Annotated in this window: 53 protein-coding genes, 1 tRNA gene and 1 pseudogene (1 of these 55 running past the window's edge); 35 read left to right on the top strand and 20 right to left on the bottom strand. The window is 61.5% G+C overall.

Annotated elements, in window-relative coordinates:
- The 3 genes from mglB to G113_RS00265 form a co-directional block, all read right to left on the bottom strand.
- On the bottom strand, window positions 1-336 hold the start of the coding sequence (gene mglB / locus G113_RS00275; RefSeq protein WP_005890705.1) for a galactose/glucose ABC transporter substrate-binding protein MglB. The gene continues 651 nt to the left of window position 1, outside the view; only the first 336 of its 987 coding nucleotides appear in the window; its start codon is at window positions 334-336; its stop codon lies beyond the left edge, outside the window.
- Between the two features lie 235 nt (window positions 337-571).
- Window positions 572-3,634 (bottom strand): beta-galactosidase, encoded by a 3,063-nt coding sequence (locus G113_RS00270; RefSeq protein WP_005890703.1) that lies wholly within the window; start codon window positions 3,632-3,634, stop codon window positions 572-574.
- 293 nt (window positions 3,635-3,927) lie between these two features.
- Window positions 3,928-4,932, bottom strand: a complete 1,005-nt coding sequence (locus tag G113_RS00265; protein ID WP_005890699.1) for a substrate-binding domain-containing protein — start codon at window positions 4,930-4,932, stop codon at window positions 3,928-3,930.
- 205 nt (window positions 4,933-5,137) lie between these two features.
- Between G113_RS00265 and galE the strand changes: the two genes are divergently transcribed.
- The 6 genes from galE to bacA all read left to right on the top strand — a co-directional run bounded on the left by galE (window position 5,138) and on the right by bacA (window position 11,545).
- On the top strand, window positions 5,138-6,151 hold the full coding sequence (gene galE, locus G113_RS00260) for a UDP-glucose 4-epimerase GalE (protein WP_005890697.1): 1,014 nt from the start codon (window positions 5,138-5,140) through the stop codon (window positions 6,149-6,151).
- Window positions 6,152-6,234: 83 nt separating this feature from the next.
- Window positions 6,235-7,281 carry a UDP-glucose--hexose-1-phosphate uridylyltransferase gene (locus G113_RS00255; RefSeq protein ID WP_040318785.1) on the top strand — a complete coding sequence of 349 codons (1,047 nt, stop codon included), beginning with the start codon at window positions 6,235-6,237 and terminating at the stop codon, window positions 7,279-7,281.
- On the top strand, window positions 7,278-8,429 hold the full coding sequence (gene galK / locus G113_RS00250; protein WP_005890691.1) for a galactokinase: 1,152 nt from the start codon (window positions 7,278-7,280) through the stop codon (window positions 8,427-8,429). Before G113_RS00255 ends, galK begins: the two co-directional genes overlap by 4 nt.
- A gap of 103 nt (window positions 8,430-8,532) precedes the next feature.
- Window positions 8,533-9,516 carry a galactose-1-epimerase gene (locus G113_RS00245; RefSeq protein ID WP_005890689.1) on the top strand — a complete coding sequence of 328 codons (984 nt, stop codon included), beginning with the start codon at window positions 8,533-8,535 and terminating at the stop codon, window positions 9,514-9,516.
- Window positions 9,517-9,618: 102 nt separating this feature from the next.
- Window positions 9,619-10,614 (top strand): aldo/keto reductase, encoded by a 996-nt coding sequence (locus tag G113_RS00240; protein ID WP_005890686.1) that lies wholly within the window; start codon window positions 9,619-9,621, stop codon window positions 10,612-10,614.
- Window positions 10,615-10,729: 115 nt separating this feature from the next.
- Entirely contained in the window at window positions 10,730-11,545 is an 816-nt protein-coding gene (gene bacA / locus G113_RS00235) for an undecaprenyl-diphosphate phosphatase (protein ID WP_005890684.1), read from the top strand.
- Window positions 11,546-11,641: 96 nt separating this feature from the next.
- On the opposite strand, the gene G113_RS00230 is transcribed toward bacA, so the two are convergent.
- From G113_RS00230 to G113_RS00220, 3 genes are all read right to left on the bottom strand, one after another.
- Entirely contained in the window at window positions 11,642-12,295 is a 654-nt protein-coding gene (locus tag G113_RS00230) for a ChrR family anti-sigma-E factor (protein ID WP_005890682.1), read from the bottom strand.
- Between the two features lie 86 nt (window positions 12,296-12,381).
- On the bottom strand, window positions 12,382-12,957 hold the full coding sequence (locus G113_RS00225) for a sigma-70 family RNA polymerase sigma factor (RefSeq protein ID WP_005890680.1): 576 nt from the start codon (window positions 12,955-12,957) through the stop codon (window positions 12,382-12,384).
- Between the two features lie 193 nt (window positions 12,958-13,150).
- Window positions 13,151-13,717 carry an LON peptidase substrate-binding domain-containing protein gene (locus G113_RS00220; RefSeq protein ID WP_005890678.1) on the bottom strand — a complete coding sequence of 189 codons (567 nt, stop codon included), beginning with the start codon at window positions 13,715-13,717 and terminating at the stop codon, window positions 13,151-13,153.
- Between the two features lie 314 nt (window positions 13,718-14,031).
- On the opposite strand from G113_RS00220, the gene argS reads away from it, so the two are divergent.
- The 4 genes from argS (at window position 14,032) to hslU (ending at window position 18,747) form a co-directional block, all read left to right on the top strand.
- Complete coding sequence (gene argS, locus G113_RS00215) at window positions 14,032-15,777, top strand: arginine--tRNA ligase (RefSeq protein ID WP_005890675.1); 1,746 nt, start codon at window positions 14,032-14,034, stop codon at window positions 15,775-15,777.
- A 3-nt stretch (window positions 15,778-15,780) separates the two neighbouring features.
- A complete protein-coding gene (locus tag G113_RS00210; RefSeq protein ID WP_040318781.1) occupies window positions 15,781-16,593 on the top strand; it encodes an SPOR domain-containing protein in 813 nt (270 codons plus the stop codon).
- Window positions 16,594-16,817: 224 nt separating this feature from the next.
- On the top strand, window positions 16,818-17,351 hold the full coding sequence (hslV, locus tag G113_RS00205) for an ATP-dependent protease subunit HslV (RefSeq protein ID WP_005890671.1): 534 nt from the start codon (window positions 16,818-16,820) through the stop codon (window positions 17,349-17,351).
- Window positions 17,352-17,418: 67 nt separating this feature from the next.
- A complete protein-coding gene (gene hslU / locus G113_RS00200; RefSeq protein WP_005890667.1) occupies window positions 17,419-18,747 on the top strand; it encodes an HslU--HslV peptidase ATPase subunit in 1,329 nt (442 codons plus the stop codon).
- A 68-nt stretch (window positions 18,748-18,815) separates the two neighbouring features.
- On the opposite strand, the pseudogene G113_RS00195 reads toward hslU, so the two are convergent.
- A pseudogene (locus G113_RS00195) lies at window positions 18,816-20,209 on the bottom strand (MFS transporter).
- 188 nt (window positions 20,210-20,397) lie between these two features.
- On the opposite strand from G113_RS00195, the gene G113_RS00190 reads away from it, so the two are divergent.
- The 12 genes from G113_RS00190 to G113_RS22100 all read left to right on the top strand — a co-directional run bounded on the left by G113_RS00190 (window position 20,398) and on the right by G113_RS22100 (window position 33,420).
- Window positions 20,398-21,318: a LysR family transcriptional regulator gene (locus G113_RS00190; RefSeq protein ID WP_005890664.1), complete on the top strand. Its 921-nt coding sequence runs from the start codon at window positions 20,398-20,400 to the stop codon at window positions 21,316-21,318.
- 216 nt (window positions 21,319-21,534) lie between these two features.
- Window positions 21,535-22,167: a TetR/AcrR family transcriptional regulator gene (locus G113_RS00185; RefSeq protein ID WP_005890661.1), complete on the top strand. Its 633-nt coding sequence runs from the start codon at window positions 21,535-21,537 to the stop codon at window positions 22,165-22,167.
- Entirely contained in the window at window positions 22,164-23,132 is a 969-nt protein-coding gene (hlyD, locus tag G113_RS00180) for a secretion protein HlyD (RefSeq protein ID WP_005890659.1), read from the top strand. Before G113_RS00185 ends, hlyD begins: the two co-directional genes overlap by 4 nt.
- Window positions 23,129-24,883: an ATP-binding cassette domain-containing protein gene (locus G113_RS00175; RefSeq protein ID WP_005890656.1), complete on the top strand. Its 1,755-nt coding sequence runs from the start codon at window positions 23,129-23,131 to the stop codon at window positions 24,881-24,883. The genes hlyD and G113_RS00175 overlap by 4 nt, the downstream gene beginning before the upstream one ends.
- Window positions 24,880-25,989, top strand: a complete 1,110-nt coding sequence (locus G113_RS00170) for an ABC transporter permease (RefSeq protein WP_005890653.1) — start codon at window positions 24,880-24,882, stop codon at window positions 25,987-25,989. Before G113_RS00175 ends, G113_RS00170 begins: the two co-directional genes overlap by 4 nt.
- Window positions 25,990-25,993: 4 nt before the next feature.
- Entirely contained in the window at window positions 25,994-27,082 is a 1,089-nt protein-coding gene (locus tag G113_RS00165) for an ABC transporter permease (protein WP_005890651.1), read from the top strand.
- 243 nt (window positions 27,083-27,325) lie between these two features.
- Entirely contained in the window at window positions 27,326-29,872 is a 2,547-nt protein-coding gene (nirB, locus tag G113_RS00160; RefSeq protein ID WP_005890648.1) for a nitrite reductase large subunit NirB, read from the top strand.
- Entirely contained in the window at window positions 29,872-30,189 is a 318-nt protein-coding gene (gene nirD / locus G113_RS00155; RefSeq protein WP_005890647.1) for a nitrite reductase small subunit NirD, read from the top strand. The genes nirB and nirD overlap by 1 nt, the downstream gene beginning before the upstream one ends.
- Window positions 30,190-30,245: 56 nt before the next feature.
- Entirely contained in the window at window positions 30,246-31,058 is an 813-nt protein-coding gene (gene nirC, locus G113_RS00150) for a nitrite transporter NirC (RefSeq protein WP_005890645.1), read from the top strand.
- A gap of 12 nt (window positions 31,059-31,070) precedes the next feature.
- A complete protein-coding gene (cysG, locus tag G113_RS00145; RefSeq protein WP_005890644.1) occupies window positions 31,071-32,471 on the top strand; it encodes a siroheme synthase CysG in 1,401 nt (466 codons plus the stop codon).
- 184 nt (window positions 32,472-32,655) lie between these two features.
- Window positions 32,656-33,141 (top strand): ribonuclease E activity regulator RraA, encoded by a 486-nt coding sequence (gene rraA, locus G113_RS00140; RefSeq protein ID WP_005890643.1) that lies wholly within the window; start codon window positions 32,656-32,658, stop codon window positions 33,139-33,141.
- A gap of 45 nt (window positions 33,142-33,186) precedes the next feature.
- Window positions 33,187-33,420: a 50S ribosomal protein L32 gene (locus tag G113_RS22100; protein ID WP_152435908.1), complete on the top strand. Its 234-nt coding sequence runs from the start codon at window positions 33,187-33,189 to the stop codon at window positions 33,418-33,420.
- A 47-nt stretch (window positions 33,421-33,467) separates the two neighbouring features.
- On the opposite strand, the gene G113_RS00130 is transcribed toward G113_RS22100, so the two are convergent.
- From G113_RS00130 to G113_RS00120, 3 genes are all read right to left on the bottom strand, one after another.
- On the bottom strand, window positions 33,468-34,142 hold the full coding sequence (locus G113_RS00130) for a 7-cyano-7-deazaguanine/7-aminomethyl-7-deazaguanine transporter (RefSeq protein ID WP_005890642.1): 675 nt from the start codon (window positions 34,140-34,142) through the stop codon (window positions 33,468-33,470).
- A 104-nt stretch (window positions 34,143-34,246) separates the two neighbouring features.
- Window positions 34,247-34,540, bottom strand: coding sequence for a DUF3630 family protein (locus tag G113_RS00125; protein ID WP_236611689.1), 294 nt, complete (start codon window positions 34,538-34,540; stop codon window positions 34,247-34,249).
- 55 nt (window positions 34,541-34,595) lie between these two features.
- Window positions 34,596-36,023, bottom strand: a complete 1,428-nt coding sequence (locus tag G113_RS00120) for a protein adenylyltransferase SelO (RefSeq protein ID WP_005890637.1) — start codon at window positions 36,021-36,023, stop codon at window positions 34,596-34,598.
- 104 nt (window positions 36,024-36,127) lie between these two features.
- On the opposite strand from G113_RS00120, the gene G113_RS00115 reads away from it, so the two are divergent.
- Window positions 36,128-36,430 (top strand): c-type cytochrome, encoded by a 303-nt coding sequence (locus G113_RS00115; RefSeq protein ID WP_005890636.1) that lies wholly within the window; start codon window positions 36,128-36,130, stop codon window positions 36,428-36,430.
- A gap of 17 nt (window positions 36,431-36,447) precedes the next feature.
- Here the strand turns inward: G113_RS00115 and recQ are convergent, their stop codons facing one another.
- Window positions 36,448-38,283: an ATP-dependent DNA helicase RecQ gene (recQ, locus tag G113_RS00110; protein ID WP_005890634.1), complete on the bottom strand. Its 1,836-nt coding sequence runs from the start codon at window positions 38,281-38,283 to the stop codon at window positions 36,448-36,450.
- 124 nt (window positions 38,284-38,407) lie between these two features.
- Here recQ and G113_RS00105 point away from each other — a divergent pair, with 124 nt between their 5' ends.
- Together G113_RS00105 and G113_RS00100 are read left to right on the top strand one after the other, a co-directional pair.
- Window positions 38,408-38,872, top strand: coding sequence for a thioesterase family protein (locus G113_RS00105; protein WP_005890632.1), 465 nt, complete (start codon window positions 38,408-38,410; stop codon window positions 38,870-38,872).
- Window positions 38,873-38,992: 120 nt separating this feature from the next.
- Complete coding sequence (locus G113_RS00100) at window positions 38,993-39,520, top strand: AbiTii domain-containing protein (RefSeq protein WP_005890630.1); 528 nt, start codon at window positions 38,993-38,995, stop codon at window positions 39,518-39,520.
- Between the two features lie 248 nt (window positions 39,521-39,768).
- On the opposite strand, the gene G113_RS00095 is transcribed toward G113_RS00100, so the two are convergent.
- The 9 genes from G113_RS00095 to G113_RS00055 all read right to left on the bottom strand — a co-directional run bounded on the left by G113_RS00095 (window position 39,769) and on the right by G113_RS00055 (window position 48,841).
- A tRNA-Pro gene (locus G113_RS00095) sits at window positions 39,769-39,845 on the bottom strand.
- Window positions 39,846-40,012: 167 nt separating this feature from the next.
- Window positions 40,013-40,720: an MOSC domain-containing protein gene (locus G113_RS00090; RefSeq protein ID WP_005890629.1), complete on the bottom strand. Its 708-nt coding sequence runs from the start codon at window positions 40,718-40,720 to the stop codon at window positions 40,013-40,015.
- 43 nt (window positions 40,721-40,763) lie between these two features.
- Window positions 40,764-41,606: an ABC transporter permease subunit gene (locus tag G113_RS00085; RefSeq protein ID WP_005890628.1), complete on the bottom strand. Its 843-nt coding sequence runs from the start codon at window positions 41,604-41,606 to the stop codon at window positions 40,764-40,766.
- Window positions 41,603-42,508: an ABC transporter permease subunit gene (locus G113_RS00080; RefSeq protein ID WP_005890627.1), complete on the bottom strand. Its 906-nt coding sequence runs from the start codon at window positions 42,506-42,508 to the stop codon at window positions 41,603-41,605. The genes G113_RS00085 and G113_RS00080 overlap by 4 nt, the downstream gene beginning before the upstream one ends.
- Complete coding sequence (potA, locus tag G113_RS00075) at window positions 42,505-43,659, bottom strand: polyamine ABC transporter ATP-binding protein (protein ID WP_005890626.1); 1,155 nt, start codon at window positions 43,657-43,659, stop codon at window positions 42,505-42,507. Before potA ends, G113_RS00080 begins: the two co-directional genes overlap by 4 nt.
- 78 nt (window positions 43,660-43,737) lie before the next feature.
- Entirely contained in the window at window positions 43,738-44,799 is a 1,062-nt protein-coding gene (locus G113_RS00070; protein WP_236611691.1) for a polyamine ABC transporter substrate-binding protein, read from the bottom strand.
- A 134-nt stretch (window positions 44,800-44,933) separates the two neighbouring features.
- The gene (locus tag G113_RS00065) at window positions 44,934-46,031 is read right to left on the bottom strand and encodes an extracellular solute-binding protein (RefSeq protein WP_005890622.1); all 1,098 of its coding nucleotides are present in this window, start codon (window positions 46,029-46,031) and stop codon (window positions 44,934-44,936) included.
- A gap of 53 nt (window positions 46,032-46,084) precedes the next feature.
- A complete protein-coding gene (locus tag G113_RS00060; protein WP_005890620.1) occupies window positions 46,085-47,443 on the bottom strand; it encodes an aspartate aminotransferase family protein in 1,359 nt (452 codons plus the stop codon).
- Window positions 47,444-47,509: 66 nt separating this feature from the next.
- Window positions 47,510-48,841, bottom strand: coding sequence for a glutamine synthetase family protein (locus G113_RS00055; protein WP_005890618.1), 1,332 nt, complete (start codon window positions 48,839-48,841; stop codon window positions 47,510-47,512).
- 464 nt (window positions 48,842-49,305) lie between these two features.
- Between G113_RS00055 and G113_RS00050 the strand changes: the two genes are divergently transcribed.
- The 10 genes from G113_RS00050 to G113_RS00005 all read left to right on the top strand — a co-directional run.
- Complete coding sequence (locus G113_RS00050) at window positions 49,306-49,692, top strand: TraR/DksA family transcriptional regulator (protein ID WP_005890616.1); 387 nt, start codon at window positions 49,306-49,308, stop codon at window positions 49,690-49,692.
- Window positions 49,693-49,876: 184 nt separating this feature from the next.
- Window positions 49,877-50,740 (top strand): hypothetical protein, encoded by an 864-nt coding sequence (locus G113_RS00045; protein ID WP_005890614.1) that lies wholly within the window; start codon window positions 49,877-49,879, stop codon window positions 50,738-50,740.
- Window positions 50,741-50,862: 122 nt separating this feature from the next.
- Window positions 50,863-51,246 (top strand): Mpo1-like protein, encoded by a 384-nt coding sequence (locus G113_RS00040; RefSeq protein WP_236611688.1) that lies wholly within the window; start codon window positions 50,863-50,865, stop codon window positions 51,244-51,246.
- Window positions 51,247-51,265: 19 nt separating this feature from the next.
- On the top strand, window positions 51,266-51,727 hold the full coding sequence (locus tag G113_RS00035) for a CreA family protein (RefSeq protein WP_005890611.1): 462 nt from the start codon (window positions 51,266-51,268) through the stop codon (window positions 51,725-51,727).
- Window positions 51,728-51,795: 68 nt separating this feature from the next.
- Window positions 51,796-52,476 (top strand): SDR family oxidoreductase, encoded by a 681-nt coding sequence (locus tag G113_RS00030; protein WP_040318778.1) that lies wholly within the window; start codon window positions 51,796-51,798, stop codon window positions 52,474-52,476.
- 166 nt (window positions 52,477-52,642) lie between these two features.
- On the top strand, window positions 52,643-53,635 hold the full coding sequence (locus G113_RS00025) for a 2-hydroxyacid dehydrogenase (protein ID WP_005890607.1): 993 nt from the start codon (window positions 52,643-52,645) through the stop codon (window positions 53,633-53,635).
- Between the two features lie 117 nt (window positions 53,636-53,752).
- Window positions 53,753-55,114 carry a molecular chaperone gene (gene yegD, locus G113_RS00020; RefSeq protein WP_005890605.1) on the top strand — a complete coding sequence of 454 codons (1,362 nt, stop codon included), beginning with the start codon at window positions 53,753-53,755 and terminating at the stop codon, window positions 55,112-55,114.
- 236 nt (window positions 55,115-55,350) lie between these two features.
- Complete coding sequence (locus tag G113_RS00015) at window positions 55,351-55,770, top strand: META domain-containing protein (protein WP_005890603.1); 420 nt, start codon at window positions 55,351-55,353, stop codon at window positions 55,768-55,770.
- Between the two features lie 142 nt (window positions 55,771-55,912).
- Entirely contained in the window at window positions 55,913-56,743 is an 831-nt protein-coding gene (locus G113_RS00010) for an HDOD domain-containing protein (RefSeq protein WP_005890601.1), read from the top strand.
- A 4-nt stretch (window positions 56,744-56,747) separates the two neighbouring features.
- Window positions 56,748-57,461 (top strand): alpha-amylase family glycosyl hydrolase (locus G113_RS00005; protein ID WP_005890599.1); only part of this gene is annotated, 714 nt, incomplete at its 3' end.

Raw genomic sequence — 57,461 nt, 5'->3', positions numbered from 1 at the left:
GTTGTAGAACACAACCGGGATATCTTCGCCACGGGCCTTCTCAATCACGACAGGGGCGGCGGCCGGATCAACCAGGTTGATGGCCAATGCCTTGACACCCTTGGCCAGCAGCACGTCGATCTGGTCGTTCTGCTTGGACTGGTCATTCTGGGAGTCATTCATCAGCAGTTCCACACTCGGGGTCGCCGCCGCTTCCTTCTCGATCGCCTTGCGAACAACTGCCATGAAGTTATCGTCATACTTGTAGACGGTAACCCCGATACGGGTTTCAGCATGGGCGGTTGCGCCTGCCATCAGGCTCATCAGCACGGCGGCAACTGTCGTGATTTTTCTCATTGTTATGCTCCGGTGTGTCTATCTGTTTTGTAGGAAAGCTGTACACCAATCGAGCTGGTGTAAGTCTAATGTAATCAGGTTGTTGTCATTTAATCTGTGATCCTGACGACAAAATGAAAACGTTTACACTCTGTTACATAGTGATTTGTTTGATATAAAACAAATGGTTATATTGCGCATGGCCCTATTTGACCCTGACCACCCTTGGGGTGAATGTCATGTTCTGTCGCCGAAATTAGCTTAGTATAGAGTTCCAATAGTATCTCCCCGGTGTCAGCCAATATTCCGGTCGCACGCTCTGGCTCCAGGAGTCGTCCCCCCCGATCCCCATGTAGAAACCGTCGAGGCAAAGATGAATCCCTCCCTCGGCAGTCAGGTCTGTCTGATGGCGAGCCTCGGCCAATTGGGCCTGGCGATAGGGACTGATGCTGAAGTGAAATTCCCCCTCGACCCTGAGATCCCCCAGTTGCAGTTCACATACCTGGCTGCGCAGGCCGTTGTCGGTGGGGAAAATATAGGGGGTGTGCAGCTCGGCAATGGGCAGCTGCCAGCGGCCTAGATCGGCGCTCAGACAACGATCCGGATAATTTTCATGAGGACCACGACCTAGCCACTCGATACTGTCGACTGTCTCCGCCAACCAGAGGCTGGCACCAATTCGCGGCAAGGAGGGGAAGTCATCGCTCACCAAGGCTTCGATGGCGAGCGTCATGGCGCCGCCGGCATCGAATTCGTGACGCCAGCGGGTCAGGATCCTGAGTTGTTCGTCGACGAAGTAGCCATGCTCCACCTGCAAGCTGGCCTCCCCCACTCGCGTTATCCCCAGGCAACGGTGATTCAGCTCGCCGAGCCCGGCCTGTTGCCAGCGGGCAATCCAGGAGTGGGGATCCTGATGGTCCGCCTCACTGGTGCCGATGTCGTTATCCAGTGGCGCGCGATAGAAGTGATCGGCAAGCTCGCCCAGCAGACGCTCACGCCCGCCCTTGCGCCAGCCCGTGATGCGACCACTCGCCTTGTCCAGCCACCATTGACTCTCGCCAGCCAGTACCTGCCAGGTATCCGCCCGCTCTTCCAAACGAGCCGGTGTCCTGGGTTGAGGCAGGGCGAGGGGGGTCGGCAGAGAGAACTGCTGACGAGCCAGCTCATGATCCGCCGCAGACCAAGGGGTGGCATCCACCTGCTCGATGCAGAGATCCAGCCAGGCAAGCGTGCCCGCAGCAAAAGCAGGCAGTGTTGGCAGCAAGGTCAGCGAATGTGCCGCCTGAGGCGCCAATGTGAGTGGGCATTCACCCTCTCGCAGTACCACCCCTTGCTCGCACAGCCGCCAACGCAACCGCTCGTTGTCCGTCGCACGGAACAACAGCTCGCTCTCGATATGCACCACCAGTGGGTTGTGCGACAACAACTTGAAACGGAACGGCTGCTGGGCCCGCTTGGCCTCGAACAGCGCCGGGTGAGGAGTTCTGTCCGGGAACAACAAGCCATTGATACAGAACTGGCGATCGTTTTGCAGATCGCCAAAATCGCCGCCATAGGCCCAAAAATGGCGGCCATCCCCGGTCAGCTTGTCCAACCCCTGATCGACCCAATCCCAGACAAAGCCACCTTGCAGACGGGGATGGTCACGAAATGCCTGCCAGTAATCGGCAAAGCCGCCCAGGCTGTTACCCATGGCGTGGGCGTATTCGCACAGGATCAGGGGCCGCTGCTCGCCGGGCAGTCCTATCCACTTGGCCAGCGCCCACTTGGGCACCGCCGGGAAGGGCTGATCCTGGTGGGTGCGCGCATACATGGGACAGATGATGTCGGTGGCCGGAGTGTTGGCGCCGCCCCCCTCGTACTGCACGGGGCGGCTCGGATCCGTGCCCTTGACCCAGGCATACATGGCATCGTGCGCCGCGCCATAGCCGGACTCGTTGCCCAGGGACCAGATGATGATGCTGGGATGGTTGAAATCGCGAGCGACCAGCCGGGTGATGCGCTCCAAAAAGGCGGTGGCCCATGCGGAGTCCTGGGCCAGGCGGCCCATGGGGCTCATGCCGTGGGTCTCCAGATTCGCCTCATCCACCACATAGAGACCCAGCCTGTCACAGAGCCGGTAGAATTCGGGATGGTTGGGGTAATGGGCACAGCGCACCGCGTTGAAGTTGTGCTGCTTCATCAGGGTCAGGTCTCGCGCCATGCTGGTCACATCGATGGCATGACCCCGGGTGGGATCATGCTCGTGACGATTGGCGCCACGGATCAGCAAGGGTTGGCCATTGAGACGCAGCAGACCGCCCTGGATCTCCACCGCCCGAAAACCCACATCATGGGCCTCGCTCTCTATGGGCGCGCCCTGCTCATCCAGCAGCGTCAGGGTCAACCGATAGAGATGAGGCGCTTCGGCGCTCCACTTGGCCGGGTTGTCTACCTTCACCATCAGTTCGGCGCGATCTTCAAAGCGTCCTTTCTCATCGATGGGGGCCGTGCCCACCCCTTGCTCCAGACAGGCTACCGGATGCTCGCCTTGATAGAGCACGGCTCTCAGGCTCAATCCGGCACCACCAGCCACCTGTACCGCCAGCTTGAGCTGAGCATCCCGATAGCAGGCATCGAGCTGCGGGGTGATGCGCAGATCGGCGATATGACGCTCAGGTTTATGAAGCAGGCTGACCGAGCGGAAGATGCCTGAGAGCCACCACATGTCCTGATCTTCGAGATAGGAGCCATCGGACCACCTCAGTACCAGCAGAGCTATCCGGTTCTCCCCCTCGCGCAGACAAGGAGTCAGGTCGAACTCGGCGGGCAGGCGGCTGTCCTGGGAATAACCGACCCAGTGGCCGTTGCAAAACAGATGGCAGGCGCTGCTGACTCCATCCAGGATGATGCGCGTCTGTCCCGAAGCCAGCCAATTGGCGGGTAAATGCAGATGACGAGAGTAGCACCCGGTCGGATTCTGGCTTGGCACCCGAGGAGGATCGCAGGGGAAAGGGTATTTGATATTGGTGTAGATGGGGCCATCGGTCTGAGGCCGTGTGCCCGGATAGGCACCATCTAGCTGCCAGTTGCCAGGCACCCGGATGAGGCAGGCATCTGCCAGATCCTGCTGAACCCACTGTTCGGGCACCAGCTCGGGAGTCTCGAAGAAGGAGAAGTGCCAGTCGCCGTCGAGCAGCAACCGGGAGTCGGAGGGCAGATCGGCGCGTGCCGCTTCCTCATCGCGCCAACTGGCGAGAGGCGTATGTGCCGCCAGACGATTGACCGATGTGACGCCCTGGTTCTGCCAGTCTCGGCGCGCCAGAATCTCCCTGAGCATGTTTCCTCTCCCTGATTATTCGGAAAACAGCTGCAGTGTAGTGAAGTTTTTATGGGGAAACGGCGATCTGCCTCACAAAGATGTAAACGATTACACTTCGATGTGTGAGGCCGGGATAATGCTGGATGAGAGCCACAATAGTCATCATGCGAGCAACACTCATGATCCAGTTGGTCGGGGGAGCTGGCCGCAGATCCCTCAACCCCCGACCCGGTGGCATGACTGACGATGCCAGAAACAGCAGACTCGCCTGATGACGGGTCTGCTGTTTCTGACAAGGCCAAGATAAGGATTCAGCTGCGCAGGGGGGCGACCGAGTGACGATTGATCAGGGTTGGTGTATAGATGCGACTCTGCTGCGCCTCGCCTTCGCCTGCGGCCAACTGCAACGCCAACTTGGCCGCCTGAGCCGCCATTAACTCGATGGGATAGCGCATGGTAGAGAGTTTGGGTCTCAGATATCTGGCGTAGATGATGTCGTCAAAGCCGACTACGGACACCTCCTCCGGCACCTTGAGGCCGTTATCGGCCAGCACAGAGATGGCTCCAGCGGCCATGGCATCGTTGTAAGCCACCAGGGCGGTCACCGTCAGCCCCTTGGCGAGCAGATTGAGCATGGCTCGCTCCCCCCCCTCTTCATTTGGGGTACCGCACTCCACCAACTCGGCATCTGCCACCACTCCCGCATCGCTCAGGGCATCGCGATAGCCCTGCAGCCGGGAGCTGGCATCTTCGATGGCGTGATCCGAGCCGAGGAAGCCAATACGGCTATGACCCAGCTCCAGCAGGTGGCGCGTGGCGGTGGCGGCACCCAACCTGTTGTTGAGGGAGATACAGCGCCCCTTCAAGGCTGGAATATCTCTGTTAATCAATACCATGCCCGGTACTCGCATGGCGTAATCAATCAGCACCTCGTCACTGAGCACCTTGCTGTGTACCACCAGGGCCTCACAGCGTTTGCCGATCAGCAGTTCGATGGCACCCCGCTCCTGCTCCGCATTGTGAAAACCATTACCCATCAACAGGTGCAAGCCCCGCTCCACAGCGACCCCGGACACCCCCTTGATCAGGGCGCCGAAGAAAGGGTCGGCCACATCGTTGACCACCACGCCCATAGTGTCACAGGTCCGGCTGACGAGGGCCCGGGCGTTGGCGTTGGGGGTGTAACCCAGCTCGGTCATGGCTTGCTGGACCAGGGCACGCGAGGTGGCACTCGCCTTGGGAGAGTTGTTCATCACCCGTGAAACCGTTGCCACCGAGACATTGGCAAGACGGGCGACATCCTTGATGGTACTCATGCTGTTTTCACTCTTTTCACTGACCGCGACCTGGCCATTATAACCAGCAACGCCTTGGATAACAGGGGAAATAGGGCCACGGATCCAACCGGGAGTGTGCAAACAAGTGTAATCGTTTACATGATTCTGTTAACCAGTTCACAGTTTGCTCGCCAGAGGCTCAGCTAGACTCCTGATCCACACCCCCCTTTGCCGGAGACAAGGAATGAAGGTATTGGTCACAGGCGGTTGCGGCTACATAGGCAGCCACACCTGCCTCGCATTGCAGGCCGCAGGCATCACACCGCTGATCCTGGATAATCTCTGCAACAGCAAGCTGGCCGTGCTGGATCGCATCGCCACCATTTCTGGTCAGAAGCCTGTTTTTTATCAAGGGGATATCAGAGATGCCGCCCTGCTGGATCGCATCTTCACCGAGCATGAGATTGGCGCCGTCATCCACTTTGCCGCGCTCAAGGCCGTGGGAGAATCGACCCGGATCCCGCTGGCCTATTACCAGAACAATGTCGCCGGTACCCTGGATCTGCTGCAGGCCATGGCGCGGGCGCACGTTCACAACCTGGTGTTCAGCTCCTCGGCTACCGTCTATGGCGATCCGACCAGCGTGCCGATCCGCGAGGACTTCCCCCGCTCGGCTACCAATCCCTATGGCCGATCCAAGCTGATCATCGAACAGATCCTCGAGGATCTGCAGGTCGCCGAGCCCAACTGGAGCATGACACTGCTGCGTTACTTCAATCCGGTTGGTGCCCATGAATCCGGCACTATGGGGGAGGATCCCCAGGGCATCCCCAACAATCTCATGCCATTTTTGACTCAGGTTGCCATCGGTCGGCGCCCACAGCTTTCAGTGTTTGGTAACGATTACCCCACCCTGGATGGCACAGGTGTTCGCGACTATATCCATGTAATGGATCTTGCCGAAGGGCACGTCAAGGCGCTGCAACACTGCGTCGATCGCCCCGGAGTCCATGCCTATAACCTGGGAACGGGTCAGCCTCAGAGCGTGTTGCAAATGGTTCGGGCATTCGAGCAGGCATGCGGCCGACCTATCGCCTATTTGTTGGAACCAAGACGCCCGGGAGACATCGCCGAATGCTGGGCCGATCCCACCCGGGCCAGACAGGATCTGGGGTGGTTCGCCAGTCGCGATCTCGGCGCCATGTGCGCCGACAGCTGGCGTTGGCAGTCCCTCAACCCCCAGGGTTATGACCAATGAACCGCTATCTGGCCTCAGCGGCCCGTTCGCCAAGGCCGGCGCTGTAACCCCCTTTTCATGACAAACAGTCACGAGGTGTGATGATGTTCGATCCCCTGGATCACCCCCACCGCCGCTTCAATCCCTTGACCGGCCAGTATGTGCTGGTTTCCCCCCACAGGGCCAAGCGCCCTTGGCAGGGCCAGATTGAGAAGATAAGCGAGGCGCCGAGCCACGCCCATGATCCCGATTGCTTCCTCTGCGCCGGTAATACCCGGGTCAGTGGCGACAAGAACCCCGACTACAGCGACACCTTCGTCTTCACCAACGACTTTGCCGCCCTGATGCAAGACACCCCGGCAGCGCAGATGGATCAGGATCCGCTGCTGCAACTGGAGGCCGCCCGTGGCACCAGTCGTGTCATCTGCTTCTCGCCGGATCACGGCAAGACCCTGCCAGAGCTGCGCTTGCCCGAGATAGAGGCGGTGATCCAGACCTGGCGCGACCAGGTGGCCGAGCTCTCCCAGCAGTGGGAGTGGGTGCAAGTATTCGAAAACAAGGGCGCCGTCATGGGCTGCTCGAATCCTCACCCCCATGGTCAGATCTGGGGCAGCAACTTTCTTCCCAATGAGATAGCCAGAGAGCAGGAGCGCCAGCAGCGCTGGCTGGCCGAGCACGGCCGCCCCCTGCTGCTCGATTATGTGGAACGGGAGCTGGCGGACAGATCGCGCATCGTCGTGGAGACAGAGCACTGGCTGGCGGTGGTGCCCTTCTGGGCCGCTTGGCCGTTTGAGACCCTTCTCCTGCCCAAGAGCCATCTGCCCTCCCTGCTGAGCCTCACCCCCGCCTTGCAGCAGGACTTGGCCCTGGCCCTCAAGGAGCTCACCAGCCGCTACGACAACCTGTTCGAATGCAGTTTTCCCTACTCCATGGGCTGGCACTTCGCGCCGCCGCACTCGACTTGCCCCGAGGCCTGGCAGCTTCATGCCCACTTCTACCCGCCCCTGCTGCGATCTGCCACTGTGCGCAAGTTCATGGTGGGTTTCGAGATGCTGGCCGAAACCCAGCGCGATCTTACCCCGGAGCAGGCCGCCGAACGCCTGCGCGCCCTAAGCCCCGTCCACTACAAGATGCGAGGATCCACCCCATGAATCACCCCAGCCACAGGGCCAGCACCCTCTTCCAGAAGGCATTTGGCCGGGCCGCCGACCTGATGATCCGCGCTCCGGGTCGGGTCAACCTCATCGGCGAGCATACCGACTATAACGACGGCTTCGTGCTGCCTTGCGCCATCGATTACGAAACCTGCGTCGCCATCGGCCTGCGCCAAGATGCCACAGTGCGAGTCATCGCCGCCGACTACGGGGAAGAGCGCGACGAGTTCTCCCTGGATGATCCCATCGAGCACCATCCCGACCAGCGTTGGAGCGACTACATCCGTGGCGTGGTGAAATACCTGCAAGCGCGGGGTCAACCCTTGCGCGGCCTGGATCTGGTGGTCTCCGGCAATGTGCCCCAAGGGGCCGGACTCTCCTCCTCCGCCTCCCTGGAGGTGGCAATAGGCCAGGCCTTCAAGGAGGCGCTGAACCTCGACATCAGCCAGGCCGAGATAGCCCTCAACGGTCAGCAGGCGGAGAACCTGTTTGTCGGCTGCAACTGCGGCATCATGGATCAGATGATTTCGGCCTGCGCCAAGCCGGACCATGCCTTGCTACTCGATTGCCGCAGCCTGGAGAGCCGCCTGATCCCCATGCCGATGGATCTCGCTGTGCTCATCATCAACTCCAACGTGCGCCGCGGCCTAGTCGACAGCGAGTACAACCTGCGCCGCCAACAGTGTGAGACTGCGGCCCGTCACTACGGTGTCAGGGCGCTGCGCGACCTCGATGACGCCACCCTGGAGGCGAACAAGGCCGGGCTGGACGAGGCCTGCTATCGCCGTGCCCGCCACATCGTCGGCGAGAATGGCCGCACCCTGGCCGCCGCAGAGGCATTGGCCAACGGCGACCTCCCCAGGCTCGGCACCCTGATGGCAGAGTCCCACGCCGCCATGCGCGATGATTTTGAAATCACCGTGCCCCCCATCGATGGCTTGGTGGAGATCATCAAGGCAAGGATTGGCAGTGAAGGGGGAGTGCGTATGACTGGAGGTGGCTTCGGGGGGTGCGTGGTCGCCCTGCTGCGGCCGGAGCGATTGAATGAGGTGATCGCCGCCATTGAGCTGGAATATCAGGCCCGCTTCGGCCTGAAAGCCGATAGCTATGTCTGCCGTGCCAGTGCCGGGGCAGGTCGGCTATGAAGGGGCAACTGATGAATCTCACCCTCAAGGCCGGATCTCAGACCCGATTCGGCGCCAAGGCAGACAGTGCTGTCTGCCTTGCCTGCACGGGGGCAGCCAGACTATGACCCCTTTTGAACTGGAGAATGAGTACGGGCTGCGGCTGCGCGGCCTCGATTTTGGGGCCACGCTGAGCTCCCTGAGCCTGCCGGTTGGTGGCGAGAGGCGGGAGCTGCTGCTCGGCTGTACCGACGCCGACTATCCAACCCAGCAGGTGTGGCTGGGTGCGATGGCGGGACGCTTTGCCAATCGTATCGGCGGCGCAACCCTTGAGCGAAACGGCCAATGCTGGTCGCTGGATGCCAATCAGCCACCCCACTGCCTGCATGGAGGCGCGGATGGCGTTCATCGCCGCACGTGGCAGATTGACGCCCAGGAGGCCAGCCGGGTGCGGCTCAGCCTGCTCTCCCCGGACGGGGATCAGGGGTTTCCCGGCAACCTCAAGCTCGAGCTTGAATACCGGCTAGAGCAGCGGGATCTGGTGGTGGAGTGCTGGGCCAGTACGGATGCGCCGACCCCGGTCAGCCTGACCAGTCACGCCTACTTCAACCTCGATGGTGGCGGTGATGTCCGCGATCACCACCTCACCCTGAAGGCGGACCGCTTCCTGACCACAGATGCCAGCGGCTTGCCCCTGGCGCCGCAAGCGGTCGAGGGGCCCTTCGATCTGCGCGGCGGGCGGCGCCTTGGGGATGAGTGGCTGAGCCACCCCCAGCAACGTCAGGCCAAGGGCTACGATCACGCTTTCCTGCTCAAGCCCCCCCCCTCGGAGTGGGCCGCACGAGTAGTTTCGGGAGACAGGCAAATGGCGATGGAGGTCCATACCAACCAGCCTTCGTTGCAGCTCTACACCGGCAACTGGCTGGCCAAGACGCCAGGTCGTGGCGGGCAGCCTCACCAGGATTACGACGGCCTCTGCCTGGAGGCCCAGCAGCTGCCGGACAGCCCGAACAGACCCGAGTTGGGGGATCCTTGGCTACTGCCGGGGCAGCGCTATCATCACCTCACCCGCTACCGCTTCGAGCCCCTCACCCAGACTGGGGCATGACATCACGAGGATGATGCTGAATGGTCAGGGGAGGCTCCCATGCCGTGAATGACTCAGCCCGGCAGCTGAAACCTATGACACTGATGATCAAAAGGAATTTGTATGGATCAGCACTATCAGGCCAACTCGGCTCGCTACCAGCAGCAACCCTATCGCACCGTCGGTCGCCACGGCCTGCGTCTGCCCGCCATCGCCCTTGGACTCTGGCATAACTTCGGAGCAGAGGCCGCTCCCGAGCGGATGAGCGCCATGGTGCGTCAGGCATTCGATCTTGGCATCACTCACTTCGATCTGGCCAACAACTACGGGCCGCCGCCGGGCAGTGCCGAGACCAGCTTCGGTCGCCTGCTCAGACAAGATCTGGCCGCCCATCGCGACGAACTGATCATCAGCACCAAGGCGGGCTATGTGATGTGGGATGGCCCCTACGGCGATGGCGGCAGTGCCAAGTACTTGTTTGCCAGCCTGCACCAGAGCCTGCGCCGACTCGGCCTCGACTACGTGGATATCTTCTACCACCACAGGCCGGACTCGCGCACGCCCCTTGAAGAGACCTGTCAGGCCTTGGCGCTCATGGTGCGTCAGGGCAAGGCGCTCTATGTCGGTCTCTCCAACTACCCGGCCGACCTGGCCTGTCAGGCCGCCATCAGATTGAGGGAGCTGGGAACCCCCTGTCTGGTCAATCAGCTCAAATACTCCCTGTTCCAGCGAGAGATTGAAGAACAGACCCTGCCAGCCTGCCGCGAGCAAGGCATGGGCGTCGTCGCCTTCTCCCCTCTGGCGGGAGGGTTGCTCAGCGACCGCTACCTGGCAGGCATTCCTACCGATTCCCGTGCCGCCAGCCCTAGTCCCTTCCTCAAGCCAGATCAACTCACGGCGGAAAAGCTTGGCCAAATACGTGCCCTGCATGCCCTGGCAGAGGAGCGCGGACAGAGCCTGTCACAGCTGGCGCTGCAATGGGTGCTGCGCGATGCCGTGGTCAGCAGTGCCCTCATCGGCGCCAGCAGGCCGGAGCAGATATCAAGCGCCGTTCAGGCCCTGACCCAACCCGCTCTGGATGTGGCCTGGCAGCAACGGATCCTGGCTGCCCTCGATTGAGCCAACGGCGCCGCTGCGGCAATATTCTCTGGTTGCCTGCGTGGTTTTCCGCCATCATTGGCACGCCCCCGCTTGCGGGGGCGCATCATATCCAGACAACCAAGAGATCCGATCCATGACAGAGTACTACACCCTGTTTGTCGCATTCGTGTTAGGCGTAGTGGAAGGCCTGACCGAGTTTCTGCCCGTTTCCTCCACAGGTCACCTGATCATCGTCGGCCATCTGCTGGGCTTCGAAGGTCCCAAGGCCGCCACCTTCGAGGTGGTGATCCAGCTCGGCTCCATACTGGCCGTGGTCGTGGTGTTCTGGCGCCGCCTGTTCGGCCTTATCGGCATACATTTCGGTCAGAAGCCATCCCAGGATCACGCCACCCTCTCCCTGGTGCACATCATCCTCGGCATGCTACCCGCCGTAGTGATAGGCCTCGCCATTCACAGCTGGATAAAGGCCAACCTGTTCGGTCCCCAGACGGTGATGTATGCCTTGGTCGCCGGCGGCATCTTGCTGTTGATAGCCGAATGGAAGCGCCCCGCGGTACGCTCCGAAACCCTGGATGACATCAGCTACAAGCAGGCGTTTGGCATAGGTCTGTTCCAATGTCTGGCACTCTGGCCCGGTTTCTCCCGCTCGGGGGCCACCATCAGTGGCGGCATGCTGATGGGTATCAGTCGTCAGGCGGCGGCCGAGTTCTCCTTCATTCTGGCGGTACCCATGATGATCGCGGCGAGTGGCCTGGATCTCTACAAGAGCCGGGATTTCCTCTCCATGGCCGACTTCCCCATGTTTGCGGTTGGTTTTGTCACCGCCTTCGTGGTGGCCATGTTCGCCATCCGCACCTTCCTGGCGCTGATCCGTCGTCTCGATTTCGTGCCTTTTGCCATCTATCGATTCGTCATCGCCTTCGCCGTCTATATGGTGTTCGTACATTAATCCGCCGTGACGACGTCGACTGCAATATGAAAAGGGACCCGAGGGTCCCTTTTTTGATCCATTAATTGCGGGGTGCCCTTGCCGAGCCTAACCCCCTCAATAGAGATGCCCAGAGATACCGTTGAGCAGCCGCGACAATCCTTTGGTGAACTGGATAGGGGCATCCTGCACCGTGTAGCAGAGGCAGCCATCGATCGTTTGCGGACTGTGGGCATGGCGGCTATCGCGCCAGATGAAATCACCGGCCCCGTAGTGCTGCTCACCATCCTGCATGCTGCCCGCCAACAGCAAGGTCAACTCATAACCCTGATGGGTATGCTCGGGAATGGCGCCACCCGCATCTATATGTAGCAGGCTGGCACGCACCCCCAGCTCGCCGAGTGGCAGGCTATGTTGGCGCACGGGTCCAAAGTGCCGCCACTTGGGCGACTGGTAACGGGCCAGCACTCTCGGCAGACGATAGTGCTGACCGGCCACCTCGAGCTGGGGGCTCGGTTGAGGCACGGCGACAAGTTCGGGCAAGGGTTGCTGCACTATCATGGCCAGCATGGCATCGAGCCCGGGCTCAGCCTGATCCGGCAGGGGGGCGGCCTCGAGTGCCTCGGCAAGTTGTGCCTCCCACATCGTCACCCGGGCGGCACATTCGGGGCAGAGCTCGCAATGGGCCGATACCCCGACCGCCAGGGGCAGGGGGAGCTCGTTGGCCGCGAAGGCACGCAGCATCTGCTCGGTCGGATGGGATTTAATCATGATACAGCTCCATAAATATGTGCGGTCGAAACGAGGCGGCCTCCTGAGCCCTCCCCAGCAAAGGGATGACCCTTGTCATGACGAGGCTATGCATCATGGCGTTCCACCTGCTCTTTGAGCTTTTGCAGGGCCAGCCGTAGCCGGGACTTGATGGTGCCTAACGGTACGCCAAGCCGCTCGGCCAGCTCCTGCTGGGAGAGCTCTTGCAGGTAGATGCCACGCACCACTTGCTGCTGAGGCTCAGGTAACACACTGACGTAATGAGCCATCTGACGAGTCAGCACGGCATCCTCGCCACCGGGCCCCTGGGGCAAATCGGCCCCAAACTCCAGCAGGGGCCAGATCTCTTCGGCGCACAGATCTTCACGACTGGCACGGCGGCGGCGCAACATGTCGAAGCACTGGTTACGCATCACTGTGTAGATCCAGGTGCTGGGTGCCCCCTTCTCCGGGTGGTAGAGCCGTGCCTTCTGCCAGACCAGCAGCATGGTCTCCTGGACCAGCTCCATCGCATTGGCTTCACTGCCAAGATGGCGCATCCCGTAGTTGCGAATGCGCGGCGCGAAGTGACGAAACAGCGCGGCAAAGGCCACCTTGTCGGCAGACTCGGCGACCCTTATCAGCTGGGTTTTAAGGTCGGGAACACCTATGACTGTGTCCATCTGGGGCGAGATCCTGCTGTGAGTCAGTTGTGACTGGCCAGTATATGCCATGGCACCTTACCTTGATTGCTACCGTGCAGATCAATACGGTCAGGCACTGCTCCTGGATCAGCGCCGCCGTACTCTTTCTGGGCAAGGGAGACATTCGCCCTCAGCCCGAGAAATAGCGGGAGGTGACGGGTGAACGCCTCGATCAGTGACTGGCGACCAGCAGATTGCTCAGCAGATTGAGGGCGGGGTTGTAGTCTTCACAGGCCATCAGCCACTGCTTCTGTTCGGGGGGAATCGGCAGTACTTCTATCCAGCGCTGGGCGACCCAGCAGGCATCGTCCCAGTCGGGTTCACGATAGAGAGCGGCATATTCGGGGTAGTCACTGAACACCTCACGCAGGGCCTGGGCCAGATTGCGCTGATCCCGTGGCAGACGGCCACACTGCCAGAGCGGCAGCGGCTCCACCTCACCGACCCGCAAGCCATCCGGCTCCTGCCAGAGATGCTGGATACGCAATCGCTCCACTCCTTGCACTGTGATGCCCAGCAGGCCATCCGGTAGCCTGTCAAAATCGATGATCCGCACCCGAGTGGCGATAGGATACATGTTGCGCAATTCATCCCCCTGGCGGGCATCCCACATGCAGAGCCCGAAGCCAGCGTCGCCCGCCTCGGCGATCATCCGCTGGTATCTAGGCTCGAAGATGCGCAGCGGCATGACGCCACCGGGCAGCAAATGAGCGGAGAGGGGAAAGAGTGCCAGTTTCATACTTAAATATCCCGTTTCGTGTGCCTTCTCCTGATACGACACCGAAAACTCGCCAGATCATTCAGACCGAGTAGGAATAAAAACCCCTATCACTATTAGGGGAAAATAGCCTGGACAAGCCGCTTCGATATGCAGTAGAAATGGATAAGTCGCAGACAACAACGCAATATCCTGCCAAGCTGCGCACCAAGCAGTGAAATATCCGCCGCCTCAGCTGTGGAGGGTCATCCCTATAGTTTTCTCGGCCCGATGCGGGTAAAATTCACGCCCTTATATATCAGTCATATTTCGACGCATAACCTCGGTGGTCAGTCATGAAAGAGCATATTCATCATCTACTTGAACAGACGGTAGCCAACCTCAAATCCGCAGGCCTGCTGCCAGCGGAGCTGGAAGCCCGAGTGCTGGTAGATCGATGCAAGGATAAGGCTCATGGTGACCTGGCCACCAACCTGGCCATGCTGCTCGCCAAACCGGCTGGCAAGAACCCGCGCGAGCTGGCGGCCGCCATCATTGAGCACCTGCCTGCCTCTGATCTGATCGCCAAGGTCGAGATTGCCGGTCCCGGCTTCATCAACTTCTTCTTCAATCAGCAGTGGCTGACCGGTCAGGTCGACGCCATGGTGGCCAGCGCCAACGCCAACGTGAAGTTGCCGACCCCGCAAACCGTGGTGGTGGATTACTCCGCCCCCAACGTAGCCAAAGAGATGGCGGTGCACCACATCCGCAGTACCGTGCTCGGTGATGTGGCGGCTCGTGCCCTGGAGTTCCTGGGCCACAAGGTGATCCGCGCCAACCACATCGGTGACTGGGGTACCCAGTTCGGCATGCTGATCGCCTATCTGGAGAAGATGGCCAACGAGCACGCCAGCGACATGGCGCTCAAGGATCTGGAAGCCTTCTACACCCAGGCCAAGCGTTGCTACGACGAAGACGAAGCCTTCGCCGAGCGCGCTCGCAACTACGTGGTCAAGCTGCAAGGTGGCGATGAGTACTGCCGCACCATGTGGAAGAAGCTGGTCGACATGACCATGGAACAGAACCAGATCAACTACGACCGCCTGAATGTCTCCCTGACCAACAAGGACATCATGGGCGAGTCCATGTACAACGACATGCTGCCCCAAATCGTCACCGACCTGAAAGCCAAAGGGCTGGCGGTCGAGAGCGAAGGCGCCACCGTTGTCTTCCTGGACGAATTCAAGAACAAGGATGGCGAGCCCATGGGCGTCATCATCCAGAAAAGCGATGGCGGCTTCCTCTACACCACCACCGACATCGCCTGCGCCAAATACCGTTATGAAACCCTGGGCGCAGATCGTGTCATGTATTTCATCGACTCCCGTCAGCACCAGCATCTGATGCAGGCCTGGACCATCACCCGCAAGGCGGGCTATGTGCCACAGGCCGTGCCCCTCGAGCACCACGCCTTCGGCATGATGCTGGGCAAGGATGGCCGTCCCTACAAGACCCGCTCCGGTGGTACCGTCAAGCTGGTTGACCTGCTCAATGAAGCGGAAGAGCGCGCCGCCGCCCTGCTGGAGAGCCGCAACAGCGACCTCTCTGCCGAAGAGAAGGCCAACGTGGTCAACGCCATCGCCATGGGCGCGGTCAAGTATGCGGATCTCTCCAAGAACCGCACCACGGACTACATCTTCGACTGGGACATGATGCTGTCGTTTGAAGGCAACACCGCACCCTATCTGCAATATGCCTACACCCGCATCCAGTCCATCTTCCGCAAGGCCGGGGTCGAAGCCGACAGCCTCAGTGGCAAGGTCGCACTCAATGAAGATGCCGAGCTGACCCTGGCCCAGAAGCTGATCCAGTTCTCTGATGCGGTCAACGGCGTGGCCGAACGCGGTATGCCGCACCTGCTCTGTACCTACCTCTATGAGCTGTCCGGCAACTTCATGACCTTCTACGAAGCCTGCCCGATCAACAAGGATGGCGTCGATCCCGACGTTCGCCAGAGCCGACTGCTGCTGTGCGCCGCCACCGCCAAGGTACTCAAACTGGGTCTGGGCGTACTGGGTATTCATACCCTGGAGCGCATGTAATTCATGGCAACAAGGGATTATGTCGGGAGTGGCTCGAGGAGACGAGCCGGTGGTCGTAACGCCAAAAAGGCGCCACCTCGCCGCCGCTTTCCGCTGATCCCCGTCCTGCTGGCGGGGGTGCTGGTTGCCGGTTTTGGAGCCTTCCTCTACCTCATCAATGGCAAGGCCGCCGATGGCCCGACCATAGAGGAGCAGGTGCGCGCCAACAAACCCAAACCCAAGGGCCATGACCTGCCTCAGGAGAAATGGAGCTATATCGAACGGCTTGAGAACAAGCAGGTCGACATAGTGGAACCGCCACCCCAGCCCGGGGTGCTGCCCCCGCCGCCAGCGGCGACCTTGACCCTGCAGCCCGAGAAGCTGCCCAAGCCGGTGGAAACCAAGATCCCCCAGCCGGGCACCCCCATCGGCCAGGTGCAGCCTTATCAGCCCAAGCCGATCGGCGCCCCCGTGGCCAGTGCCCAGGAGCAGGCCATTGATCGCAAGGCCGAGCGGGATCGCATGGAGCGTGAGCTGCGTGCCGAGCTGGCGCAGGATCAGGCTCAGAAAGCAAAAGCGGCCCAGACGGCTTCCACCGATGCGGGCCGCTACATGATGCAGTGTGCGGCCCTGCGTTCGCAGGATTCTGCCGAGTCGCTCAAGGCGCGTATTGCCTTCTCCGCGGGCCTGAGTGCCAGCTTGCAGAACATCAATACCGCCAATGGCGCCATCTACAAGGTGATGGTGGGCCCCTTCAACGGCAAAGCGGCGGCCGATGCGGCCAACCGCAAGCTGCAAGGTGCTGGCATCAGTGGCTGCATCCCCAAGAAGGGCTGACGACCCACAATGAAAAATGCGGCACCGTGGCAACATGGTGCCGCATTTTTTTTGCCTGGCGCTCCCTGCCCGGATAGCCCGCCTCAACGATATACAGCCGAACCCCCTGCCAATTCACGGCCCACTCTCGAAGCCAAGTCAGGGTTGAAAAGCCGGAACGGCAACCCCATCTCTGTTTTCATGCACAGTCATGGCCGTGAAGCGGCTCAAGCGAGGTAAGTAAAGTGACGACCATAGTTTCAGTCCGCCGCAACGGCCAAGTCGTGATCGGAGGGGATGGCCAGGTATCCCTGGGCAACACCGTCATGAAGGGCAACGCCCGCAAGGTCCATCGTCTCTATAACGGCAAGGTGCTGGCGGGTTTCGCTGGCGGTACCGCCGATGCCTTCACTCTGCTTGAGCGCTTTGAAGCCAAACTGCAGGCGCATCAGGGCAATCTGGAGCGCGCCGCCGTGGCGCTGGCCAAAGATTGGCGCACCGACCGCGCCCTGCGCCGCCTCGAAGCCCTGCTGGCGGTCGCCGATGAGCACAAATCTTTCATCATCACCGGCAACGGTGATGTGGTGCAGCCAGAACATGACCTCATCGCCATCGGCTCTGGCGGAAACTTCGCCCAGTCTGCCGCCACCGCCCTGCTGGAAAATACCGATCTGGATGCCAAATCCATCGTCGAGAAATCCCTCAAGATAGCGGGCGACATCTGCGTCTTCACCAACGGCAACCACACCATAGAAGTGCTGGACTACGCGGCCAAGTAAGGCCGCCAAACCAAGCCCCCATTTTGCAAGGGGTGGGCCTGCCCGCCCCTGATACAGGAATGCCATCATGTCCGAGATGACCCCCAGAGAAATCGTCCACGAGCTGGACAGACACATCATCGGCCAGGCCGATGCCAAGCGTGCCGTCGCCGTCGCCCTGCGCAACCGCTGGCGCCGTATGCAGCTCAGCGAAGAGATGCGCCATGAAGTGACCCCGAAAAACATCCTGATGATAGGGCCGACCGGGGTCGGCAAAACCGAAATAGCCCGTCGCCTCGCCAAGCTGGCCAATGCCCCCTTCATCAAGGTGGAAGCGACCAAGTTCACCGAAGTCGGCTATGTTGGCAAGGAAGTGGACAGCATTATCCGCGATCTCACCGATGTGGCCATCAAGCTCATCCGTGAATCCGAGATGGAGAAGAACAAATACCGCGCCGAGGAGGCCGCCGAAGAGCGCATTCTCGATGCCCTGCTGCCCAACCCGCGCAACACCTGGGGCGAAGAGGAGAAGGCGGACAACTCAAACAGCCGCCAGATCTTCCGCAAGAAACTGCGGGAAGGTCAGCTGGACGAGAAAGAGATTGAGCTGGATCTGGCCACGCAGCAGATGGGCGTCGAGATCATGGCCCCGCCCGGCATGGAGGAGATGACCAACCAGCTGCAGGGGCTGTTCCAGAACCTGGGGCAGGGTCAGAAGAAGAAGCGCAAGCTCAAGGTCAAAGAGGCCATGAAGGCGCTGATCGAAGAGGAGGCCGCTCGCCTGGTCAATCCGGAAGAGCTGAAGCAAAAAGCCATCCATGCCGTCGAGAACAACGGTATCGTCTTCCTCGACGAAATAGACAAGATCTGCAAACGTGGCGAAAGCTCCGGCCCAGATGTCTCCCGCGAGGGAGTACAGCGTGACCTGCTGCCCCTGGTCGAAGGCTGTACCGTCAATACCAAGCACGGCATGGTGAAAACCGACCACATCCTGTTCGTTGCCTCCGGCGCCTTCCAGGTGGCTCGCCCGTCGGATCTCATCCCCGAACTGCAGGGCCGCCTGCCAATTCGGGTCGAGTTGACCGCACTGACCACTGGCGATTTCGAGCGCATCCTGACCGAACCGAACGCCTCCCTGACCGATCAGTACCAGGCACTGATGGCCACCGAAGGGGTCAAGATAGAGTTCACTCAAGATGGCATCCGCCGTCTGGCCGAGGCCGCCTGGCAGGTCAACGAGCGTACCGAAAACATCGGTGCCCGCCGTCTGCATACCGTGATGGAGCGATTGATGGAAGACATCTCTTATGATGCCTCCGAGAAATCCGGCGAGACCTTCGTCATCAATGCCGACTACGTCAACGCCCACCTCGGAGCCCTGATCGAAGATGAGGATCTGAGCCGCTACATCCTGTAAGCGAGTCTCGGCACTGCACTGACGCCTCCACCATGGAGGCGTCTTTTTTCTGTCCCATGCACCTTCATTCAAACCACTATCAGTGCCTCCTCCTCCCTGCGCCCCACCAGCCATAGCGCCAACCCTATGAGCAGACCGGTCAGGGCAAAGGTAAGCTGAGTACCGAACACCAGATCGGTCGGCATGGCCATGCTCAGATTGTGCGTCCCCACCAGGGTGGCAAACAGGCCACCGAGCCCGGCCGCCCCCGCCAGCTGGCCCAGATTGCGCGACAGGGTCAACAAGCCCGCCACGGCGCCCCGTGCCTGCTCACTCGCCCCACCGACCACGGCGCTGTTGTTGGCGGTCTGGAACAATGCATAACCGGCCGTCAGCAGCAGTATGGGTAGCAGATAGCCGAGCGGACCATAATAGCCAGCCGTCAGGCTAGCCAGCCCAAGGGCTGCGATCGTCATGACCATCAACCCCAGCCGCACGATCCGGCGCGAACCAAACCTGTCCACCAGCCGGCAGGCATCCCCGTCAAGGCGGCAAGCAGGGGCCCCCCCGAGATCATGAGCCCGATGGTCGCCATGTCGAGCTCGAACATGCCATGCAGGTAGAAGGGGCCGATCAGCAGGGTCACCACCATGACGCTGGCCACCAGGGCACTGGCGAGCAAGCCGCCCCTGAGTCGGGGTTCGGCCAGCAGCACCAGTGGCAACAAAGGAGAGGATTCGAGGCGCTCGCGGCGAATGAACAAAGCAGTGACAAGCAGTGCTCCCACCCCCAACTTCAGCGCCAGAGCGCCCCCCGAGGTCAGCGCCAGCCCGTAGCAGAGCAGCGCCACCACCAGCATCGACAGGCTCGCCAGATTGATCCTCTTCCTCTGTGGCAAAGCGCCATCCGGGGGCAGGCCGACCATGCCGGCGCCCAGTGCCAGCAGGCTAACGGGCACCAGCAGCAGGAAGGGGGCCTGCCAGCCAAACCCGTCGATCAGCAGGCCGCCGAAGGAGGGGCCGAGGGCAGTGCCACAGGCCGACAGAGTGCCAAGCAATCCCATGCCCCAGCCACGCCGTGCTGGCGGCACCAACTGCCCCACCATGGCCAGCGCCAGGGAGAGCATGCAGGCAGCCCCGGAGCCCTGCAGGACGCGCGCCGCAATCAACCAACCTATGGTGGGTGCCAGGGCGCACAGCAGAGATGCCAGCGCAAACAGCGCCACTCCCCAGAGCAGCAAGCGCCGCCGGCCAACTCCATCGCCAAGCCGGCCGGCCACCACCGTCAGACAGGTGATCCCCAGCAGATAGGCCACCAGCACCCACTGCACGCTGGCAAAGGGGACGGCAAACACCTGTCCCAACGCAGGCAGTGCCATGTTGGCCATGCTCCCCGCCAGCATGGGCAACAGGGTGGCAAGACCGAGCGCCAGCAAGCCTGCACGGCGGGCAAAAGGTGTCGGGATTGTGATGGAATGTGACATGGGCATGACCTCCGGCGAACTATGATGCCGACAAGGCTAGCCGGAGGGATGAAGCGGCGGAAGACGCACGGCTTGCAACTTATAGCTGCACGGTACGCCATATGAAGAACCGGATTCTCGCGTATGCTGAACGCATCAGACCACCATCAGTTGGTCACTCCGCATACCCGGCCGATGAGGGCACCACCATGAGCACTCCCGATTTCAATCTGCTGCTGACCCTGGATGCGCTGCTCGATGAGGGCAGCGTGGCCAGGGCCGCTAGGCGGCTGCGCCTCAGCCCCTCTGCCATGAGCCGGGCCCTGGCCCGTCTGCGTGACACGACCGGGGATCCACTGCTGGTGCGCGCAGGCCGGGGGCTGGTGCCCACACCGCGTGCGCTGGCCCTGCGCGAGCGGGTCAGCCAGCTGGTGCAGGAGGCCGAGGCCGTGCTGCGCCCCCAGCAGGAGATAGACCCGGCCCACCTGGTGCGCACCTTTCGGCTGAGATCCAGCGACGGTTTCGTGGAGGCGGTCGGTACGGCCCTGCTGACCCGGCTCGCCGCCGAGGCACCCGGGGTACGGCTGCATTTCATGGCCAAGCCCGACAAGGAGAGCCACCTTCTGCGCGGCGGCGAGCTGGATTTTGAAACCGGCGTGATCGGCACCCATACGGCGCCCGAGCTGCATACCCAGGCGCTGTTCCAGGACAGCTTCGTCGCCGTGGTGCGACCGGGCCACCCCCTGTGCGAAGGCCCTCTGACCGCCGCCCGTTATGCTGCCGCCCGCCACATCATGGTGTCGCGGCGTAGCTTGGAGCAGGGCCCCATCGACGAGGCGCTCGCAGCCCTGAAGCTCGAGCGAACCATCGCCACCCTGGTGCCGGGCTTTGCCACTGCGCTAGCGCTGGTGCGAGGCAGCGATCTGGTGGCGACCGTCCCCGCCCTGCACTGCGCCGCCCTGCACGCCGATCTGGTGACCCTGCCCCTGCCCTTCCCCTTGCCCGGGATCACCCTGGCCCTGCTCTGGCATCCACGACTGGACGCCGATCCGGCCCACCGCTGGCTGCGCGCCCTCATCCGCGAGACCTGCGCCCAGGCCCCCTATGGAGGGGACATCAGGGACAGCTGATCCCCCCGGCGGCAGGCAAATCCACCTCCTGGCCGCCCGGGGAGCACGGCGCGGCTGCCCGGGATCCCGAGGGCTCCGACTCTCTACGCCCGCCTTTTCCCTCCGTCACACAGAGCCGCTCACCCTTGTTCAAGAAAAGATCGGTCCGCCCCCTTCCCTCGAGTTTATACATGCGTATAATTCAGATCAAAATCTGTGCAACAGGAGCGCTGCTAGATGCACCCCACTCGTCAAAAACTGCTCGATACGGGCCTTGCGATCGCCACCGACAAGGGGCTGCGCGGCCTCACGGTGCGCGAGCTGGCGGCGGCGGCCGAGGTCAATCTCGGCACCTTCGTCTATCACTTTGGCAACCGCGACGCCTTCATCGACGAGCTGGTGGAGCTCTGGTACGCCCCCCTCTTTGATGAGCTCAAGGCGGTGGCTGCCCGCGGCACCTACCCCTCTGCCCTGGCGACCTTCGAGGCCACCATGGTGGCGGTGATCGCCCTGGTAGCGCGCCAGCGCAGCTTCATCAATCACCTGTTTGGCGATGCCCTGTCCGGCGAGAGCGCGGCCCAGCGCTTTCTGCTGAGCCTGCCGCGCCGCCACCCCCTGTTGCTGCTCGAGCAGGTTCAGAAGGCGCAGGTGGAGGGATCCCTGGTGGCGGGCAACCCGTTGCAGCTGATGATCTTCATCATGGGCTCCGTCGGTCTGCCCCTGGTGATCGCCGGTGGCGGTCGCCAGCTCGGCTGGCTGCCTCCGGAGGCGGCGCCGTTTTTGTCCCAGATAGACAATCCCGAGGCCGCCCGGCAACGCCTGGTATGGGCCCTGCGCGGCCTGCGCCGCTCCGAAGGAGATCCCGCATGAAACAACGCATCGCCATTCTGGCCGTGCTGCTGACCCTGCTCAGTGGCTACCTCTGGTGGCAGGGCCGCCCGGCCGACGGCTCCATCCTCTACGGCAACGTCGACATCCGCGATGTGAACCTGGCATTCAGGGTCGGCGGCAGGGTCAGCGAGGTGCTGGTCGATGAGGGGGACGCCATCAAGGCGGGTCAGCCGCTGGCCCGTCTCGATCCCGTGCCCCTCGCCCACCAGCGCGACAACGCCCGCGCCAATCTGGCCGCGATTGAAGCGGCCAACGCCATGATGCACAAGGGGTATCGCAGGGAAGAGACCGACAGGGCACGGGCCGAGCTGGCCGCCGCCGAGGCGGCCGCCCTCGAGGCAGAGCAGCAGTGGCGTCGCCAGAGTGCGCTGGCGGCGACCGGCGCCATCTCCCGTGGCCAGCTCGACAGCGCCCGCTCCCAGCGGGATCAGACCCAGGCGCAGGTACGCTCGGCACGCGAACAGCTCGCCCAGCTCGAAACCGGCTACCGCCCGGAAGAGATTGCCCAGTCCGATGCCCAGCAGGAAGGAGCCAAAGCGGCGCTGGCCAGTGCCGAACTGGCGCTGGCAGATGCCAACCTGACCGCCCCCAGCGACGGCATCATCATCAGCCGCGCCATCGAGAACGGCAGCATGGTGCAGAGCGGAGCGACCGCCTTCAACCTCTCCCTGACCGCGCCGGTCTGGGTGCGCGCCTATGTGGAGGAGCCCTGGCTCGGCCACTTCCCGAGCGGCGCCAAAGTAACTCTCACCACCGACTCGCGGCCGGATCAGCCTTATCACGGAGTAGTGGGATTTGTCTCGCCCACCGCCGAGTTCACCCCGAAATCGGTGGAGACGCCGGACCTGCGCACTCACCTCGTATACCGGCTGCGCATAGTGGTGCAGGATCCCGACCCGGCCCTGCGCCAAGGGATGCCGGTCACCGTCAGGCTGGCGCCATGAGCTGCGCCATCTCCCTCGAGGGGCTCACCAAACGCTTTGGCGAGCGGGTCGCCCTCAATGCCATCTCGGCCACCATTCCTGCTGGCGGCATCACCGGACTGGTGGGCCCCGACGGCGCGGGCAAGAGCACTTTACTGCGCCTGCTGGCCGGTCTGCTGATCCCGGAAGCGGGCACCATCCGGGTGCTGGGGCTGGATCCGATGAGCGAGGGGGATCTGTTGCGTCAGCGCCTCGGCTACATGCCCCAGCAGTTTGGCCTCTACGAGGATCTCAGCGTGCTGGAGAACCTCACCCTCTACGCTGACTTGCGCGGCGTACTGGAGCCCGAACGCACGCCCACCTTCGCGCGGCTGCTCGCCTTCACCGATCTCGCCCGCTTCACCGCACGACCGGCGGGCAAGCTATCTGGCGGGATGAAGCAGAAACTCGGGCTGGCCTGCGCCCTTCTCGGCACCCCGGATGTGCTGCTACTCGACGAACCGGGGGTCGGGGTCGATCCCATCTCCCGCCGCGCCCTCTGGCAGATGGTGCGCGAGCTGGCCAAGGGGGGAATGACGGTGCTCTGGAGTACCGCCTATCTCGATGAGGCGGAGCTGTGCGACCACGTGCTGCTGATGGCAGATGGCGAGGTGCGCACCAGCGGTACGCCAGCCGATCTGATGGGGGCCATGGCCAGCCGCTGCTGGCTGCTGGAGGCGGGGCAACTGGATGGCCGCGAGCGGCGCGCCCTGCTGCGCCGGGCACTGGCTCACCCGGCGGTGATGGATGGCGCGGTGGCGGGGGAGCGGGTTCGCCTGCTGCTGCACCCGGGCATGACGCCCCCACCGCTCCCGGAGCTGCATCTCGCCAACGGCGCCTTTCAACCGGCCCAGCCCCGGCTGGAGGATGCCTTTATCGACCTGCTCGGCGGCGGCCCCGGCGGGGAGTCGAGTCTGGCAGCCGGGATGCGGGAAGCCGAACTGCCGCAGGGGGTCTCCCCCGAGGCGGTGATCGAGGCGCGCCACCTCACCAAGCGCTTCGGCGATTTTGCCGCCACCGATGATGTCAGCTTTGCGGTGCGCCGCGGCGAGATCTTCGGGCTGCTCGGCCCCAACGGGGCGGGCAAGTCCACCACCTTCAAGATGGAGTGCGGCCTGCTGCGCCCGAGCGAGGGACAGGCGCTGGTAACCGGCATCGATCTGGCCCACAGCCCCTCGGCGGCACGCCAGCGCCTCGGCTACATGGCGCAGAAGTTCTCCCTCTACAAGCAGCTCACCGTGGCCCAGAACCTCTCCTTCTTCGCCGGTATCTACGGCCTGTTCGGCCGCCACCAGCAGACGCGGATCGATGCCATGGTGACTGCCTTTGCCCTCGCCCCCTGGCTCGATCAGAAGGCGGAATCCCTGCCGCTCGGCCTGCGCCAGCGCTTATCGCTCGCCTGCGCCCTGCTGCACGAGCCGCCGCTGCTGTTTCTCGACGAGCCCACCTCCGGGGTCGATCCGGTAACCCGGCGCGAGTTCTGGTCGCACATCAACGCGCTGGCCGACCACGGCGTCACCGTGCTGGTCACCACCCACTTTATGGACGAGGCGGAGTATTGCGACCGCATCGCCCTCATCTATCGCGGCAAGCTGCTGGCGCTCGGCACCCCGGACGATCTCAAGGGGCTGGCCGCCAAAGAGGCGGCGACCTCTTTGCCAACTGGCTCCTTGCCGACCATGGAAGAGGCCTTTATCACCCTGGTCGAGCGGGCCAGCGAGGAGGACGCATGAGCATCAACCGTCGGCGACTGATGGCCCTCTGCCGCAAGGAGACGCTGCAAATCGTCCGTGATCCGAGCAGCATCCTCATCGCCTTCATCATGCCGGTGGTGCTGCTGGTGGTGATGGGTTACGCCATCAATCTGGATGTGGACCATCTGCGCCTCGGCATCTGGCGTACCGACGGCGGCGCACCGGCTATCCGCCTCGAACAGGCCCTGCGCGGCTCGAACGCCCTTGAGGTGCAGGACGGTCCGAGCAAGGAGGTGCTGCTCGGCAGCCTGGCGCGCGGCGAGATCCGCGGCCTGCTGGTGATCGACGAGGGGTTCTCCCGTGCCATGGCGGGCCAGGGCGGCAGCACCCCCAGGGTCTTGCTGCTCACCGACGGCTCCGAACCCAACACGGCGAACTTCGTCACCAACTACGTGCAGGGGATCTGGCAGGGGTGGCTCGTCAGGGAGGGAGTCTCCCTGCCGGTGGCGGTGGAGAGCCGCGCCTGGTTCAACCCGGCGCTGGTGAGCCGCAACTTCCTGGTGCCCGGTTCCATCGCCGTGGTGATGACCATCATAGGCGCCCTGCTCACCTCCCTGGTGGTGGCCCGGGAGTGGGAGCGCGGCACCATGGAGGCCCTGCTCGCCACCCCGGTGACCAAGACAGAGCTGCTGCTCTCCAAGCTGCTGCCCTACTACGGGCTCGGCATCGCCGCCATGCTCATCTGCCTGCTCTTCTCGGTGGCGGTGATGGGGGTGCCCTGGCGCGGCTCGCTGATCGCCCTGTTCGTGCTCACCACCCTGTTTCTCGGCAGCGCCCTCGGGCTCGGGCTCTTTCTCTCCACAGTGATGCGCAGCCAGTTCAACGCCGCCCAGGCCGCACTGACGGCGGCGTTTTTGCCGGCCATGATGCTCTCGGGTTTCGTGTTCGAAATCGCCAGCATGCCGCCGCTGCTGCGAGCCATCACCCACCTGATCCCGGCCCGCTACTTCGCGAGCTCGTTGCAGACCCTCTACCAGGCGGGCAACGTGCTCTCCATCCTGCTGGTCAACGGCGTCTGCCTGTTGCTGCTGGCCGCCTTCTGGCTGGCCCTCACCGCCCGCAAGACGCGGCGCACCCTGGAGTGACCCCATGCTGATCCGACTCTGGTGGCTGATCCGAAAAGAGTTACAGGCCCTGATGGGCAATACCCAGGGACGCTTCCTGCTCATCATGCCGGTGCTGCTGCAAACGGCCCTCTTCCCCTTCGCCGCCACCCTGGAGGTGACCGGCAACACCCTGGCCATCTACGACCAGGATGGGGGGGCGCAGAGCCGGGAGCTCATCGAGCGCCTCACCCACATGCCCGCCTTCACCACTGTGATGCCGGTGGCGGGCGAAGCTGGGATGACAGATGCCATCACTGGGCAGCAGGCCCTGATCGGCCTCATCATCCCGCAGGATTTCTCCCGCCGCCTGGCCAGGGGCGAACAGGCCAAACTGCAGCTCATCATCGACGGGCGCCGCTCCAACGGGGGGCAGGTGGCGGCAGGCTACATCAATCAGGTGATCGCCCGCTGGCAGAGCGAGGGCAAGGGGCTGCCGGAGCTCACGGTGCGCCACCTCTACAACCCCAACATCGAGTTCAGCTGGCACATACTGCCCTCTCTGGTGGCCATCATCACCACCATAGGCTGCCTCATCGTCACCGCCCTGTCGGTGGCGCGGGAGCGGGAAGAGGGCACCTTCGATCAGCTGCTGGTCTCCCCCCTCACAGCGGGCTGGATCATGGCGGGCAAGGCAGTGCCAGGCATTCTGGTGGCGGTGGGCCAGGGCACCATAGTCGCGTTGGCGGCCCGCTTCCTCTATCAGGTACCGTTTGGCGGCAGCACCACGCTGCTGATGGCGGGCATGGTCTGCTACGGCCTGGCGCTGGCGGGGATAGGGCTCTTCGTCTCGTCCCTCTGCTCGACCCAGCAGCAGGCGTTTCTCGGGGTCTTCTCCTTCATGGTGCCGGCGGTGATCCTCTCGGGCTATGTCTCCCCCATCGAGAACATGCCGCTGTTGTTCCAGTGGCTGGCGGCCATCGACCCCCTAAGCCATTTCATCCTGCTGCTCAAGGGGGTCTTCCTCAAGGATCTCGGCTGGTCGGCGGCCTGGCCCCTGCTCTGGCCGCTGCTCGCCATCGCCGGTGTCACCCTCTCCCTGGCGCTGGCCATGTTCCGCCGCCATATTGCCTGATGACCCGGCCCCTGCCAGGGGTCGGCCTCTTGCCCCCATGCCGGAACTCGACCGGAGCCAGCGGCCGCGCCGGGCACGGAAACCGTCAACTGGTATACCCATTTATGTATAAGTTTGAATTCCCTCGAATTACCCCTAAGGAGATATATAAATAGACACTTGATTTGCATCAATCGACCGCCCCCGCCGACTGGGTAGCCTAGCTTCAGAATGATGTTTTATTACTCCAAATCAGAGGCAATCATGAGCAAAGTCAGGCTGGCCGTCATCGGCAACGGCATGGTGGGGCACCGCTTCATCGAAGAGTTGATCGAGCGATCCGATCCGGACCGGTTCGAGATCACCGTCTTCGGTGCAGAACCGCGTCCCGCCTACGATCGTGTCCATCTCTCCTCCTACTTCTCCCATCACACCAGCGAAGATCTCTCCCTCGTCAAACCCGGCTTCTACGACAAGCACGGCATCCGCCTGCTGCTCGGCGAAGCGGTGAAAAAAATCGACAGGGCCAACCGCGAAGTGCACTCCAACAAGGGCACTGTGGTCGAGTACGATAAGCTGGTGCTGGCCACCGGCTCCTACCCCTGGGTGCCGCCCATCCAGGGCAGCCAGCACCACGAGTGCTTCGTCTATCGCACCATCGAGGATCTGAAAGCCATCCGCAGCGCCGCCAAGAGTGGCAAGAGCGGGGTGGTGATCGGGGGCGGTCTGCTTGGCCTCGAAGCCGCCGGCGCCCTCAAGGCGCTGGGTCTCGAGACCCACGTGGTGGAGTTTGCTCCGGTGCTGATGGCCGAGCAGCTCGACGGTCAGGGCGGCCAGCTGCTGCGCCGCAAGATTGAATCCATGGGGGTGCAGGTACACACCAGTAAGAGCACCAGCGAGATCCTGATGCATGGCGGCGAGCAGGCGAAACACCGCCTCGTCTTTGCCGACGGCAGCCAGCTGGAAGTAGACGTGGTGGTCTTCTCCACCGGCATTCGCCCGCAAGATACCCTCGGCCGTTACGGTGATCTCGCCATCGCCGAGCGCGGCGGCATCGTCATCGACGATCACAGCCTCACCTCCGACCCCGACATCTACGCCATCGGCGAGTGCGCCGCCTGGCAGGGCCGCTTCTTCGGGCTGGTAGCGCCGGGCTACAAGATGGCCCAGATCACCGTCGACCACCTGCTCGGCGGCGACAGCCGTTTCGAGGGGGCAGACATGAGCGCCAAGCTCAAGCTGCTCGGCGTCTCCGTCGGCTCCATCGGTGATGCTCACGGCCGCACCCCGGGCAGCCACAGCTATGTGTTTCAGGACGATCAGGCCGGCGTCTACAAGAAGATCGTGGTGAGCGAAGACAACAGCCGATTGCTCGGCGCCGTGCTGGTGGGTGACGTGGAAGATTACGGCAACCTGCTGCAGATGATGCTCAATGCCCTGCCGCTGCCGAGCCACCCGGACACCCTGATCCTGCCAGCCTACGCCGGGGCCAAGCCGACGCTGGGGGTGGATGCCCTGCCTGAGAGCGCCCAGATCTGCTCCTGCTTCGACGTCTCCAAGGGTGACATCGCCAAGGCGGTGGCCGAGGGTCACACCACCCTGGCCGCCATCAAGCAGCACACCAAGGCCGGCACCGGCTGCGGCGGCTGCGTGCCGCTCATCAGCCAGGTGCTCAACGCCGAGCTGGTGAAGCAGGGCATCGAGGTCAACAACCACCTCTGTGGCCACTTCCCCTACTCCCGTCAGGAGCTGTTCCACCTGGTCAAGGTGGAGGGGATCAAGAGCTTCGACGAGCTGCTGGCCAAGCACGGTCACGGCCATGGCTGCGAGGTGTGCAAACCGACCGTCGGCTCCATCCTCGCCTCCTGCTGGAACGACTATGTGCTGAGCCCGCTCAATACCCAGTTGCAGGACACCAACGACATCTTCCTCGGCAACATGCAAAAGGACGGCAGCTACTCCGTCATCCCGCGCATGGCCGGCGGCGAGGTGACCCCGGAAGGGCTGCTGGCGGTGGCCGAAGTGGCCCGCGACTACCAGCTCTACACCAAGATCACCGGTGCCCAGCGCATCGGCCTGTTCGGGGCCCAGAAGGATGATCTGCCCGCCATCTGGCGCAAGCTGCTGGCGGCGGGCTTCGAGACCGGTCAGGCCTACGCCAAGGCGCTGCGCATGGCCAAGACCTGTGTCGGCAGCACCTGGTGCCGCTTCGGCGTGCAGGACAGCGTCGGCCTCGGGGTCTTCCTCGAGAACCGCTACAAGGGCATTCGCACCCCCCACAAGATGAAGTTCGGCGTCTCCGGCTGTACCCGTGAATGTGCGGAAGCCCAGGGCAAGGACGTCGGCATCATAGCCACCGACGCGGGCTGGAACCTCTATGTGGGCGGCAACGGTGGCATGAAACCGCGCCACGCCGATCTGCTGGCCTCCGACCTCGACCGCGAAACCCTGATCAAGCTGATCGACCGCTTTATGATGTTCTACGTCACCAGCGCCGACAAACTGCAGCGCACCTCGGTCTGGCTCGGCAATCTGGAAGGGGGTGTCGACTACCTGCGCGAGGTGATCGTCGACGACAAGCTGGGGCTGGCCGAGACCCTGGAGCGCGATATCCAGACCCTGATCGACAGCTACGAGTGCGAATGGTCCCGCACCCTCAATGAAGAGGAAGCGCTCAAACGCTTCAGCCACTTCATCAACAGCGACAAGCGCGACCCGGACGTCCAGTTCGTCAGCGAACGCGACCAGCACAGACCCGCCACCCCGGCCGAGCGCATCCCCGTCTATCAGATCGAGGTGGAAACAAAATGATGAAACTTGCCTGCCAACTCAACGACATCCTGCCGGGAACCGGCGTCTGTGCCCTGCTGGAAGGTCGCCAGATCGCCCTGTTCCGCCCTAGCGCGGCCGCCGAGGTGTTCGCCATCGACAACCGGGATCCCTTCTTCGCCGCCAACGTGCTGTCGCGCGGCATCGTAGGTGAACACGAGGGTGAGCTCTGGGTCGCCAGCCCGCTCAAGAAGCAGCACTTTCGCCTGAGCGACGGCCACTGCCTCGAAAATGCCGCCATGTCGGTACGGAGCTATCCCGTTGAAGTGCGCGACCAGCAGGTCTGGGTCGCCGTCTAAAGCCGATTCACTCTCTTTCGGGCTGCCCGCGGGCGGCCCTCTTGAAGGAAACAAAGATGTATACCGACACCATCAACAAGTGCGCCGCCAACGCGGCCCGTATCAACCGCTTCGAGCGCAGCGACAAGCTCGGCTTCTGGCTCAGCTCCGCCATGGCGGGGGCCTATGTGGGCCTTGGCATCATCCTTATCTTCACCCTGGGCAACCTGGTGGATCCGAGCATCCGTCCGCTGGTGATGGGGGCCACCTTCGGCATAGCCCTGACTCTGGTCATCATCGCCGGCTCCGAGCTGTTCACCGGCCACACCATGTTCCTCACCTTCGGGGTGAAGACCGGCAAGATCGCCATGGCCGACCTGCTGCGCATCCTGCCCCAGACCTGGGCGGGCAACCTGATTGGCTCCGTTGTGGTGGCGCTCATCTACTCCTACGGCGGCAGCCTGCTGCCGGACGCGGGCAGCCTGGCCCACAAGGTGGCGCTGGCCAAGACCCAGGCACCGGCGCTGACCCTGTTCATGAAGGGGATCCTCTGCAACTGGCTGGTCTGCCTCGCCATCTGGATGGCGCTGCGTACCGAGGGCGCCGCCAAGTTCATCGCCATCTGGTGGTGTCTGCTGGCCTTCATCGCCTCCGGCTACGAGCACTCGGTCGCCAACATGACCCTGTTCGCCCTCTCCTGGTTCGGTGCCCATTCCGAGGCCTACACCCTGGGCGGCATCGGCCACAACCTGCTGTGGGTGACCCTGGGCAACACCGTCTCCGGCGCCCTCTTCATGGGCCTCGGCTACTGGTATGCCACCCCCAAGGCTGAGCGCCCGGTCGCGGTGAGCGAGACCACCACCACTGCCAGCCAGACCCAAACCGCCTGATCAGGAGGCCCCATGGATTACTTGCCCATCTTTTGCCGACTCGACAACAAACCCGTGCTGCTGGTCGGCGGCGGCGAGGTAGCGGCGCGCAAGGCGCGCCTGCTGCTGGATGCCGGTGCCCGGCTGACAGTGGTCTCTCCCGAGCTAGACCCCGAGCTGGCGGAACTGGCTGCCAACGGCAGCATCGAGTGGTTGGCCGGTGAATTCGCGCCTCAGCAACTGGCGGGCAAGTGGCTGGTGGTGGCCGCCACCGATCGGCGCGAGGTGAACGCCCTGGTCTACCAGAGCGCCAATCAGGCGCGGATCTTCGCCAACGTGGTGGATGACCCCAAGCGCTCCAGCTTCATCATGCCGTCCATCATCGACCGCTCGCCGCTGATGGTGGCCATCTCCTCCGGCGGCAAGGCCCCGGTACTGGCCCGGCTGCTGCGGGAGAAGCTCGAAGCCCTGCTGCCCCAGCACCTGGGGGCCGTGGCGGCCTTTGCCGGCAGCCTGCGGGATCGGGTCAAGGCCCGCTTCGCCACCATGGGGGAGCGACGCCGCTTCTGGGAGCGGCTGCTCGGGGCGGATCGGCTCGGTCAGGCGCTGGCTCGGGGGGATAGAGCCTCTGCCCACCAGCTGGCCGACAACCTGTTTGCCGATGAAAGCCAGAGCGCTGGCGAGGTGGTACTGGTGGGAGCCGGCCCGGGGGATCCCGGTCTGCTCACCCTGCACGCCTTGCGTCAGATGCAGCAGGCGGACCTGGTGGTCCATGACCGGCTGGTGTCGGACGAGGTGATGGCGCTGGTGCGGCGCGATGCCAAACGCATCTTCGTCGGCAAGCAGGCGGGCAACCACTGCGTGCCCCAGGAGGGCATCAACCAACTCTTGCTGGAGGAGGCGAAGAAGGGGCTGCGGGTGGTGCGGCTGAAAGGGGGCGACCCCTTCATCTTCGGCCGTGGCGGCGAGGAGCTGGAGACCCTGGTCGGTAGCGGCGTGGGCTTCCAGGTGGTACCGGGGATCACGGCGGCGAGCGGCTGCGCGGCCTATGCGGGCATTCCTCTCACCCATCGCGATCACGCCCAGAGCGTGCGCTTCGTCACCGCCCACGGCAAGGGCGGTGCCCAGGATCTCGACTGGCCCCTGCTGGCCAAAGACAGGCAGACACTGGTGTTCTATATGGGGCTTTCCTCCTGCGCCGTAATCCGCGAGCAACTGCTGGCCCACGGCAAGGAGGGCGACACCCCGGTGGCGCTGATCGAGCGCGGCACCCAGCCGAATCAGCGGGTCATCCGCGGCACCCTCGACCAGTTGCCGGAGCTAGCTGTCGGGGTAGATAGTCCCGCTCTCATCATGGTGGGAACCGTAGTAACGCTGGCCGACAAGCTCGCCTGGTTCGGGCAGCACGCCCCCGGAGAGAGGGTTTCGGCCTGAAGGTGGATAGCCTCAGTTTGGATCAGGAAAAACGCGGCCAGAGTGGCCGCGTTTTATGCTGAATATCGCCCCATGGATGTCGTGATAAAAGTCGCCATTCACTTGTTGTTCAAGGAATATTCATTGAAATGCCGGGCCCAGTCCCTATACTGGATCCACCTGTTTCCAGCGGTGGACTGACACAATGGAATACAATACTTCAGAACTGTGCGACATCTATCAGGACATGGTCGATGTACTCGAACCCATGCTCTGCTCCTTCGGCGGACGCGCCTCCTTCGGTGGTGTTATCACCACAGTCAAATGCTTCGAATCCAACGGTCTGATCCGTGAGATGGTCAAGGAAAACGGCGTCGGCCGCGTGCTGCTGATCGATGGCGGTGGCTCCATGCGTCGGGCGCTGATCGACAGCGACATAGCAACCACGGCGGCAGAAAACGAGTGGGAAGGCATCGTCTGCTACGGCTGCGTGCGTGAGGTCGACGTGCTGGAAGAGCTGGATATCGGCATTCAAGCCCTGGCCGCCATACCGGTCGGTGCCGACAGCAAGGATGTGGGTGAAACGGATCTGCCGGTCAACTTCGGCGGCGTGACCTTCCTGCCGGATGACCACCTCTACGCCGATACCACCGGGGTCATTCTCTCCCCCGAACCGCTGGATATCGAATAAGCGGATTCACGTTCGCAGAATGGGAGCCCATGGCTCCCATTTTTTATGGGTGAAAGCCGGGGTAAAGACCTGGAAAGTGCAGGAAAACTGGCAAAAAAAGAGGGCCAGAAGAACTGGCCCTATAACTGGAAGCAATGTGAGCAATGTCGTGCTTTCACAAGAAGTCACCATGTTGGAACTGATGGGGTCTATCCCGGAACGCAAGTTAACAATAATCATTCTCATTTGAATTGGCAACTCTTATTTCTCGATATTGCCAAAAATGTGCAAAAAAATTGACCACCCTGAGGTGGCCAATGCGGCATATCTGCTGACAAGCCTGGGTATCAGGCATTGCGCGCCTCACCCTGCAGGGCAGCAGGATTGGGATCCCCCACCAGTTTGCGGCTAAGATAGCGCAGCAACACGCCGTAGAGCGGTACGAACAAACCAAGGCTTATCAGTAGCTTGAATACATAGTCCACGGTCGCTATCTCGACCCAGTGCTCCGCCATGAAGGGATCGTCACTGCGCCAGAAGGCGATGCTGAAGAAGGCAAGGGTATCGACCAGATTGCCGATCAGGGTCGATGCCGCCGGTGCGACCCACCAGGCTTTGAGCAGCCGCAGCCGGTTGAACACTATCACGTCCATGAACTGGCCGATCAGATAGGCCATGAAGCTGGCCAAGGCAATCCTGGCCACGAACAGATTGAAGGTCGCCAGATTGGCTATGCCCTGATAACTGCCCTCGAAGAAGAGCACGGACAGCACATAGGAGACCAGCAATGCCGGCATCATCACCCTCTGTATGATCTTGCGCGCCAGACCGGCGCCGAAGATCCGTACAGTGAGATCCGTGGCCAGGAAGATGAACGGGAAGCTGAACGCTCCCCAGGTGGTGTGAAAACCGAAAATGGTGATCGGCAGTTGCACCAGGTAGTTGCTGCTGGCGATGATCAGTATGTGGAACAACGCGAGTCGCGTCAGCGCCGTCTGGTGCTGAGCAGGGGTCAGGTTCATATTGTGACCTTTTTGGTTAATGGGGTTAGGGAACCCATAGCACCACCATGGCGCTAATACGGCAGTTATCGAGGGGCGGCATTATACGCCCCCCGCGCCATAGTTCAATCCTTGTACCGTTGACTCAGCCAGCGCAGCGTTGCACGCCCCTCCTCGTCATCGGCGCTGAGCCAGCAGCCACTGTAATGCTCAAAATGCAGCCAGATACGCGTACCTTCAAAGCCAAGTTGCCAACTGTGACGATCAGCGCCGCTATCTTGCAAGAGCAGCTCCAATTCCCACTCATCCAGCAGACCGGCAGCCAGGGCCGGGAAGTTGTCCCAATCGAGATTGTGGTGGGCCAGCAACAAGGTGCCGCTCGCCTCATCCATTCCAATCAACTGCCAGTTCAATGACATAGACATTCCCAGCCATATACGCCTACCCGATCCAGGGGTCTGTTCTGGCCCGGATTTAGCTGCTGCATGAGAGCGCCTCCCCCTGATACCAGCTGGGGTGCGGCGTGGCGAGATCCTCGAATTCGCTCTGCTCGGCATAGGGATGCTGCAACGCAGCATAAAGTCGCTCGAAGGGCGCCATGTCACCGCGCTCGGCCGCATCTATCACCTGTTGGGCCAGGGCATTGCGCAGCACGTATTTGGGATTGAGCTGGTTCATGCGAGCACGGCGCGACCCACTATCCTCCCCCTCCCGGGCGAGACGTTCACGATAGCTGGTCAACCACCCTTGCCAGGATCCGGCATCGGGCAGGAGGGCCAGCAGGGGAGCGGGCCAAGGACCGCTCGGCTCGAGCAAGGCCAGGCGGCGCAGGAAGAGGTGGTAATCAACCCTGTCCGCCGCCAGCTGCTGGAACATCTGGCGGAACAGGCTGGGATCATCCTCCTCCCACTGCGTCAGCCCCAGCTTGCCGCGCATCCGCTCGGAGTAGTGCAGCATCAGATGATGTTCGTACTGACCCAGTGCCGCGGCCAGGGCCTCGCCGTCCACATGATCCGCCAGGGCCTGGGCCAGCTTCTGCAGGTTCCAGTAACCCACGGCAGGCTGCTGGCTCAAGGCATAACGGCCGCCACTGTCGGTATGATTGCAGACAAAGTCGGGCTCGTAGCCATCGATGAAACCATAGGGGCCATAGTCCAGGGTCAGCCCCAGGATGGACATGTTGTCCGTGTTCATCACGCCATGGGTAAAGCCAACCGCTTGCCACTTGGCGATCAGACGGGCGGTACGACGCACCACCTCCGCAAACAGCTCGGCGCCGCTCTCCAATTCGGGGAAATGATGGCGCAGCAGATAATCGATGAGGGCCGGGATCCGCGCCCCCTGACCGCTCCAGGCGAAGTATTCGAACTGACCGAAGCGGATATGGCTTGGAGCGGTGCGCAAGACGGTTGCTCCCGTCTCCACCGTCTCACGATAGACAGGCTCGTCACTGCCAACCAGCACCAGGGCGCGGGTGGTAGGAATGTCGAGGGCATGCAGCGCCTCGGAGGCCAGGTACTCGCGGATACTGGATCGCAGCACGGCACGGCCATCACCAAAGCGGGAGAAGGGCGTCTTGCCCGCCCCCTTCAGATGCAGATCCCAGAGCCCGCCCCCGGGAGTCCGCTGCTGGCCGAGCAACAGGGCACGACCATCGCCCAGACGCGGGCTGTAGCCGCCGAACTGATGGCCCGCATAGACCTGAGCCACGGGCTCCATGCCTGGCAAGGGGTTGGCCTCGCCGCAGCAAGCGAGCCAATCGGCATCCGTCACTCCGGCCAAGCCCAGTTCGGCGAGCAGGGGGCGATTGAGGTGTAGCAGGCGCGCGTTGGCCAGGGGCTGGGGCGCCACCGGTTCACAGGCCCAGGGCAATTCGGCGGCGAAAGTATTGATCAGCTTCATGGTGGTGCGATTCGTCCCTGCGTATGCTCGTGTCACTCTGTTATACCGCCGCCAGCCCAATCCGGCCAACGGGCGATGGCCCAATTTCATTCAAGGAAAAGAAGATGCACAAATGGATATATCTCCTGCCGCTGCTGGTTGCAGCGTGGGGACATCAGGCCAAGGCTGCCGATATCGAGGCGGGCCAGGCGAAGGCGGTGGTGTGCGCCGCCTGTCATGGGGTGGCCGGCAAGGCGATGCTCCCCAACTATCCCCATCTGGCTGGCCAGCAGCCCGCCTACTTGCTGAAGCAGCTGAAAGCCTTCAAGGATGGCAGCCGTCAGGAGCCGCTGATGGCCCCCTTCATGGTACCGCTCACCGAGGCCGACATGGAGAACCTGGCAGCCTACTACTCCAGCTTGAGATAACCTGCGACGCCCAGCCCCTATCGCCGGCAATAGTCGATGATGAGGTCCATAAAGGCCTCGCCGAAGCGCTCCAGCTTGCGCTGACCGACGCCATTGACCGCCAGCAGTTCAGCCTCGGTCATCGGCATCAGCTGGGCCATTTCCACCAGCGTGGCATCGTTGAACACCACATAGGGCGGCACCTCCTCCTGCTCGGCGATCTGCTTGCGCAGGCCACGCAACTCCTTGAACAACCGCTTGTCATAGTTGGCGTTGTCGAGCAGACCATTGCGCTTCTCCTTGCGGCTGGAGATTGGCTGCAAGCGGGGCACCGCCAGCGCCAGCTTGACGTCGCCGCGCAGTACGGGGCGAGCAGCCTCGGTCAGCTGCAACACCAGGTTGCGGGTGATGTTCTGAGTCAGCAGCCCCTTGTGGATCAGCTGGCGGATAACGCTCATCCAATATTCGTGGCTCTGATCCCTGCCGATGCCATAAGTCGACAGCTTGTCATGGCCATGGTCCTTGATGCGCTGGTTGAGCGACCCTCTGAGCACCTCGACCACGTAGCCCACACCGAACGCCTGCCCCACCCGCCAGACGCAGGAGAGCGCTTTTTGGGCATCCTCGCTGCCGTCGTAGCTCTGGGGAGGATCCAGGCAGATGTCGCAGTTGCCGCACGGCTTGTCGTTGTACTCGCTGAAATAGTTGAGCAGCACCTGACGACGGCAGGTCTGGGCTTCGGCAAAAGCCGCCATCACGTTGAGCTTGTATTGCTCCACCTGCAACTGCTGGGGGTTCTCGATGTTGTCGAGCAGACGACGCACCCGGCCAATGTCGGCGGGGTCATAGAGCAGCAAAGCTTCGGCCGGCGTACCATCGCGCCCAGCCCGGCCCGTCTCCTGGTAGTAGGATTCGATGTTCTTGGGCACATCGTAGTGCACCACGAAGCGCACATTCGGCTTGTCGATGCCCATGCCGAACGCCACCGTCGCCACCACTATCTCGATGTCATCCTTGAGGAAATTTTCCTGGGTGCGCTGGCGCTGTTCCAGAGGCAACCCCGCATGATAAGGCGCCGCCTTGCTGCCATGGCGAACCAGGCGTTCGGCCACCTCCTCCACCCGGTTGCGACTGGAGCAATAGACGATGCCGCAGTTGCCCTTCTGACCCTGCACGTAGCGCAGCAGCTGCTCTGCCGCCTTGTATTTCTCCACCAGGCTGTAACGGATGTTGGGGCGATCGAAGCTGGCGGTGTGGACGAAGGGGTCCTGCAACTCGAGGCGGTGCAATATGTCGCGCCGGGTCGCCTCATCGGCGGTGGCGGTGAGCGCCACGACGGGAACCTGAGGGAACCACTGCTTAAGACGGCCGAGGGCCGCATACTCAGGGCGAAAATCGTGACCCCACTGGGAGACGCAATGCGCCTCGTCGATGGCGAACAGCCCGAGGGGCTGCTGTGCCAGACGGTCCATGAATTCGTGCTGCAGCAACCGCTCGGGGGAGACGTAGACTATCTTGATCTCGCCCCGGCGCATGGCGGCAAAATGCTGGATCAGCTCCTCTCGACTCAGGGCCGAGTTGATGTAGGCCGCGGCGACTCCGTTCGCTCGCAGGCTATCGACCTGATCCTTCATCAGGGAGATAAGGGGAGAGACGACCACTCCCAGACCTGGACGCAGCAACGCCGGGATCTGGTAGCAGAGGGATTTGCCACCGCCGGTCGGCTTGAGCACCAGACCGTCCCGTCCCGCGATGATTTGCTCGATGATCTCCAGCTGGCCCGGCCGAAATTGCTGGTAGCCGAATACCGCCTGCAACAGGCTGAGGGGAGTCTCTGGCGGAGAATCGGGCAAGGTATCGGCGATGGCGGTCATGGTCTCTCCTCTGGGGCCGCCATTCTAAAGCAGCGGGCCCCCACAATAAACCTGCCATTGCGGATGTTAATTCCTTGTTGCAGACTGGCTGGAGTTTTTACTCGGCTTGCTCAGGGATTGATCGATGAAAGAGATGATGAAAAAGATGGCGCTCGGTGGCATTGCCAAACTGTTTGCCCAGCAGATGCCATTCAACCAGCTGCTGGGCATCCGGGTGACCCACTACGACTTCGAACGGGTCGAGTTGCGTATCAGCATGGAGGAGAAACTGGTCGGCAACCCCTTCCACAACATCTTGCACGGCGGCGTCACCGCCAGCCTGCTTGATGTGGCAGGGGGCATGATAGTGGCCGCTTCCTGCCTCGATGAACTGGAGGAGTTCTCCCCCAGCTATCTGAAGGAGCGCTTCTCCCGCCTCGGCACCATAGACCTGCGGGTGGACTATCTGCGCCCTGGCCGGGGCACCGAGTTTATCGCCACCGCCCACATCATCCGATCCGGCAGCAAGGTAGCCGTTGCCCGCATGGAGCTGCACAATGAAGAGGGGACTCATATCGCCTTCGGCACCGGCACTTATCTGGTTGGCTAAACGCCTTGATTGCATAAAAACAGCGATGCTAATCCATTTTTAATCATTAGATTCCCCTCCCTCTCGTCATCATCGGGTCCATACTGGAAGTCGGGATTGTCATGCAAAAGGGAGAAGGAGATGAGTGCGAGTCTGGCAGTTGCATCACCCAGTGTCTTGTTGCAGCAACTTGAGTCCATGTGCAATGAGGTGCAGACACCCGAGTGTCGCCACTGGCTTGAACAGGAGCTTCAGGGCTATGCCCCGGATGCTCAACTGCCCTGGTACCGCATCGTCCCCTGTCGGCAACGTGGTCACTTTCTGGATCTGAACACAGGACGCTATCTGACTTGCCATATCGGCAGTCAAACGCTATGCCAACGCGATTTGGCCAATGTTCAGTTCATTTATGCCCGCGCCCCTGCCGCCCACTATTTACTGCATCCCAGTTCCGGTATAGAGCCTTGGCCCGTCGATCTCAAGAAGCAATACCAAGCCTTGTTGATCCCCGGTCACCTCTGTCTGCAAGCCTGGCACGAGCCCGTTTCTTCGTTGCGGATGCGACTGATGGAAGGCATTGAACACTTCATCAGTGAGTATCCCAAGCACGCGGCTCTGCAACCACAACACAGCTTCAAGGCGTTGCAGCACAGCCATTGGCATATCTGAGTGAGCGCCTGGCGCGCAAGGAGGGCACCATAGACAAGACCCATAGTGAGCGAGTTAAAATCTGAAAGATCACGGGATCTACCACAGGTCTCACCCAGGGCCACCGAGCGGTGGCCCTACTTTTTCTTCACGCGAGGCAAAGATGAAGGGAGAGCCAGGGTTGCGAGTGCAATACCGAGGGCCAAGTGGAACATTGCCGAATGACAGAATGCGAAAAGGCCGCTCTATTGAGCGGCCTTTTCTAAATATGGTCGGTGTGAGAGGATTCGAACCTCCGACCCCTTCGTCCCGAACGAAGTGCGCTACCAAGCTGCGCTACACACCGATGTCTGCGGGGCGAGAATTTACCTAAAGCCCGCACTAGGCACAAGTCTTTTTTCAGTTAACGTACAAAAAAGCCATGGTTAGCTCAATGATTGCACGATGGGCGTTGTGCGTCATCACCCCGTCCAAACAGGCGCATCTCGGTCAGCCGAGTCATCCCAGTAATGCTCATATCACAGGGCGAAACGCTTCCGGCCCCAGTAGACGACGGCGCCAGTCGGCGACAGTGCCATGCTCCAACCAATGGGCCGCATGCTGCCGCCAACCGGGAGACAGTGCCGGAGTCTCGGTGAGCAGCAGCAGATCATCTTCATTGCGCACCTGATTGAACAGTATGTCGGCGCAGCGCTTCACGCTTAAGGCAGGATAGGGGCGATCGACCAGGATCAACTCGGCATCCGGCGCTATCACTCCCTCCTCCAACACCCGCAGCAGCCAGCCACAGCGGCCACTGAGCTGCATCACCTGGGAGAGCTGGGCATAACCAAAGCGCAGGTTGAGCTTGAAGCAGGGAGATCGCGGCTGGCTGATCTGAATGAGAGTCTCACCGAGCCGATAGACATCACCGATGCAGGCATCGGTTTCGGTCAAACCAACCCCGGAGATATTTTCACCGAAGGCAGCCGGTTGCCAGGGAGTATTGGGCTCGGAAAGCGCCATGGCCTGTTGCCAGGTCTGCCACCAGGAATAATGTTCGGCGGGGTAGTAGTGCAGGGCGCGCTCGATGCCGCCGTGATGGCGAGTATCGGTCTGCTCGTCGCCGCTCAGCCCCAGAAAGGAGCAAAAAACGTCGTCCGTCACCGCTGACTTGTGGATTGCGCTGACAAGACCGGGAGCCAGCTCGGCACCATGACCACTGAAGAGGGAAATCCGCATTCTCATCCTCCTGATTGACGAGAGAATGCGGATCTTATCAGACTCAGGTCACCGACTGCATCTGCAGCATCTGGGAGATTTCCGCCCGGCGCCGCTTCTCGGCCCGGGCCATCACGAACCAGCTGGTGAAGGTGAAGATGGAGACGGAGAGCAATATCAGGCTCGCCACCGCGTTGATCTCCGGCTTGACCCCCAGGCGCACCGCAGAGAATACCTCCATCGGCAGCGTGGTGGAGCCAGGCCCGGAGACGAAGCTGGCGAGCACCAAGTCATCCAGCGACAGGGCGAACGACATCATGCCACCAGCGGCCAGCGAAGGAGCAATCATGGGGATGGTGATCAGAAAGAACACCTTCCAGGGTTTGGCACCCAGATCCATGGCCGCCTCCTCGATGGAGAGATCCAACTCCCGCAACCGCGCCGACACCACCACAGCCACATAAGCGGTACAGAAGGTGGTGTGAGCGATCCAGATGGTCATCATGCCGCGTTCGGCAGGCCAGCCAACCAGCTGGGCCATGGCCACGAACAGCAACAACAACGACAGACCGGTGATCACTTCAGGCATGACCAGGGGGGCCGTAACCATGCCGCCAAATAGCGTACGCCCCTTGAAGTTGGCAATGCGGGTCAGCACGAAGGCGGCCAGGGTACCCAATGCCACCGCGGCGATGGCGGTGTAGAAGGCGATCTCCAGAGAGCGCATCACGGCCGTCATCAGCTGGGTATTCTCGAGCAGCCCAAAATACCACTTCAGGGACCAGCCTCCCCAGACAGTCACCAACTTGGAGGCGTTGAAGGAGTAGATCACCATGATGAGCATGGGCAGGTAGATAAACAGCAAGCCGAGCACCAGCATCAGGCTGGGAAAATTGATGCGCTTCATGCCTTGCCCTCCAGCTCTTTGGCCTGGTTACGGTTGAACAGAATGATAGGAATGATCAGTACTACCAGCATGACTACGGCCAGGGCCGAGGCTACGGGCCAGTCACGGTTGTTGAAGAACTCCTGCCACATCACCTTGCCGATCATCAGGGTCTCGGGACCGCCGAGCAGTTCGGGGATGACAAATTCGCCCACCACTGGAATGAACACCAGCATGCAGCCGGCAATGATGCCGTTCTTGGAGAGCGGTACAGTGATCTTCCAGAAGCTGTTGACGTCGCTCGAACCCAGGTCGGCAGCGGCTTCCAGCAGACTCATGTCGTGCTTCACCAGGTTGGCGTAGAGCGGCAGGATCATGAAGGGCAGATAGGAGTAAACCACGCCGATATAAACCGCCAGGTTGGTATTGAGGATCTGGATGGGTTCACTGATGAGCCCCATGTTCATCAAGAAACCGTTGAGCAGGCCATTGTTGCTAAGAATACCCATCCAGGCATAAACCCGGATCAGGATGGCAGTCCAGGTCGGCATCATGATCAACAGCAGCAGTACCGTCTGATTCTCCTTGCTGGCCCGGGCGATGGCATACGCCATGGGGTAGCCAACCAGCAAGCAGATGAGGGTGCTGAAGAACGCCATCTTGAGCGATCCCAGATAGGCCGCCAGATAGAGATCATCATCGCCGAGCAGCACATAGTTGCCCAGATTCAGCAAGATGGTGAGCTGATCATCGGCCCAGCTCACCACGTCTGTGTAAGGAGGTATGGCCACGTCCGCTTCGGCGAAGCTTATCTTCACCACTATGATGAAGGGCAGCAGGAAGAAGAGAAACAGCCAGAAGAAGGGGATGCCGATCACCAGCTGGCGGCCCCCTAACCGCTTGAGTCGTCTCAGTGGGGTCATGATTGCAATACCACGCCGCTGTCATCTTCCCAGTAGAGGAACACCTGGTCATCCCAGGTTGGCCGCTTGCCGTGACGTTCGGCATTGGCGATGAAGGCCTGCACAATTTTGCCCGAGGGCAGCTGGATGTGATAAACGGAATGACCGCCCAGATAGGCGATATCGTAGACCTCTCCCTTGGTCCAGTTGAAGTCGGGATGCTCGAGCTCGCTTGGCTTCTGAGTGCTCATCAGCAGCTTCTCGGGGCGCAGAGCGTAGGAGACTTTCTTGTTCTCGGCGCGAGAGCTGATGCCGTGACCCACATAGATGGGTTGCTCCAGATCCACACAGGCGATGATGGCATGATCCTGCTCATCCGCCACCAGCAAGCCATCAAACAGATTGACGTTGCCGATGAACTCACACACCTGCCGACTGACCGGGGTCTCGTAGATGTCTTTCGGGCTGCCAATCTGCTCGATGCAGCCCAGGTGCATGATGGCGATGCGCTCGGCCATGGTCATGGCCTCTTCCTGATCATGGGTCACCATGACGCAGGTCACCCCCACCCGTTCGATGATCTCCACCAGCTCGAGCTGCATTTGAGAGCGTAACTTCTTGTCCAGTGCCCCCATAGGCTCATCGAGCAGCAGCAGCTTGGGGCGTTTTGCCAGAGAGCGGGCCAGGGCGACCCGCTGGCGCTGGCCGCCCGAGAGCTGATGGGGTTTGCGCTTGGCATACTGGCTCATCTGCACCAGCTTGAGCATCTCCTCGACCCGGGCGTCAATCTCGGCCTTGGCCAGACCGTCCTGCTTGAGGCCGAAGGCGATGTTCTGGGCCACCGACATGTGCGGGAACAGGGCGTAGGACTGGAACATCATATTGATCGGACGCTCGTAGGGCGGCATGTCGGTGATGTCGACCCCATCGAGGAAGAGCCGCCCCTCAGTTGGGCGCTCGAAGCCTGCCAGCATCCGCAACAGGGTGGATTTCCCCGAGCCGGAACCGCCGAGCAGGGCAAAGATCTCGCCCTTGTTGATGGTCAGCGAGACATTGTCGACCGCCAGGGTCTCATCGAACTGCTTGCTGATCCTGTCTATTTTTACCAGCACCTCTTTGGGTTGCTGGCTGCCCTCGAGGGCTTTCTTATAGGCGCTGGAGGCTATTGCCATTACCACTCACTCCCGACTTGAAATAGTGACCAGAGGGTCAATCCATAAAAACAACTGGCGCCCAAGCGGGCGCCAAGGTTAGGTCCCGGACTTGATTTTGGTCCAACTCCGGGTCATCAGGCGCTGTACTGCGCGGGGATGTGCCTCCTGCACATAGAGCCGCTTCAGCACATCCTGAGGGGGATACACGGACGGGTTGTCACGGACGCTCTCATCCATGAAAGGTCCCGCCTTGGCATTGGGGTTGGCGTAGCCCACATAATCGCTCACCTTGGCTATCGCCTCTGGCGTAAGCAGATAATTGATCAGGGCATGGGCCTCTTTCACATTGCTGGCATCGGTGGGGATCGCCAGCATATCGAACCAAAGGTTGCCGCCCTCCTTGGGAATGCTGTAGGCGATCTTGATGCCCTTGCCCGCCTCTTCAGCCCGAGAGGCCGCCTGCAGCACATCACCCGAGAAACCGGCGGCGACACAGATGTTACCGTTGGCAAGATCGGAGATGTACTTGGAAGAGTGGAAGTAGGTGACATAGGGACGTACCGCCAGCAACTTCTGCTCCGCCAGTTTGATGTCGGCGGGCTCGTGACTGTTGGGATCCTTGCCGAGGTAGTTGAGCACGGCCGGGATCATCTCGTCGGCGGAATCGAGGAAAGCCACACCGCACTGGGTCAGCTTCTTGATGTTTTCCGGCTCGAAGAGCATCGCCCAGGAGTCTATCTTGTCGACCCCCAGTACCTGCTTCACCTTGTCGACGTTATAACCAATGCCATTGGTGCCCCACAGATAAGGGATCGCATACAGGTGACCCGGATCCGCCTTCTCAAGCTGGTGCATCAGAGTCGGTTCCAGATTGACCATGTTGGGGAGCAGGGACTTGTCCAATGTCTGGAAAGCGCCGGCCTTTATCTGTTTGGCGAGGAAATTGTTGGACGGCACCACCAGATCGTAACCGGTGCGCCCTGTCAGCAGCTTGCCTTCCAGGGTTTCGTTGGAATCAAAGACGTCATAGACGGTCTCGATATCTGTCGCCTTCTGGAAGTCACTGAGGGTGGTCTCACCGATATAGTCAGACCAGTTGTAAAAATGCACCACCGGCTGGGCCAGTGCTGCGTTTGCCAACCCCAGTGTCAGGGTCATCGTCATTATCTTGGAAATGTGCACGTCTTAACTCCTTTATGTCCTTGGAAGAGAGGTTCCGCATCCATACGGTCGTCTGCCCACCTGGGTGGGTACCCTCCCGGCCAAACGGCAGACCGGGAGGGGTATTGCGGTTACTTGCCGGACTTTATCTTGGTCCAGCTGCGGGTCATGACACGCTGCACCTTGGCGGGAAGATCCGGGAAGGTGTAGATCTTCGCCAGGGTCTCGTCGCTCGGGTAGATGCCCGGATCGTTGCGGATCTCGGCGGAAACCAGGGGCACGGAGGCCTTGTTGCCGCTCGGATAACTGACCGCATCGGAAACCTTGGCAATCACCTCGGGTTTCATCAGGTAGTTGAGGAACACATGGGCGGACTCGACGTTTTTGGCATCTGCCGGAATGGCCAGCATGTCAAAGAAGCTACCAGCCCCCTCTTTCGGGATGACATAGGTCAGATTGACGCCATTTTTGGCTTCAATCGCCCGGGACTTGGACTGTTGCAAATCACCCGAGTAGCCGACGGCCACACAGATATTGCCGTTGGCCAGATCCGAGATGTACTTGGAGGAGTGGAAATAGGCGGTATAAGGGCGAATGGAGAGGAACAGCTCCTCGGCCTTCTTCAGCTCATTCTTGTCCTGGCTGTCGGGCTTGTAGCCCAGGTATTTCAGCGCGGCTGGCAGCATCTCGGTCGGCGAATCCAAGAAGGAGACGCCGCACTCTTTCAGCTTGGCCATGTTCTCTGGCTTGAACACCAGATCCCAGGAGTCAACCGGCGCATCCGCACCCAGCGCAGCCTTCACCTTGTCGATGTTGTAGGCGTAGCCGATGGTGCCCCACAGATAAGGGATGGAGTACTGGTTGCCCGGATCGCTCGGCTCCAGAGCCTTGAGCAAAGAGGTGTCCAGATTCTTCCAGTTCGGCAGCTTGGTCTTATCCAGCTTCTGGAATACGCCCGCCTTTATCTGCTTGGCCAGGAAAGGGTTGGACGGCACGACCACATCGTAACCGGAACTCCCTGCCAGCAGCTTGGCTTCCAGCACTTCATTACTGTCGAACACGTCATAGATGACCTTGATGCCCGTCTCTTTCTGGAAGTCTTCCAGGGTGGTAGGCCCTATGTAGTCGCTCCAGTTGTAGACGTGCAGCACCTTGTCATCGGCCATGGCACCGGCACTGAACAGACCCAGCGCCATGGAGGCGGCCAGCATTCCTGTTTTGAAAGACATCATCCTTGTCTCCTAAGCAAATGTATGCGCACGGCAATCGGGCCAGGGCTCGATTAACCTGCCAGCCTCTCTGCCGTCAGATCTAAACTGCGCCTGGCCAAATCGACCAATTCATCAACCTGTTCCTCGGTGATCACCAAGGGGGGCGATATGATCATGGTATCGCCGACAGCCCTCATCACCAAGCCATTGTTAAAGCAGAACTCTCTACAGGTCATACCCGCATTGGCCGAGGCCGGGAAGCGAGCATTTGTCCCCTTGTCCTGCACTATTTCCAGCGCGGCCACCAAACCCTTGCCCCGGGTTTCCCCAACGATGGGATGATCAGCCAGTTCGCTCCAGCGACGCTGCAAATAGGGGCCGATACTATCATGCACCCGCTTAACTATGCTTTCACTTTGCATAAGCTGGATATTGGCAATGGCCACGGCGCAGGCAACCGGATGACCCGAGTAGGTGAAACCGTGATTGAACTCGCCGCCCTGCTCGATCAATACCTTGGCGACCCTGTCGCCGACCATGACGGCCCCCATGGGCAGGTAGCCCGAAGTGATCCCCTTGGCCAGACACATCAGGTCGGGCTTGATGCCAAATCCCTCACTGGCAAACCAGTGGCCGGTCCGGCCAAAGCCGCAAATCACCTCGTCGGCGATGAGCAAGATGCCGTATTTGTCACAGATACGCTGGATCTCGGGCCAGTAGCTGTCCGGTGGAATGATGACGCCCCCGGCGCCCTGAATGGGCTCGCCGATGAAGGCCGCCACCTTGTCCACCCCCAGCGCCAGGATCTTCTCTTCCAGTTGGCGAGCCCGTGCCAGCCCAAAGTCATGGGGGCTCATGCCCTGGCCTTCACCGAAGTGATAGGGCTGATCGATATGCACTATGCCCGGGATCGGCAGACCGCCCTGGGCGTGCATGCCAGACATGCCGCCCAGGCTGGCACCGGCCACAGTGGATCCGTGGTAGGCGTTATGGCGACTGATGATCACCTGCTTGTCCGGTTGCCCCAGGCTCGCCCAATAGTGACGCACCATGCGCAGCACAGTATCGTTGCACTCGGAACCAGACCCGGTGAAGAAGACGCGATTGAGGTGGGCCGGCGTCACCTCGGCCAGCAGGGTGGCAAGCTGCACCGCAGGCGGGTGGCTGGTCTGGAAGAAGAGGTTGTAATAAGGCAACTGCTGCATCTGCTTGGTGGCCGCGTCCACCAGTTCCTGGCGGCCATAACCCATGTTGACGCACCAGAGACCCGCCATGCCATCGAGGATCTTGTGCCCTTCGGAGTCTTCGAGATAGACCCCTTGCGCCCCGGTGATGATGCGGCTGCCTTTCTGGTTCAGGGCCTGAAAATGGGTAAAGGGGTGCAGATGGTGGCTGGCGTCTTGTTGCTGCCACTCTTTGGTATTCGACATGAATTGCTCCTCGGTTCCTTCGATATGAGCGGGGGAGACCCTGTCGGCCTCCCCTGATGTGTGGGGTTAGACGTTCAACAGCAGGAATTCACGCTCCCAGCGACTGATCACCCCGAAGTAGGTCTCGTATTCCTTGCGCTTGACCGCAACGAAGGCCTCGACGAAGCGCTCACCCAGCATCTCCTTGATGGGATCGCAATGTTCCAGGTGGCTCAGGGCCTCCTCCAGAGTGCGCGGCAGGCTATAGGGCAAGTCATAGGCGCTGGTCTTCATCTCGGGCAGGGGCATGAGCTTCTCCTGCATGCCGAGAAAACCGCAGGCCAGGGTGGCAGCCAGAGCCAGATAAGGGTTGGCATCGGCACCGGCGAAGCGGTTCTCGACCCGACGCGCATTGGCGTCCGAGTAAGGAACCCGCAGTCCGCAGGTGCGGTTCTCCACCCCCCATTGCACGTTGCGTGGCGCACTCTCACCGAACGTCAGGCGGCGGTAGGAGTTGACGTTCGGTGCCAGCAGCGCCGTCACGGCCGGCGTGTATTTCTGCAAGCCGGCGATGAAATGCAGGAAGAGTTCGGTGTTGCCGCCATTCTCGGTGCCAAACAGGTTGCGCCCCTCGCTATCAACCAGACTCTGGTGGATATGCATGGCCGAACCCGGCTCGTCGCTCATGGGCTTGGCCATAAAGGTGGCGTAGATGCCGTGGCGGTGCGCGGCCTCACGCATGGTGCGTTTGAACAGGAACACCTGATCGGCCAGCTCGATGGCATCCCCATGGAGGAAGTTGATCTCCATCTGGGCGGCACCGGACTCGTGAACCAGGGTATCCACCTCCAGATTCTGCGCCTCGCAGTAGTCGTACATGTCCTCGAAGATGGGATCGAATTCGTTGACCGCATCGATACTGAATGACTGGCGGGCTGTCTCCGGACGGCCATTGCGGCCAATGGGGGGCACCAGGGGATAGTCAGGATCTTCGTTGCGCTTGACCAGATAGAACTCCAGTTCGGGTGCAACCACGGGTTTCCAGCCCTGCTTGTCGAAGCAGGAGAGCACCCGGCGCAATACCGAACGTGGCGCTATGTCGATCAGGTTGCCGCTGGTGTCGAAACAGTCGTGGATCACCTGCGCGGTGGGCTCCAGCGCCCAGGGCACGAAACGTATGGTGTTGGGGTCGGGGAAGAGGTGCATGTCCCGCTCCAGCGGGTCTATCATGCTGTCATCATCCGGGTAGTCCCCGGTCACTGTCTGGATGAAAATAACTTCGGGCAGGCGCATGCCACCCTCACGCAGAAACTTGCTGGCCGGAATTATCTTCCCCCGGGCGTTGCCGGTGAAATCCGGTATCAGACATTCCACTTCCGTGATTCGGTTGGCATCCATCCAACCCTTGATACTGTCCATGTTAAACCCCGACTTGACGGTTGCCATTGGCAGGGGTGTCTAATATATGGAACACCCCTGTTGCAGATATGTAATCTCCGACTCCATAAAAGCCCGCCGTTATGGCGTCTGTCAAGCAGCTCTGTTTAAAAAACAATAAATAACGGTCTAGATAATGACCATGTCGATACGAAATACTAAACACTCATGCCAGTCAAATCCCAGGCTCCAACCTGCACCGACAAGGATCGTCGCAACGCCTCGTGCTCAGTCAGAACCCGTCTTCTCGCCACCGATTATTTGCAAAGGCGCACACTCCTCGTTCACCGGGCTTTGCTTGCTGCCGTTTTTTTGGTACAAGGCCCGCCCTGATTTACACGCTTTTCATCGACAACAGTGGTAAATCGAGGACACAGGGCTTGGACTGCGCGCAGACCGCCCCCATAACTACGGAAAATTGGGTTAGTAACTGACTGGTAAACCTTATGTGTGATTTCATGACAAAAGACCAACTGGCCTACTACAAGGGACAGATGGAGGCGCAAATTGCAGAACTCGAAGAGCGCCTCAACTCCCAGGCCAGCCAGGCCATCGCCACCGATACCAACGAGATGGCTGATGAAATTGACCGGGCCAGCATCGAAGAGGCCCGCCGCCTGGAGCTCAACCGTATCGAGCACGACAAGCTGCACCTGCGCAAGTTGAGGGCAGCCATCCGTCGCATCAACGAGGGCGACTTCGGCTACTGCGAGTCCTGCGGCGACGAGATCTCTCTCAAGCGCCTGCAAGCCCGCCCGGAATCCCGTTACTGCGTCGAATGCCAGAGCACCAAGGAATTCAACGACACTCACGTCTTCCGCCGCGTCGCTTGATATATGCCCGGCCCAGGTCATGCACCGGGGCCGGGTTGTTTGCCCTCTTCCCTTCCCTGCCATCCGGTGCCCGTCGCCAGTCCCCATCCATCGCCAACCAGCCAGTTAGCGCCCCACACGAGGCGATGGCCCTTTATTCTGTTAGACTCCGGACAGTTTCCCAGACTCTTCAGGAGAGCAGACCGTGAAATGGCTCATCACCCTGTGTCTGTGCCTGCCCTTGCTGGCCCAGGCGCAAGATCTCGTGGTCAAGATCCCCAAGCGCCCCATCAACCACCTCGATGGTGACTATCAGCTCAAGCTGCTGGATATGGCCCTGCGCCACTCGGGGCAAGCATTCAAGATTGAGCAGGTCGATGTCGATCTGAACCAGTTCACCCTGCAACAGCAGCTCAAAACCGGCAAGACCATCAATGTGTTCTGGATGGGTACCTCGAGCGCCCTGGAGTCTGCTCTGCTGGCGGTGCCCGTGCCGCTGTTTCGTGGCCTGGAAGGGCTGAGGCTCTCCTTCATCCACGAGAAGGATCAGGAGAAGTTCAGCCAGATAGAGACTCTCGAGCAGCTCAAGAAAATGCGTGCGGCCCAAGGCATCGGCTGGGCCGACAACAAGATCTATCAGGCCGCTGGCATTCCCACTTACATGACCCGTTTCACCAATCTATTTCGCCTGATGAATGACGGGGGCCGGCTCGACTTCTTCCCGCGCAACCTGGTGGAGATTTTCGCCGAACAGCGAGAGCTAACGAGCCAATATCCAAATCTGGTGGTAGAGCAACACCTGTTGATCCGCTACCCCTTCGCCGAGTTCTTCTTTGTCAGCCCCCAATACCCCAAGCTGGCCAAGGCCCTGACCCGGGGGCTGGAATCCGCCTACGCCGATGGCAGCTTCATGCGCTTTTTCCGGGAGAACCCGGCCATTCGCACCGCCCTGGCCAGCGCCAATCTGGCCAATCGCACTACCATCAAGCTGGCCAACCCGGACATGACCCCCTTGCTGCGCAGCATACCTGCCCAGTATTGGGACTATCCCCCGGTCCAGGGCCAATAACGACGTCATCAGCAAACGTCCAGTATCGGGACGGGCAACGGACGACCGGCAAGGAGCCGCGCTCATGAAATCGATGGAAACCTGGTTTGCCGAATACGCCAAGCGCCACACCCAGCCGATCAATGTCGCTATTCACAAGCTGGCAGTGCATCTATCTGTGCTGCCTGGCGCTACTCTGGTCGCTGCCAAGAGGCCCTCGGCCAGCCCCCCTCGATTGGGTCATGCTGGTCGCCATCCCGGTGCTGCTCTGCTGCCTGCGCCTCTTGTTGCCACTCTTTCTCGGCATGACACTGCTAACCGCCCTCGGCCTCTGGCTCTGCCAACCGGGCCCTGCACCGCTCTGGCCCTGGGCACTAGGGGGATTTGTGCTGTGCTGGCTGGCCCAATTTGTCGGCCATCGCCTCGAGGGCAAGCACCCCGCCTTTTTCACCGACTTGCAGTACCTGCTGATCGGGCCCGCCTGGCTGCTGGCGAGTCTCTATCGACGGCTGCACCTCCGCTATTGATGCCGCTCTGGAGAAATACATGCGTTTCCTGAACACTCTGCTGGCTACCGCCCTGCTGCTGCCCGCCTTGGCCCATGGCAAGGCAGATACCGTCGGTGAGGTGAGCACCGCCTTCAAGCTGCTCGGGCCCAATCACAAGATAGTGATCGAGGCCTTCGATGACTCGGATATCGCCGGCGTCACCTGTTACCTGGCTCGTCCCAAGACAGGCGGTGTCAAGGGAGGACTGGGTCTGGCTGAGGATCCCTCCCACGCCTCGCTCTCTTGCCATCAGACCGGTTCCATTGCCGTGCCGGACAAGCTCAAACAGGGGGAGGAGGTATTCGACGTCAACACGTCCCTGGTGTTCAAGGAGCAGAAAGTGGTGCGTTTCTTTGACAAGAAGCGGGGCAGCCTGGTCTATCTCACCTACAGCACCAAGCTGATCGACGGCTCCTACAAGAGCGCGGTCAGCGCCGTACCCATCATGCCCTGGGGATAAGGTACTGCCTTGCCACAGGGAACTCCCCGATGCCAAACCTGATTGTTAAACAGAATATGGAGTTGCAGATGTACCAGACCATCTTGGTGACAGGCGCCACCAGCGGCATAGGCTATGCCCTGGTGGAAGAACTGACCCGGCAGGGTTACCGGGTCTTTGCCACCGGACGCAATCAGGAGGCCCTCACCCGCCTCAAGCAAGAGACTGGCTGCCTGGGGGAGACCGCGGATCTGGCCGACCCCGCCGCCCTGCTCGCCCTCTACGCCAGCGCCGAACAGGCCCTTGGCCCCATAGATGTGCTGATCAACAACGCCGGCATGAATACCCGCAAGGCCCCCCTGGTTGACACCACTCTGGAGGAGTTCGACCTGCAATACGCCATCAATCTGCGCGCCCCCTACCTGCTGGCACGGGAGGCGCTCAAGTCGATGCAGCCTCGTGGCCAGGGCTACCTGATCAACGTGGTGAGCACGGTTGCCAAGCGCAGCAGCGAAACCATGGGGGTCTATACCGCCATGAAGCAAGGCTTTGCCGGTTTGAGTCAGGTGATGATGAAGGAGGCCCAGCCCTATGGCATCAAGGTCACGACTCTCTACCCGGGTGGCACAGATACCGGCTTTCGTGCCCAGGCCAGGCCGCAATACATGCAGCCCGCCAGCGTGGCGCGCACCCTGGTCCAACTGCTCAACCTGCCAGACGATGTGGTGATGCACGAGATGACTTTCCGCCCACCGGTGGAGGTGGAGTAAGTCCGGCGTGTTGCCGCCCGGCGCAACACCTGCGAGATTGTCTGGTTAGTTTTCATCGCCATGACGGTCAGCCGCTCACGAACGAGGCAAGTTGGCGCCGGTTTCAGGTGCTGCGCCCGCATCCTTGTTGTAAATTAACCACATAACCCAAGTTGGAGATTCAACGATGCGCGTCGCCCTGTTCAGTACCAAGAGTTACGACAAGGAACACTTTCACCAGGCCAACGACCAGTACGGCTTCGAACTGGAATATTTCGATGTGCGGCTGGAAGCCAAGACGGCGCGCCTCGCCCATGGCTTCCCCGTGGTCTGCCTGTTCGTCAACGATGACGCCGACCGGGAAGTGCTGACCGAACTGGCCCAATATGGCACCAAGGTGATCGCCCTGCGCTGCGCCGGTTACAACAACGTCGACCTGGTCGCCGCCAAGGAGCTTGGCCTGAAAGTGGTGCGGGTACCCGCCTACTCCCCCGAGGCGGTTGCCGAGCACGCCGTCGGTCTGATGATGACCCTCAACCGCCGCATCCATAAGGCCTACCAGCGTACCCGCGATGCCAACTTCTCCCTGGAAGGGCTGGTTGGCTTCAACATGCACGGCCGTACCGCGGGCATAGTCGGCACCGGCAAGATCGGCATCGCCACCCTGCGCATCCTCAAGGGCTTCGGCATGCGCCTGCTGGTGAGCGACCCTTATCCGAATCAGGCCGCCATCGATCTGGGGGCCGAGTACGTGGACATCGACACCCTGCTGCGCCAGTCCGACGTCATCAGTCTGCACTGTCCGCTGTTCAAGGATAACTACCACCTGCTGAACAAGGAGGCCTTCGCCAAAATGAAGGACGGGGTGATGATCATCAACACCAGCCGGGGCGGCCTGCTCGACGCCAATGCCGCCATCGAGGCCCTCAAGACCTCTCGCATCGGCGCCCTGGGTCTGGATGTCTATGAAGAAGAAGAGGATCTCTTCTTCGAAGACAAATCCAACGAGGTGATCACCGATGATGTGTTCCGCCGCCTCTCCGCCTGCCACAACGTGCTCTTCACCGGCCACCAGGCCTTCCTGACCCGTGAAGCCCTGCATGCCATCGCCGACACCACGCTCGGCAATCTCCAGGCTATCGAGCAGAGCGGCAGTTGTCCCAACGAGGTCGATGCCTGAACCAGGCTCGCCTCTGGCAGGCTAGCCCCGCCCTTTCTAATATCCAGCGCCGACTTGTGAGAGTCGGCGCAATTCGTTAGGCTGTCCGGCCCCTTTTTACACAGGAGCCCGCCGCCCATGATTATCGGATTCGATTACGGCACATCCAACTGCGCCGTCGCCGTAATGGAGCAAGGCAGCCCCAGACTGTTGTCCCTCGGCACCTCCCACTACCTGCCCTCTACCCTGCACGCTCCGCACAGGGATGCCATCGCCGGTCTACTCGCCGAAGGGCTCTCCCCGACGCAGCAACAGAGCTACCTCAAGCTGCGCGGCCCAGTTGTGCAGCGTGCCCAGTCGGTACGCCGCCAGATGCGGGACGAGGGGCTGATTGACGAACTCAGCTTCGGTGGTGCAGCCCTGGAGCGCTATCTGGAAGCCCCGGATGAGGGTTACTACATCAAGTCGCCCAAGTCCTTCCTCGGTGCCTACGGCCTCAAACCGCCTCAGATAGCTCTGTTTGAAGACATCGTCTGCGCCATGATGCTGCACGTGCGGCAAGAGGCGGAGCAGCAGCTCGGCCAGCCGGTGCGCAGCGCCGTGATAGGTCGCCCGGTCAACTTCCAGGGACTGGCAGGGGAGGAGAGCAACCGCCAGGCCATCGCCATCCTGAGCGAGGCCGCCAGACTGGCTGGCTTCGAGCAGGTGGAATTCCTCTATGAACCCGTGGCCGCCGGCTTCGAATTCGAGGCACGCCTCAGCGAGGATGCCGTGGTACTGGTGGTGGATATCGGTGGTGGTACCACCGACTGTTCCATGCTGCGCATGGGCCCCGGCTATCGAGACAGGCTGGACCGCAGCAGCGATCTGCTCGGCCACAGTGGCCAGCGCATCGGCGGCAACGACTTCGATATCCGCCTCACGGTCGAGGGCATGATGCCGCTGCTCGGCATGCACGAAACCCTCAAGACCGGCAAACCGCTGCCCCATCCCCTCTTCTGGGATGCCGCCGCCATCAATGATGTCAGCGCCCAGAGCCGCTTCTACAGCCTGGAAACGGCAAGATCCCTGCAAGAGTTGCAGCTCGACAGCAAGCCCGGCAGCAAGCTGGCACGCCTTGTCAGGCTGCGGGCCCATAAACTCAGCCACCAGCTGGTCTGGCGCGCCGAGCAGGGCAAGATCAGCCTCTCCGACCAGGAGAGCTGCCAGCAGCCGCTGACCGAGCTGGAGCGGGATTTGCACGCCGATCTGACCCGGGATCAGCTGGCAACGGCCGCGACTCCTCTGCTGGAGAAGATAGGGGAGCTGATGGACGAAGCCATTGCCGCCGCCGGGATAGTGCCGGATCGCGTCTTCGTCACCGGAGGCAGCGCCCGCTCCCCCCTCATCAAGGCCTATATCAACGCCAAACTGCCCGCTATTCCGGTAGATGGCGGCGATGACTTCGGCTCGGTCGCATCCGGCCTGGCCCGTTACGCCGAGCGCCTGTTTGGTTCCTGACCCAACTGCGCTCAGGCCCGCAGCGGCAAAAAAGCAAGAAGAGGCGGCGACCCCGGGGTCACCGCCTCTTTTTCCAGCCAGTGGCGCCTGGCTGGGCTGCTATCGACACCAATCCCGTCATGAGAGGTGCTTGCGGCGTCTCGGGGCGACAGAAGCGGTCGGGGGCCCGCCCTGTGCCCCTGCCCCCACCCGCTCGCTGACGCTATCCTTAGGGCACTCACTACCGGAGCCCTCCCATGTACAGATTTTTGCTGCTGGTGCTCGCCCTGCTACTGCTTGGCGGTTGCAGTTCGGCCCCCCAGTTGAGCCGCCAGGATCTCATGCACCACCACTGGGTGCTGGACAAACTGGATGACCAGCCCATCACAGTACCCGCCCGAAACAGACCGGATCTCGAGATAGGCGAACACTTCACCGTCAACGGCATCGCCGGTTGCAACCGCTATTTCGGCCAGGGCCGCCTCAAGGGTGATCGACTGAAGGTCAACAATCTGGGCAGCACCAGCATGGCCTGCCTGGCGCCCCTCGACACCATAGAGCAGGCGGTGCTCGACACCCTGCAACAGGGGGCCACCCTGGAAGGCGACACCCAGCGGCTGATCCTGCAGGGAAAACGGCACCGACTGGAATACAAGTTGCGGGACTGGGTCTACTGAGCGCGGCCTTCGCCACCACAGCGGCGCCCTGAACGGACACAAGGCCAGGGTATCGCCGTCGCGTAATAATGGACTGCGCATCAGGAACAAGGTCCTAGTATGTGGCACAATATGGGCAGTGCACGCAACGGAGGCGGCCCCCATGTCGATGGATCACCTGTTTGACAAGATTAAGCAACTGCCCACCATACCCCAGCTGCTTCACGAGCTGATGCAGAGCTTCGGCGATGAAAATGCCCAGATCGACAAGATAGCCGCCAAGATCACCATGGATCAGGTGATCAGCGTCAAGGTACTTCGCCTTGCGAACTCCGCCGCCCTGTGCCGGGGCAAAGAGGTCACCTCCATCGAGCAGGCGGTGATCCGGCTCGGCTTCAACCGCCTGCGCGCTCTGGTGGTTGCATCCAGCATCATTGGCAGCTTCAAAGCCCCCCCCAGCTTCGACAAGCACCGCTTCTGGACCGAGACCTTCCAGGTCGCCACCATAGCCCGCATCCTGGCCCAGCAAGCCAAAGAGATGGATCCCGAGACCGCCTTCACCTGCGCCCTCATCCACAACATTGGTGAGCTGCTGATCCAGAGTGCCCTGCCCGAAGAGGCCGAGCTTATCCATCTGGCGGTGCAGCAGGGCAGTAGCCGGGTCGAAGCCCAGCGCGAGATGCTGGGTTACGATTATGCCCAGCTCGGCGCCGAACTGGCCCGGCGCTGGCAACTTGCACCCGCCTTCGTGGTCGCCATCGACCAGCAACTCGACCCCCTTGCCCATCAGCCCGTCAGTCGTGACGCCCTGCTGATCCGGCTGGCGGTGTTCATCTCCTTTGCCTGGCATGCCGGCGTTCCGGCCCAGACCATCATAGCCCGCTTCCCGACCCAGTTGGCCAAGCCCCTCGGGCTGGACGTCAGCCAACTGGCGACGCAGCTCGAGACGCTCCACGAACAGGGCAATGCCCTCGCCGAACTCCTGACCCAATGAGCCTATGACCCAAGATATCCCGTTTCTGTTTCACCCTCAGGCGGCCCCCTGGTTTCAGGAAGGGTCCGACTCCCTGCTGCTGACCCTGTTCTGCGAGCAGGCTGCCCCCATTCGCGAAATCTGGCTGCGCCACGAGCCGGACAACGAGGAGTACCTGCTGGCCATGACGCCGGTCGCGACCCGGGACAGGCTGAAGATATGGCAGGTCAGACTGCCCCTGGCCCAGAGCCAGGATCTGCAGCTCTACTGCTTCAAGTGCCTGACCGACGAGGGCCAATGGTGGCTGCACGGTGCCGGCATCAGCCCCGCCGTGCCGCCCCGCGAGCAGCACTTTCGCTTCAACGTCCGCCACCAGCCCCCCAGCTGGGTGCAGGATCAGGTGTTCTACCAGATATTCCCCGACCGTTTCTGTAACGGCGATCCCTCCCTGAGCGTGCGCCATCACGAATACGAGTACGGCGGCAAGGCGGTGATCAGCAAGGCCTGGGGCGAGCCGGTCAGCCAGCAGGGGGAAGGCACCGCCAGCAGCGAGTTCTATGGCGGCGATCTGGCGGGGATAGACGGCAAGCTCCACTATTTGCAGTCCCTCGGGGTGACGGCGCTCTACCTCAACCCCATTTTCGCCTCGCCGAGCAATCACAAGTACGATACCCAGGACTACCACAGGGTCGATCCCCATCTGGGCAGCAACGAACGGCTGGCCGAGTTGACCCGCAAC

It is taken from the genome of Aeromonas molluscorum 848, from assembly GCF_000388115.1.
GTDB lineage: Bacteria > Pseudomonadota > Gammaproteobacteria > Enterobacterales > Aeromonadaceae > Aeromonas > Aeromonas molluscorum.
This window is presented reverse-complemented; position numbering and strand designations above follow the sequence as displayed.

Excerpts from the sequence above, each read along its gene's own strand:
- G113_RS00270 (WP_005890703.1), bottom strand. The coding sequence starts at position 3,634 with ATGCTCAGGGAGATTCTGGCGCGCCGAGACTGGCAGAACCAGGGCGTC.
- G113_RS00265 (WP_005890699.1), bottom strand. The coding sequence starts at position 4,932 with ATGAGTACCATCAAGGATGTCGCCCGTCTTGCCAATGTCTCGGTGGCA.
- galE (WP_005890697.1), top strand. The coding sequence starts at position 5,138 with ATGAAGGTATTGGTCACAGGCGGTTGCGGCTACATAGGCAGCCACACC.
- G113_RS00255 (WP_040318785.1), top strand. The coding sequence starts at position 6,235 with ATGTTCGATCCCCTGGATCACCCCCACCGCCGCTTCAATCCCTTGACC.
- galK (WP_005890691.1), top strand. The coding sequence starts at position 7,278 with ATGAATCACCCCAGCCACAGGGCCAGCACCCTCTTCCAGAAGGCATTT.
- G113_RS00245 (WP_005890689.1), top strand. The coding sequence starts at position 8,533 with ATGACCCCTTTTGAACTGGAGAATGAGTACGGGCTGCGGCTGCGCGGC.
- G113_RS00240 (WP_005890686.1), top strand. The coding sequence starts at position 9,619 with ATGGATCAGCACTATCAGGCCAACTCGGCTCGCTACCAGCAGCAACCC.
- bacA (WP_005890684.1), top strand. The coding sequence starts at position 10,730 with ATGACAGAGTACTACACCCTGTTTGTCGCATTCGTGTTAGGCGTAGTG.
- G113_RS00230 (WP_005890682.1), bottom strand. The coding sequence starts at position 12,295 with ATGATTAAATCCCATCCGACCGAGCAGATGCTGCGTGCCTTCGCGGCC.
- G113_RS00225 (WP_005890680.1), bottom strand. The coding sequence starts at position 12,957 with ATGGACACAGTCATAGGTGTTCCCGACCTTAAAACCCAGCTGATAAGG.
- G113_RS00220 (WP_005890678.1), bottom strand. The coding sequence starts at position 13,717 with ATGAAACTGGCACTCTTTCCCCTCTCCGCTCATTTGCTGCCCGGTGGC.
- argS (WP_005890675.1), top strand. The coding sequence starts at position 14,032 with ATGAAAGAGCATATTCATCATCTACTTGAACAGACGGTAGCCAACCTC.
- G113_RS00210 (WP_040318781.1), top strand. The coding sequence starts at position 15,781 with ATGGCAACAAGGGATTATGTCGGGAGTGGCTCGAGGAGACGAGCCGGT.
- hslU (WP_005890667.1), top strand. The coding sequence starts at position 17,419 with ATGTCCGAGATGACCCCCAGAGAAATCGTCCACGAGCTGGACAGACAC.
- G113_RS00190 (WP_005890664.1), top strand. The coding sequence starts at position 20,398 with ATGAGCACTCCCGATTTCAATCTGCTGCTGACCCTGGATGCGCTGCTC.
- G113_RS00185 (WP_005890661.1), top strand. The coding sequence starts at position 21,535 with ATGCACCCCACTCGTCAAAAACTGCTCGATACGGGCCTTGCGATCGCC.
- hlyD (WP_005890659.1), top strand. The coding sequence starts at position 22,164 with ATGAAACAACGCATCGCCATTCTGGCCGTGCTGCTGACCCTGCTCAGT.
- G113_RS00175 (WP_005890656.1), top strand. The coding sequence starts at position 23,129 with ATGAGCTGCGCCATCTCCCTCGAGGGGCTCACCAAACGCTTTGGCGAG.
- G113_RS00170 (WP_005890653.1), top strand. The coding sequence starts at position 24,880 with ATGAGCATCAACCGTCGGCGACTGATGGCCCTCTGCCGCAAGGAGACG.
- G113_RS00165 (WP_005890651.1), top strand. The coding sequence starts at position 25,994 with ATGCTGATCCGACTCTGGTGGCTGATCCGAAAAGAGTTACAGGCCCTG.
- nirB (WP_005890648.1), top strand. The coding sequence starts at position 27,326 with ATGAGCAAAGTCAGGCTGGCCGTCATCGGCAACGGCATGGTGGGGCAC.
- nirD (WP_005890647.1), top strand. The coding sequence starts at position 29,872 with ATGAAACTTGCCTGCCAACTCAACGACATCCTGCCGGGAACCGGCGTC.
- nirC (WP_005890645.1), top strand. The coding sequence starts at position 30,246 with ATGTATACCGACACCATCAACAAGTGCGCCGCCAACGCGGCCCGTATC.
- cysG (WP_005890644.1), top strand. The coding sequence starts at position 31,071 with ATGGATTACTTGCCCATCTTTTGCCGACTCGACAACAAACCCGTGCTG.
- rraA (WP_005890643.1), top strand. The coding sequence starts at position 32,656 with ATGGAATACAATACTTCAGAACTGTGCGACATCTATCAGGACATGGTC.
- G113_RS22100 (WP_152435908.1), top strand. The coding sequence starts at position 33,187 with ATGGGTGAAAGCCGGGGTAAAGACCTGGAAAGTGCAGGAAAACTGGCA.
- G113_RS00130 (WP_005890642.1), bottom strand. The coding sequence starts at position 34,142 with ATGAACCTGACCCCTGCTCAGCACCAGACGGCGCTGACGCGACTCGCG.
- G113_RS00125 (WP_236611689.1), bottom strand. The coding sequence starts at position 34,540 with ATGTCATTGAACTGGCAGTTGATTGGAATGGATGAGGCGAGCGGCACC.
- G113_RS00120 (WP_005890637.1), bottom strand. The coding sequence starts at position 36,023 with ATGAAGCTGATCAATACTTTCGCCGCCGAATTGCCCTGGGCCTGTGAA.
- G113_RS00115 (WP_005890636.1), top strand. The coding sequence starts at position 36,128 with ATGCACAAATGGATATATCTCCTGCCGCTGCTGGTTGCAGCGTGGGGA.
- recQ (WP_005890634.1), bottom strand. The coding sequence starts at position 38,283 with ATGACCGCCATCGCCGATACCTTGCCCGATTCTCCGCCAGAGACTCCC.
- G113_RS00105 (WP_005890632.1), top strand. The coding sequence starts at position 38,408 with ATGAAAGAGATGATGAAAAAGATGGCGCTCGGTGGCATTGCCAAACTG.
- G113_RS00100 (WP_005890630.1), top strand. The coding sequence starts at position 38,993 with ATGAGTGCGAGTCTGGCAGTTGCATCACCCAGTGTCTTGTTGCAGCAA.
- G113_RS00090 (WP_005890629.1), bottom strand. The coding sequence starts at position 40,720 with ATGCGGATTTCCCTCTTCAGTGGTCATGGTGCCGAGCTGGCTCCCGGT.
- G113_RS00085 (WP_005890628.1), bottom strand. The coding sequence starts at position 41,606 with ATGAAGCGCATCAATTTTCCCAGCCTGATGCTGGTGCTCGGCTTGCTG.
- G113_RS00080 (WP_005890627.1), bottom strand. The coding sequence starts at position 42,508 with ATGACCCCACTGAGACGACTCAAGCGGTTAGGGGGCCGCCAGCTGGTG.
- potA (WP_005890626.1), bottom strand. The coding sequence starts at position 43,659 with ATGGCAATAGCCTCCAGCGCCTATAAGAAAGCCCTCGAGGGCAGCCAG.
- G113_RS00070 (WP_236611691.1), bottom strand. The coding sequence starts at position 44,799 with ATGACCCTGACACTGGGGTTGGCAAACGCAGCACTGGCCCAGCCGGTG.
- G113_RS00065 (WP_005890622.1), bottom strand. The coding sequence starts at position 46,031 with ATGTCTTTCAAAACAGGAATGCTGGCCGCCTCCATGGCGCTGGGTCTG.
- G113_RS00060 (WP_005890620.1), bottom strand. The coding sequence starts at position 47,443 with ATGTCGAATACCAAAGAGTGGCAGCAACAAGACGCCAGCCACCATCTG.
- G113_RS00055 (WP_005890618.1), bottom strand. The coding sequence starts at position 48,841 with ATGGACAGTATCAAGGGTTGGATGGATGCCAACCGAATCACGGAAGTG.
- G113_RS00050 (WP_005890616.1), top strand. The coding sequence starts at position 49,306 with ATGTGTGATTTCATGACAAAAGACCAACTGGCCTACTACAAGGGACAG.
- G113_RS00040 (WP_236611688.1), top strand. The coding sequence starts at position 50,863 with ATGTCGCTATTCACAAGCTGGCAGTGCATCTATCTGTGCTGCCTGGCG.
- G113_RS00035 (WP_005890611.1), top strand. The coding sequence starts at position 51,266 with ATGCGTTTCCTGAACACTCTGCTGGCTACCGCCCTGCTGCTGCCCGCC.
- G113_RS00030 (WP_040318778.1), top strand. The coding sequence starts at position 51,796 with ATGTACCAGACCATCTTGGTGACAGGCGCCACCAGCGGCATAGGCTAT.
- G113_RS00025 (WP_005890607.1), top strand. The coding sequence starts at position 52,643 with ATGCGCGTCGCCCTGTTCAGTACCAAGAGTTACGACAAGGAACACTTT.
- yegD (WP_005890605.1), top strand. The coding sequence starts at position 53,753 with ATGATTATCGGATTCGATTACGGCACATCCAACTGCGCCGTCGCCGTA.
- G113_RS00015 (WP_005890603.1), top strand. The coding sequence starts at position 55,351 with ATGTACAGATTTTTGCTGCTGGTGCTCGCCCTGCTACTGCTTGGCGGT.
- G113_RS00010 (WP_005890601.1), top strand. The coding sequence starts at position 55,913 with ATGTCGATGGATCACCTGTTTGACAAGATTAAGCAACTGCCCACCATA.